This is a genomic window from Streptomyces sp. NPDC102360 (genome assembly GCF_044766085.1).
Lineage (GTDB): Bacteria > Actinomycetota > Actinomycetes > Streptomycetales > Streptomycetaceae > Streptomyces.
The window spans coordinates 173,015-226,757 of record NZ_JBIWLG010000005.1; the positions used below are offsets into that span (position 1 = coordinate 173,015).

57 protein-coding genes and 7 tRNA genes (2 of these 64 cut by a window edge) are annotated in these 53,743 nt (G+C 70.9%); 24 read left to right on the forward strand and 40 right to left on the reverse strand.

Annotation, left to right across the window (positions count from 1 at the left end; translation table 11 throughout):
- Window positions 1-32, forward strand: partial view of a hypothetical protein gene (locus ACIRHA_RS21630; protein WP_403848910.1) — the 3' end only. Its footprint begins 1,717 nt before the window's first position; 32 of the gene's 1,749 nt are visible here — the last part of the coding sequence; its start codon lies beyond the left edge, outside the window; it ends in the stop codon at window positions 30-32.
- A gap of 39 nt (window positions 33-71) precedes the next feature.
- Here ACIRHA_RS21630 and ACIRHA_RS21635 read toward each other — a convergent pair whose 3' ends face one another.
- Window positions 72-635 (reverse strand): HIT family protein, encoded by a 564-nt coding sequence (locus tag ACIRHA_RS21635; protein WP_403848054.1) that lies wholly within the window; start codon window positions 633-635, stop codon window positions 72-74.
- Between the two features lie 67 nt (window positions 636-702).
- On the opposite strand from ACIRHA_RS21635, the gene ACIRHA_RS21640 reads away from it, so the two are divergent.
- The gene (locus tag ACIRHA_RS21640; RefSeq protein WP_403848056.1) at window positions 703-1,395 is read left to right on the forward strand and encodes a potassium channel family protein; all 693 of its coding nucleotides are present in this window, start codon (window positions 703-705) and stop codon (window positions 1,393-1,395) included.
- A 21-nt stretch (window positions 1,396-1,416) separates the two neighbouring features.
- Here the strand turns inward: ACIRHA_RS21640 and thrS are convergent, their stop codons facing one another.
- Window positions 1,417-3,396: a threonine--tRNA ligase gene (gene thrS, locus ACIRHA_RS21645; RefSeq protein ID WP_403848059.1), complete on the reverse strand. Its 1,980-nt coding sequence runs from the start codon at window positions 3,394-3,396 to the stop codon at window positions 1,417-1,419.
- A 148-nt stretch (window positions 3,397-3,544) separates the two neighbouring features.
- Here thrS and ACIRHA_RS21650 point away from each other — a divergent pair, with 148 nt between their 5' ends.
- On the forward strand, window positions 3,545-4,099 hold the full coding sequence (locus ACIRHA_RS21650) for a DinB family protein (RefSeq protein WP_403848061.1): 555 nt from the start codon (window positions 3,545-3,547) through the stop codon (window positions 4,097-4,099).
- Window positions 4,100-4,102: 3 nt separating this feature from the next.
- Here ACIRHA_RS21650 and ACIRHA_RS21655 read toward each other — a convergent pair whose 3' ends face one another.
- Together ACIRHA_RS21655 and ACIRHA_RS21660 are read right to left on the reverse strand one after the other, a co-directional pair.
- Window positions 4,103-5,323, reverse strand: a complete 1,221-nt coding sequence (locus ACIRHA_RS21655) for a hypothetical protein (protein WP_403848063.1) — start codon at window positions 5,321-5,323, stop codon at window positions 4,103-4,105.
- A 36-nt stretch (window positions 5,324-5,359) separates the two neighbouring features.
- Window positions 5,360-5,926 carry a DUF4365 domain-containing protein gene (locus tag ACIRHA_RS21660; RefSeq protein WP_403848913.1) on the reverse strand — a complete coding sequence of 189 codons (567 nt, stop codon included), beginning with the start codon at window positions 5,924-5,926 and terminating at the stop codon, window positions 5,360-5,362.
- Between the two features lie 219 nt (window positions 5,927-6,145).
- Here ACIRHA_RS21660 and ACIRHA_RS21665 point away from each other — a divergent pair, with 219 nt between their 5' ends.
- Window positions 6,146-6,871, forward strand: a complete 726-nt coding sequence (locus ACIRHA_RS21665; protein WP_403848066.1) for a 3'-5' exonuclease — start codon at window positions 6,146-6,148, stop codon at window positions 6,869-6,871.
- A gap of 76 nt (window positions 6,872-6,947) precedes the next feature.
- On the opposite strand, the gene ACIRHA_RS21670 is transcribed toward ACIRHA_RS21665, so the two are convergent.
- From ACIRHA_RS21670 to ACIRHA_RS21710, 9 genes are all read right to left on the reverse strand, one after another.
- Window positions 6,948-7,019: transfer RNA gene (locus ACIRHA_RS21670), tRNA-Val, on the reverse strand.
- A gap of 84 nt (window positions 7,020-7,103) precedes the next feature.
- A complete protein-coding gene (locus ACIRHA_RS21675; RefSeq protein ID WP_403848068.1) occupies window positions 7,104-7,559 on the reverse strand; it encodes an SRPBCC family protein in 456 nt (151 codons plus the stop codon).
- A gap of 18 nt (window positions 7,560-7,577) precedes the next feature.
- Window positions 7,578-10,322 (reverse strand): Tat pathway signal sequence domain protein, encoded by a 2,745-nt coding sequence (locus ACIRHA_RS21680; protein WP_403848070.1) that lies wholly within the window; start codon window positions 10,320-10,322, stop codon window positions 7,578-7,580.
- A gap of 151 nt (window positions 10,323-10,473) precedes the next feature.
- Entirely contained in the window at window positions 10,474-11,040 is a 567-nt protein-coding gene (locus tag ACIRHA_RS21685; RefSeq protein ID WP_403848072.1) for a hypothetical protein, read from the reverse strand.
- 59 nt (window positions 11,041-11,099) lie between these two features.
- On the reverse strand, window positions 11,100-11,972 hold the full coding sequence (locus ACIRHA_RS21690) for a carbohydrate ABC transporter permease (protein WP_403848075.1): 873 nt from the start codon (window positions 11,970-11,972) through the stop codon (window positions 11,100-11,102).
- Window positions 11,969-12,925 carry a carbohydrate ABC transporter permease gene (locus tag ACIRHA_RS21695; protein ID WP_403848077.1) on the reverse strand — a complete coding sequence of 319 codons (957 nt, stop codon included), beginning with the start codon at window positions 12,923-12,925 and terminating at the stop codon, window positions 11,969-11,971. The genes ACIRHA_RS21690 and ACIRHA_RS21695 overlap by 4 nt, the downstream gene beginning before the upstream one ends.
- A 32-nt stretch (window positions 12,926-12,957) precedes the next feature.
- A complete protein-coding gene (locus ACIRHA_RS21700; RefSeq protein ID WP_403848079.1) occupies window positions 12,958-14,274 on the reverse strand; it encodes an ABC transporter substrate-binding protein in 1,317 nt (438 codons plus the stop codon).
- A 206-nt stretch (window positions 14,275-14,480) separates the two neighbouring features.
- Window positions 14,481-14,552 (reverse strand) — tRNA-Val (locus ACIRHA_RS21705).
- A 75-nt stretch (window positions 14,553-14,627) separates the two neighbouring features.
- On the reverse strand, window positions 14,628-15,098 hold the full coding sequence (locus tag ACIRHA_RS21710) for a TIGR02611 family protein (protein ID WP_403848082.1): 471 nt from the start codon (window positions 15,096-15,098) through the stop codon (window positions 14,628-14,630).
- Between the two features lie 190 nt (window positions 15,099-15,288).
- Here ACIRHA_RS21710 and ACIRHA_RS21715 point away from each other — a divergent pair, with 190 nt between their 5' ends.
- Window positions 15,289-15,702 (forward strand): SsgA family sporulation/cell division regulator, encoded by a 414-nt coding sequence (locus tag ACIRHA_RS21715; RefSeq protein ID WP_257850025.1) that lies wholly within the window; start codon window positions 15,289-15,291, stop codon window positions 15,700-15,702.
- A gap of 243 nt (window positions 15,703-15,945) precedes the next feature.
- On the forward strand, window positions 15,946-16,506 hold the full coding sequence (locus tag ACIRHA_RS21720) for a CGNR zinc finger domain-containing protein (RefSeq protein WP_403848084.1): 561 nt from the start codon (window positions 15,946-15,948) through the stop codon (window positions 16,504-16,506).
- Window positions 16,507-16,512: 6 nt separating this feature from the next.
- Here ACIRHA_RS21720 and ACIRHA_RS21725 read toward each other — a convergent pair whose 3' ends face one another.
- Both ACIRHA_RS21725 and ACIRHA_RS21730 read right to left on the reverse strand, forming a co-directional pair.
- Window positions 16,513-16,755, reverse strand: a complete 243-nt coding sequence (locus ACIRHA_RS21725; RefSeq protein ID WP_403848086.1) for a hypothetical protein — start codon at window positions 16,753-16,755, stop codon at window positions 16,513-16,515.
- 142 nt (window positions 16,756-16,897) lie between these two features.
- Window positions 16,898-17,323 (reverse strand): hypothetical protein, encoded by a 426-nt coding sequence (locus ACIRHA_RS21730; protein WP_403848088.1) that lies wholly within the window; start codon window positions 17,321-17,323, stop codon window positions 16,898-16,900.
- A gap of 178 nt (window positions 17,324-17,501) precedes the next feature.
- On the opposite strand from ACIRHA_RS21730, the gene ACIRHA_RS21735 reads away from it, so the two are divergent.
- Window positions 17,502-18,011, forward strand: a complete 510-nt coding sequence (locus tag ACIRHA_RS21735) for a DsbA family protein (protein ID WP_403848091.1) — start codon at window positions 17,502-17,504, stop codon at window positions 18,009-18,011.
- A 3-nt stretch (window positions 18,012-18,014) separates the two neighbouring features.
- On the opposite strand, the gene ACIRHA_RS21740 is transcribed toward ACIRHA_RS21735, so the two are convergent.
- The 3 genes from ACIRHA_RS21740 to ACIRHA_RS21750 all read right to left on the reverse strand — a co-directional run bounded on the left by ACIRHA_RS21740 (window position 18,015) and on the right by ACIRHA_RS21750 (window position 21,035).
- The gene (locus tag ACIRHA_RS21740; RefSeq protein ID WP_403848093.1) at window positions 18,015-18,839 is read right to left on the reverse strand and encodes a GNAT family N-acetyltransferase; all 825 of its coding nucleotides are present in this window, start codon (window positions 18,837-18,839) and stop codon (window positions 18,015-18,017) included.
- A 320-nt stretch (window positions 18,840-19,159) separates the two neighbouring features.
- On the reverse strand, window positions 19,160-19,984 hold the full coding sequence (locus ACIRHA_RS21745) for an aminotransferase class IV (RefSeq protein WP_403848096.1): 825 nt from the start codon (window positions 19,982-19,984) through the stop codon (window positions 19,160-19,162).
- A 13-nt stretch (window positions 19,985-19,997) separates the two neighbouring features.
- On the reverse strand, window positions 19,998-21,035 hold the full coding sequence (locus ACIRHA_RS21750; RefSeq protein ID WP_403848099.1) for a chorismate-binding protein: 1,038 nt from the start codon (window positions 21,033-21,035) through the stop codon (window positions 19,998-20,000).
- 155 nt (window positions 21,036-21,190) lie between these two features.
- Here ACIRHA_RS21750 and ACIRHA_RS21755 point away from each other — a divergent pair.
- The 5 genes from ACIRHA_RS21755 (at window position 21,191) to ACIRHA_RS21775 (ending at window position 21,637) form a co-directional block, all read left to right on the forward strand.
- A tRNA-Gly gene (locus ACIRHA_RS21755) sits at window positions 21,191-21,263 on the forward strand.
- A 37-nt stretch (window positions 21,264-21,300) separates the two neighbouring features.
- Window positions 21,301-21,374, forward strand: a tRNA-Cys gene (locus tag ACIRHA_RS21760).
- 1 nt (window position 21,375) lies between these two features.
- Window positions 21,376-21,447, forward strand: a tRNA-Val gene (locus tag ACIRHA_RS21765).
- 24 nt (window positions 21,448-21,471) lie between these two features.
- Window positions 21,472-21,543 (forward strand) — tRNA-Val (locus tag ACIRHA_RS21770).
- A 19-nt stretch (window positions 21,544-21,562) separates the two neighbouring features.
- Window positions 21,563-21,637: transfer RNA gene (locus tag ACIRHA_RS21775), tRNA-Val, on the forward strand.
- Between the two features lie 100 nt (window positions 21,638-21,737).
- Here ACIRHA_RS21775 and ACIRHA_RS21780 read toward each other — a convergent pair.
- From ACIRHA_RS21780 to ACIRHA_RS21795, 4 genes are all read right to left on the reverse strand, one after another.
- Complete coding sequence (locus tag ACIRHA_RS21780; protein ID WP_266721691.1) at window positions 21,738-22,034, reverse strand: zf-TFIIB domain-containing protein; 297 nt, start codon at window positions 22,032-22,034, stop codon at window positions 21,738-21,740.
- Between the two features lie 69 nt (window positions 22,035-22,103).
- On the reverse strand, window positions 22,104-23,081 hold the full coding sequence (locus tag ACIRHA_RS21785) for an aminoglycoside phosphotransferase family protein (protein WP_403848102.1): 978 nt from the start codon (window positions 23,079-23,081) through the stop codon (window positions 22,104-22,106).
- 156 nt (window positions 23,082-23,237) lie between these two features.
- Window positions 23,238-23,444: a hypothetical protein gene (locus ACIRHA_RS21790; protein WP_326014295.1), complete on the reverse strand. Its 207-nt coding sequence runs from the start codon at window positions 23,442-23,444 to the stop codon at window positions 23,238-23,240.
- Window positions 23,445-23,676: 232 nt separating this feature from the next.
- Window positions 23,677-23,973: a hypothetical protein gene (locus ACIRHA_RS21795; RefSeq protein ID WP_403848105.1), complete on the reverse strand. Its 297-nt coding sequence runs from the start codon at window positions 23,971-23,973 to the stop codon at window positions 23,677-23,679.
- Window positions 23,974-24,172: 199 nt separating this feature from the next.
- Between ACIRHA_RS21795 and ACIRHA_RS21800 the strand changes: the two genes are divergently transcribed.
- Window positions 24,173-25,477, forward strand: a complete 1,305-nt coding sequence (locus ACIRHA_RS21800; protein WP_403848916.1) for a serine/threonine-protein kinase — start codon at window positions 24,173-24,175, stop codon at window positions 25,475-25,477.
- On the opposite strand, the gene ACIRHA_RS21805 is transcribed toward ACIRHA_RS21800, so the two are convergent.
- The 3 genes from ACIRHA_RS21805 to cobT all read right to left on the reverse strand — a co-directional run bounded on the left by ACIRHA_RS21805 (window position 25,474) and on the right by cobT (window position 29,721).
- A complete protein-coding gene (locus ACIRHA_RS21805; RefSeq protein ID WP_403848107.1) occupies window positions 25,474-26,301 on the reverse strand; it encodes a TrmH family RNA methyltransferase in 828 nt (275 codons plus the stop codon). The genes ACIRHA_RS21800 and ACIRHA_RS21805 overlap by 4 nt on opposite strands.
- A 64-nt stretch (window positions 26,302-26,365) precedes the next feature.
- Window positions 26,366-27,592: a uroporphyrinogen-III C-methyltransferase gene (gene cobA / locus ACIRHA_RS21810; protein ID WP_403848110.1), complete on the reverse strand. Its 1,227-nt coding sequence runs from the start codon at window positions 27,590-27,592 to the stop codon at window positions 26,366-26,368.
- Window positions 27,593-27,747: 155 nt separating this feature from the next.
- A complete protein-coding gene (cobT, locus tag ACIRHA_RS21815; protein ID WP_403848112.1) occupies window positions 27,748-29,721 on the reverse strand; it encodes a nicotinate-nucleotide--dimethylbenzimidazole phosphoribosyltransferase in 1,974 nt (657 codons plus the stop codon).
- Here cobT and ACIRHA_RS21820 point away from each other — a divergent pair.
- Window positions 29,692-30,348: a hypothetical protein gene (locus tag ACIRHA_RS21820; protein WP_403848115.1), complete on the forward strand. Its 657-nt coding sequence runs from the start codon at window positions 29,692-29,694 to the stop codon at window positions 30,346-30,348. The two genes, cobT and ACIRHA_RS21820, sit on opposite strands and share 30 nt — an antisense overlap.
- Window positions 30,349-30,414: 66 nt before the next feature.
- Window positions 30,415-31,980, forward strand: coding sequence for a hypothetical protein (locus tag ACIRHA_RS21825; RefSeq protein WP_403848117.1), 1,566 nt, complete (start codon window positions 30,415-30,417; stop codon window positions 31,978-31,980).
- Window positions 31,981-32,330: 350 nt separating this feature from the next.
- On the opposite strand, the gene cbiE is transcribed toward ACIRHA_RS21825, so the two are convergent.
- The 7 genes from cbiE to ACIRHA_RS21860 form a co-directional block, all read right to left on the reverse strand.
- Complete coding sequence (gene cbiE, locus ACIRHA_RS21830; protein WP_403848120.1) at window positions 32,331-33,545, reverse strand: precorrin-6y C5,15-methyltransferase (decarboxylating) subunit CbiE; 1,215 nt, start codon at window positions 33,543-33,545, stop codon at window positions 32,331-32,333.
- A gap of 121 nt (window positions 33,546-33,666) precedes the next feature.
- The gene (locus ACIRHA_RS21835) at window positions 33,667-34,305 is read right to left on the reverse strand and encodes a GNAT family N-acetyltransferase (protein ID WP_403848123.1); all 639 of its coding nucleotides are present in this window, start codon (window positions 34,303-34,305) and stop codon (window positions 33,667-33,669) included.
- A 178-nt stretch (window positions 34,306-34,483) separates the two neighbouring features.
- Window positions 34,484-35,302, reverse strand: a complete 819-nt coding sequence (locus ACIRHA_RS21840) for a MetQ/NlpA family ABC transporter substrate-binding protein (RefSeq protein WP_403848126.1) — start codon at window positions 35,300-35,302, stop codon at window positions 34,484-34,486.
- Window positions 35,302-36,132 (reverse strand): MetQ/NlpA family ABC transporter substrate-binding protein, encoded by an 831-nt coding sequence (locus ACIRHA_RS21845; protein WP_403848129.1) that lies wholly within the window; start codon window positions 36,130-36,132, stop codon window positions 35,302-35,304. The genes ACIRHA_RS21840 and ACIRHA_RS21845 overlap by 1 nt, the downstream gene beginning before the upstream one ends.
- 56 nt (window positions 36,133-36,188) lie before the next feature.
- Window positions 36,189-36,920 (reverse strand): methionine ABC transporter permease, encoded by a 732-nt coding sequence (locus tag ACIRHA_RS21850; RefSeq protein ID WP_403848131.1) that lies wholly within the window; start codon window positions 36,918-36,920, stop codon window positions 36,189-36,191.
- Window positions 36,917-37,957 (reverse strand): methionine ABC transporter ATP-binding protein, encoded by a 1,041-nt coding sequence (locus ACIRHA_RS21855; protein WP_403848133.1) that lies wholly within the window; start codon window positions 37,955-37,957, stop codon window positions 36,917-36,919. Before ACIRHA_RS21855 ends, ACIRHA_RS21850 begins: the two co-directional genes overlap by 4 nt.
- Window positions 37,958-38,373: 416 nt before the next feature.
- The gene (locus ACIRHA_RS21860; protein ID WP_403848136.1) at window positions 38,374-39,024 is read right to left on the reverse strand and encodes an HAD-IA family hydrolase; all 651 of its coding nucleotides are present in this window, start codon (window positions 39,022-39,024) and stop codon (window positions 38,374-38,376) included.
- Window positions 39,025-39,095: 71 nt separating this feature from the next.
- Between ACIRHA_RS21860 and ACIRHA_RS21865 the strand changes: the two genes are divergently transcribed.
- On the forward strand, window positions 39,096-39,455 hold the full coding sequence (locus ACIRHA_RS21865) for a hypothetical protein (RefSeq protein ID WP_403848138.1): 360 nt from the start codon (window positions 39,096-39,098) through the stop codon (window positions 39,453-39,455).
- Window positions 39,436-39,897 carry a hypothetical protein gene (locus ACIRHA_RS21870; RefSeq protein WP_403848141.1) on the forward strand — a complete coding sequence of 154 codons (462 nt, stop codon included), beginning with the start codon at window positions 39,436-39,438 and terminating at the stop codon, window positions 39,895-39,897. Before ACIRHA_RS21865 ends, ACIRHA_RS21870 begins: the two co-directional genes overlap by 20 nt.
- Before the next feature lie 3 nt (window positions 39,898-39,900).
- Here the strand turns inward: ACIRHA_RS21870 and ACIRHA_RS21875 are convergent, their stop codons facing one another.
- The 3 genes from ACIRHA_RS21875 to ACIRHA_RS21885 form a co-directional block, all read right to left on the reverse strand.
- The gene (locus tag ACIRHA_RS21875) at window positions 39,901-40,419 is read right to left on the reverse strand and encodes a GNAT family N-acetyltransferase (RefSeq protein ID WP_403848144.1); all 519 of its coding nucleotides are present in this window, start codon (window positions 40,417-40,419) and stop codon (window positions 39,901-39,903) included.
- A gap of 39 nt (window positions 40,420-40,458) precedes the next feature.
- Entirely contained in the window at window positions 40,459-40,977 is a 519-nt protein-coding gene (locus ACIRHA_RS21880) for an RNA polymerase sigma factor (protein ID WP_403848147.1), read from the reverse strand.
- 73 nt (window positions 40,978-41,050) lie between these two features.
- Window positions 41,051-42,262 (reverse strand): glycerophosphodiester phosphodiesterase, encoded by a 1,212-nt coding sequence (locus ACIRHA_RS21885; RefSeq protein WP_403848149.1) that lies wholly within the window; start codon window positions 42,260-42,262, stop codon window positions 41,051-41,053.
- A gap of 273 nt (window positions 42,263-42,535) precedes the next feature.
- Here ACIRHA_RS21885 and ACIRHA_RS21890 point away from each other — a divergent pair, with 273 nt between their 5' ends.
- On the forward strand, window positions 42,536-43,225 hold the full coding sequence (locus ACIRHA_RS21890) for a lysophospholipid acyltransferase family protein (protein WP_327664252.1): 690 nt from the start codon (window positions 42,536-42,538) through the stop codon (window positions 43,223-43,225).
- 335 nt (window positions 43,226-43,560) lie between these two features.
- Here the strand turns inward: ACIRHA_RS21890 and ACIRHA_RS21895 are convergent, their stop codons facing one another.
- Both ACIRHA_RS21895 and ACIRHA_RS21900 read right to left on the reverse strand, forming a co-directional pair.
- Complete coding sequence (locus ACIRHA_RS21895; RefSeq protein WP_403848151.1) at window positions 43,561-45,093, reverse strand: MFS transporter; 1,533 nt, start codon at window positions 45,091-45,093, stop codon at window positions 43,561-43,563.
- Window positions 45,090-45,641: a TetR/AcrR family transcriptional regulator gene (locus ACIRHA_RS21900; RefSeq protein WP_403848154.1), complete on the reverse strand. Its 552-nt coding sequence runs from the start codon at window positions 45,639-45,641 to the stop codon at window positions 45,090-45,092. The genes ACIRHA_RS21895 and ACIRHA_RS21900 overlap by 4 nt, the downstream gene beginning before the upstream one ends.
- 121 nt (window positions 45,642-45,762) lie before the next feature.
- Between ACIRHA_RS21900 and ACIRHA_RS21905 the strand changes: the two genes are divergently transcribed.
- Window positions 45,763-46,032 carry a hypothetical protein gene (locus ACIRHA_RS21905; protein WP_403848157.1) on the forward strand — a complete coding sequence of 90 codons (270 nt, stop codon included), beginning with the start codon at window positions 45,763-45,765 and terminating at the stop codon, window positions 46,030-46,032.
- Between the two features lie 63 nt (window positions 46,033-46,095).
- On the opposite strand, the gene argH is transcribed toward ACIRHA_RS21905, so the two are convergent.
- A complete protein-coding gene (argH, locus tag ACIRHA_RS21910; RefSeq protein ID WP_403848160.1) occupies window positions 46,096-47,523 on the reverse strand; it encodes an argininosuccinate lyase in 1,428 nt (475 codons plus the stop codon).
- A gap of 136 nt (window positions 47,524-47,659) precedes the next feature.
- Between argH and ACIRHA_RS21915 the strand changes: the two genes are divergently transcribed.
- The 3 genes from ACIRHA_RS21915 (at window position 47,660) to ACIRHA_RS21925 (ending at window position 50,100) form a co-directional block, all read left to right on the forward strand.
- A complete protein-coding gene (locus ACIRHA_RS21915) occupies window positions 47,660-48,247 on the forward strand; it encodes a pyridoxamine 5'-phosphate oxidase family protein (protein WP_403848163.1) in 588 nt (195 codons plus the stop codon).
- A 3-nt stretch (window positions 48,248-48,250) separates the two neighbouring features.
- Entirely contained in the window at window positions 48,251-48,961 is a 711-nt protein-coding gene (locus ACIRHA_RS21920; protein WP_403848165.1) for a L,D-transpeptidase, read from the forward strand.
- Between the two features lie 104 nt (window positions 48,962-49,065).
- Window positions 49,066-50,100, forward strand: coding sequence for a bile acid:sodium symporter family protein (locus ACIRHA_RS21925; RefSeq protein WP_403848168.1), 1,035 nt, complete (start codon window positions 49,066-49,068; stop codon window positions 50,098-50,100).
- A gap of 72 nt (window positions 50,101-50,172) precedes the next feature.
- Here the strand turns inward: ACIRHA_RS21925 and ACIRHA_RS21930 are convergent, their stop codons facing one another.
- Window positions 50,173-50,649: a hypothetical protein gene (locus tag ACIRHA_RS21930; RefSeq protein ID WP_403848170.1), complete on the reverse strand. Its 477-nt coding sequence runs from the start codon at window positions 50,647-50,649 to the stop codon at window positions 50,173-50,175.
- A gap of 178 nt (window positions 50,650-50,827) precedes the next feature.
- On the opposite strand from ACIRHA_RS21930, the gene ACIRHA_RS21935 reads away from it, so the two are divergent.
- Both ACIRHA_RS21935 and ACIRHA_RS21940 read left to right on the forward strand, forming a co-directional pair.
- On the forward strand, window positions 50,828-52,840 hold the full coding sequence (locus ACIRHA_RS21935) for an ATP-binding protein (RefSeq protein ID WP_403848172.1): 2,013 nt from the start codon (window positions 50,828-50,830) through the stop codon (window positions 52,838-52,840).
- A complete protein-coding gene (locus tag ACIRHA_RS21940; RefSeq protein WP_403848175.1) occupies window positions 52,837-53,529 on the forward strand; it encodes a response regulator in 693 nt (230 codons plus the stop codon). Before ACIRHA_RS21935 ends, ACIRHA_RS21940 begins: the two co-directional genes overlap by 4 nt.
- Before the next feature lie 24 nt (window positions 53,530-53,553).
- On the opposite strand, the gene ACIRHA_RS21945 is transcribed toward ACIRHA_RS21940, so the two are convergent.
- On the reverse strand, window positions 53,554-53,743 hold the end of the coding sequence (locus tag ACIRHA_RS21945) for an arginine repressor (RefSeq protein ID WP_403848177.1). The gene runs 371 nt beyond the window's last position; 190 of the gene's 561 nt are visible here — the last part of the coding sequence; its start codon lies beyond the right edge, outside the window; it ends in the stop codon at window positions 53,554-53,556.

The following is a 53,743-nucleotide window of genomic DNA, read 5'->3' on the forward strand; positions in this document are numbered from 1 at the left end:
CACCGGGGAAGGCGGACACGTACGACGCGTAGCCGGGCCCCTCGCTCCGGGCGGCCCGGCACCCGTCGTGCTCAGTCGGTCGGCCAGGCCTTCGCCAGGGCCGTGCGCGTGTCGGCGAGCATCTGCGGCAGCACCTTGGTGTGGCCGACGACCGGCATGAAGTTGGTGTCGCCGCCCCAGCGCGGGACGACGTGCTGGTGCAGATGCGCCGCGATACCGGCGCCCGCGACCGCGCCCTGGTTCATGCCGATGTTGAACCCGTGGGCGCCGGAGGCCGAGCGCAGCGCGCCCATGGCGCGCTTGGTGAAGTCGGCGAGCTCCGCGGTCTCGTCCAGGTCGAGGTCGGTGTAGTCGGCGACGTGCCGGTAGGGCAGCACCATCATGTGCCCGCCGTTGTACGGATACAGGTTGAGGATCGCGAAGACGTGCTCTCCGCGGGCCACGATCAGCGCGTCCTCGTCGGACTTGCCGGGAGCCGCGCAGAACGGACAGCCGTCGTCGGCCCCGGGGCCGCTCGGTTTGCCCTCGCCCTGGATGTACGCGATGCGGTGCGGGGTCCACAGACGCCCGAATCCGTCGGGCTCACCCACTGGACCGACCTGCTGCTCCGGCTCACTCGTCATGCAATGCAGCATATGGCGTCACCTCACGGAGGCGTGTCGGCGGGTACCGCCCCAGGTCGGCGCGGGCGATGCTGTCGGCATGACCGACACCCCACTCGCCCGCTGGGAGCGGCACAACGGCGTTGTCCTGGCGGTGGCCTCGCTCGTCTACCTCGCCGGGTACGCGGTCCGGGTCCTCGGCCAGGCCCTGCCCGAAGCCCTGCGGACCCTGTGCCTCGCGCTCGCGCTCGCCGCATGGGCGGTGTTCATCGTGGACTACGTGGTGCGCCGGCACCTGAGCGGACTGCCCTGGCCGCGCTTCGTCCGCAGGCACTGGCTGGACACGCTGGTCCTGCTGCTCCCACTGCTGCGTCCCGTACGGATCGTGCAGACCTACGAGGCGGTACAGCGCCGGCAGAACACACCGCGGCTCTCGCTGCACGCGCGCGTGATCGCGTACTCGGGCCTCTCGGTGACGCTGCTCGGCTTCGCGGGGTCGCTGGCCCTGTACCAGCAGGAGCGCACGGCGCCCGGCGCGGACATCCACACCTACGGCGACGCGGTGTGGTTCACGTGCACGACGCTGTCGACCGTGGGTTACGGCGATCTGGCGCCGGTGACCCCGCTCGGCCGGCTCGTGGCGGTCGGCGTGATGGCCTGCGGGCTCGCCCTGCTCGGCGCGGTCACGGGTTCGTTCTCCTCGTGGCTGCTGCAGGTGTTCGCGCGGGAGGGGGATCAGGAAGCGGAAAGGCCCCCGGGGAATTCCCCAGGGGCCTCACACCGTACGGACTGAACACCGTACGGACCGACCGGGTCAGACCTGCGCCCGCTCCTCGACGACCTTCGCGATCTTCGCGATGGCCTCGTCGACCGGGATGCCGTTCTCCTGCGAGCCGTCGCGGTAACGGAAGGACACCGAACCGGCGTTCATGTCCTCGTCACCCGCGATGACCATGAAGGGCACCTTGGCCTTCTGCTGGTTGCGGATCTTCTTCTGCATGCGGTCCGAGGACTTGTCGACCTCGACGCGCAGGTCCAGGGCGCGCGCCTTCTCGGCGAACTCCTCCAGGTACGTCACGTGGCCGTCACCGATCGGGATGCCGACGGCCTGGACCGGGGCGAGCCACGCCGGGAACGCACCCGCGTAGTGCTCCAGGAGCACGCCGAAGAACCGCTCGATCGAGCCGAACAGGGCGCGGTGCAGCATGACGGGCTGCTGGCGCGAGCCGTCGGCGGCGGTGTACTCCAGGCCGAACCGCTTGGGCTGGTTGAAGTCGACCTGGAGGGTCGACATCTGCCAGGAGCGGCCGATGGCGTCCTTGGCCTGTACGGAGATCTTCGGGCCGTAGTACGCGGCGCCGCCCGGGTCGGGCACGAGCGGCAGACCCTGCTTCTCGGCGGCGGAGCGCAGCGCCTCGGTGGCCTCGGCCCAGTCCTCGTCCGTACCGATGAACTTGTCCGACTCGTCGCGAGTGGACAGCTCCAGCTCGAACTCGTTCAGGCCGTAGTCGCGCAGCAGGTCGAGGACGAAGGTCAGGAGCGTGTCGAGCTCCTCCGCCATCTGCTCCTTGGTGCAGTAGATGTGCGAGTCGTCCTGGGTGAAGCCGCGCGAGCGGGTCAGTCCGTGCACGACGCCCGACTTCTCGTAGCGGTACACGGTGCCGAACTCGAAGAGCCGCAGCGGCAGTTCGCGGTAGGAACGGCCACGGGACTTGAAGATCAGGTTGTGCATCGGGCAGTTCATCGCCTTGAGGCGGTAGTTCTGCTCGTCGAACTGGATGGGCGGGAACATGCCCTCCGCGTAGTGCGGCAGGTGCCCCGAGGTCTCGAAGAGGTGCTCCTTCGAGATGTGCGGGGTGTTCACGAACTCGTAGCCGCCAGTCTCGTGGCGGCGCCGCGAGTAGTCCTCCATGACCTTGCGGATCACGCCACCCTTGGGGTGGAAGACCGCGAGGCCGGGGCCCAGCTCGTCCGGGAAGGAGAACAGGTCCAGCTCGGCGCCGAGCTTGCGGTGGTCGCGCTTCTCGGCCTCGGCGAGGAACTCCAGGTACGCCTTCAGCTCGTCCTTCGACGGCCACGCGGTGCCGTAGATGCGCTGGAGCTGCGGGTTCTTCTCACTGCCGCGCCAGTAGGCGGCGGCCGAGCGCATCAGCTTGAACGCGGGGATGTTCCGGGTGGTGGGCAGGTGCGGACCCCGGCAGAGGTCCTTCCAGCACAGGTCCCCGGTCTTGGCGTCGACGTTGTCGTAGATGGTCAGCTCGCCGCCGCCCACCTCGGCGTCGGCGCCGTCGGCGGCCTGCGCCGCGTTGCCCTTGAGGCCGATGAGCTCCAGCTTGTACGGCTCGTCGGCGAGCTCGACGGCCGCGTCGGCGTCGGTGGTCACGCGGCGCGAGAAGCGCTGCCCCCGCTTCTGGATCTCCTGCATCTTCTTCTCGATGCGCTTGATGTCCTCGGGGGTGAACGGCTCCTTGACGTCGAAGTCGTAGTAGAAGCCGTCCTTGATGGGCGGGCCGATGCCGAGCTTGGCGTCCGGGAACAGCTCCTGCACGGCCTGCGCCATGACGTGCGCGGTCGAGTGCCGCAGGATGTTCAGGCCGTCCTCGGAACTGATCTCCACGGGCTCGACGGTCTCGCCGTCGGCGACCTCGTACGCCAGGTCCTTCAGCTCACCGGCCACGCGGGCCGCGACGATGCTGCGCTCGCCGGGAAAGAGCTCGGCGGCCGTAGTGCCCGTCGTCACCACGCGCTCTTCCCGCTCGGAATCGCGTTGGATGGTCACACGGACGTCAGACACCGGACTTCTCCTACCTGAAGATGGAACGCCGCGCCATTACCTGTGACGCGCGCAGCAACGATCGTACCGAGTCACCAGGGCCGCTCGCGAAACGGTTAACCGTGTGACGGGCGGGCGACTGTCAGTGGCCGGCTCTAGCGTGAGACGTATGACACTCGACTGGAACACGCTCCTCGCCGACCAGCTCGACTGGCACTGGCGACACCAGCTCCGCGACCGCCTGGCGGGGCTCACCGACGACGAGTACTTCTGGGAGCCCGTGCCGGACTGCTGGAGCCTGCGCCCGCGCGGCGCCGCGACCGCGGCCATCCAGGGCGGCTCCGGCAACTTCGTGATCGAGTTCGCGTTCCCGGAGCCGGTCCCCGCCCCGGTGACGACGATCGCGTGGCGCCTCGGCCACATCCTGGTGGGCGTGCTCGGCGCCCGGAACGCCTCGCACTTCGGGGCGGAGCCGGTGGACTACATGTCGTACGACTATCCGGGCACGGCCGCGGAGGCCCTGGACCGTCTCGACGCGGCGTACGCGCAGTGGATCACGGGCGTGCGCGGCCTGGACGAGGCGACGCTCGCCCGCCCGTGCGGCCCGGCCGAGGGCGAGTTCGCCAAGGAGCCGATGGCGACGCTCGTGCTGCACATCAACCGCGAGATGCTCCACCACACCGCGGAGATCGCCCTGCTCAGAGACCTGTACGCGCACCGGTAGCGGTCACGGCTCCTCCCCCGCGCACGCCTCCTCGAAGAAGTCCAGGTTCTCCTGGAGCGACTTCATCATCCGGTCCCGCTCGGCCTCCTCCACCTGTACGGGTACGACGCCGGTCGCGCCGGTGAGGCGGCGGAATCCGCCCCGGCTCTCCAGGCGGCCGTGCACGCGGATCGGCAGGCCCACCAGATGCGCATGGCCTGCGATCCGGTACGCCTCCTCGTCCAGCGTCATCCGCACGTGCGGCACCTCGACGCCCCCGAGCACCCGCAGCCGCACCGTGCCCGCGCCGCGCGGCCCCGCTCTGCGCATGCGGACGACGGTGCCGGTGACGCGGACGGAGACGGCCGGTTCGGCGTAGCGGAAGCGGGCGCCGGCCTCACGCAGCACGTCGAGGTCGCCCGGTGAGAACTCGACGGGCGCGTCGCCGTCCGTGCACTCCTGCGGCACCCCCGCGGCGGGCGCCCAGGCCACTCCTACGCGCGCGCCCTCGGTGCCGCGCACCAACGCGACGAGCGCCTCGGTCAGTTCGTGGCTGACGCCCGCCTCGATCGCGCTGTCGAACGCGTCCATGCCGCCGGTGGCCCGCCGGTAGTCGATGGCCTCCCGCACCGCGTACAGCGCCTGGTGCAGCCGGACCGCCAGCGCCCGTCCCGTGGCGACGGGCACGAACGCGGTGAGACGGCGCCCGCCGGACGCCGTCTGCACCAGTACGTTCTCCAGAGCCGCGGCCGCGGGCCGCCGATGCCTGGCCCCGTAGTACCCGGCGCGGCCGCGCGCGGCGAGGGCGCCCGCGAGCAGCATCTGCCGTGCCGCGCCCCGCAGTTGCTCCTCGGCGGGCCAGGTCGAGGCGCCCGCGGGCCCCGCCGGGACGTCGCGCGTCCAGCGGATCTCGTCGCTGGGCACGGCGAGCGAGACCAGCACCTCGCGCGCGGACGGCGTACCGCTGCGTTCGAGGGCGACGAGCGCCTCGCCGAGCAGTTCCTCGCTGTCCGGAAAGGCCCGGCTCTCCGGCACGAGCAGGCTGGTACGGCTCCCGGCCCCCGGCAGCGTCCAGCGCGCGTACCGCCCGGCGGCCCCGCCGCGCCGCCGCCAGCCGTGCCGGTCCAGCAGGGCGCCGAGCACCGCGGGGTCGACCTGCCCCGGCTCCGGTCCGACGAGGTCGACGGGGTGGCCGCGCCCCGCACCGAGCGGCCGCAGGGGTTCATCGATCGGACGATGCTGCATCACACAACTCCTCTGGGCCCAGGCCGAGTCGAACCGTCACGGCCGTCCACCCGCACCCGCCCTGGCCATGATTTCGCAGAGCGCGCGGTCGTCGAAGATCCGCGCCGTGGGGACGCGCACGGTGGTCCTGCGCCGGCCGGTGACCGGGTGCCCGGCGAGGTTCATCCAGTAGCAGCAGTGCCGCAGATCGAGCCGGTCGTGGGAGGCCCGCAGCCAGTCGTCCTGGGAGCGCGGCACGAGCATCACGACGAGGATCTTGTGCACCGAGACCGGGGTGCGGGCGAGCTTCACCAGATGCGTGTTGTCGAGCGTGAAGGCGAACGAAGGACCCGGCGGGTCGGGCGCGACCTGGTACGTCGCCTTGAGCTGCACCTTGATGGTGACCTCGTCGTCGACCGCGTGTCCGGGCGAGCTGTGACTGACGTGCCAGTCGATGCCGTTGTCCGGAAAGGGCTGCGAGAGCGAACACCCCGCGGCGGCGGCCACGGCGTGCAGATAGCCCACCTGCAAGGTCTCCATGCAGGCGGTGGTGGCGAGTGTGCCGCGCGGCGGTGCGATCCGCTCGGGCAGCAGCCCGCCTCGTTCGGGCCGCGCGAGCGCCATGGGCCGACTGACCTTCCGGGAAAGCGGGTTCACGCCGATGGCACCCCGCTGAACTGCCATGACTCGTACCTGTGTTGTCACCGCTGCACGTACGACGCAAACAGCGCGGACGGCACCGTCCGGCGTACGACGCAAACAGTGCGGGTATCACCGCTTGGGGCGGGGACGACCAATGGATGTGACGTCATCTGCCGTGCGGGAAGCAGGAGTTGAGAGATCATGACGTGCTGGTACGAAGGTCCCCTGGCCGCCTTTGACACCGAGACGACCGGCGTGGACGTGGAGGACGACCGCATTGTGTCCGCCGCGATCGTGGTGCAGGACGCGGCGGGAACGCGGCCCCGGGTGTCGCGCTGGCTGGTGAACCCCGGGGTACCGGTGCCGCCCGGCGCCACCGAGATTCACGGCCTGACCGACGAGCATCTGCAACGCTACGGGCGCTGGCCGGCGCCGGTGATGGAGGAGGTAGGGCGTGCGCTCGCCGAGCAGGCGGCGGCGGGCCGTCCGCTCGTCGTGATGAACGCCCCGTTCGATCTAACGCTGCTGGACCGCGAGTTGAAGCGGCACCGGGCCTCGTCGCTCTCCCTCTACTTGGCGACCGCGTCCCTGTGCGTGATCGACCCGCGCGTCCTGGACAAGCACCTGGACCGCTACCGCAAGGGCCGTCGCACGCTGACCGACCTGTGCGAGCACTACGCGGTGGAGCTGGCGGGCGCGCACGACGCGGCGGCGGACGCACAGGCGTCCCTCGACCTGGTGCGGGAGATCGGCCGCCGGTTCGCGGCCCGCCTCGAGCGCCTCTCCCCCGCCGAGCTGCACACCCTGCAGGCGGTCTGGCACGCGGCGCAGGCCCGCGGCCTGCAGGCCTGGTTCGCCCGCAGCGGCACACCGGAGACGGTGGACCCGGCGTGGCCGCTGCGTCCGGAACTTCCGGCCGCGGCCTGATCGTTCCCCCGTCGGGGCTCCTGAAGCAGAAACGAAAAACCGGCCCGCCTGTACGGCGGACCGGTCATTCTCCGGGTGGGCGATACTGGGTTCGAACCAGTGACCTCTTCGGTGTGAACGAAGCGCTCTCCCACTGAGCTAATCGCCCGGGAACGCGTTGAACAATACAGGTCGCGGCGCCCAGTGTTCAAACCGGTTACGCCCCTACCGGCTGTGTTCAAAGCGGATGCGTTCAAACCGGCCGCACGTAGGCGGCAAGCCCCCGTCGCCCGCCGCGCATCATCCACGCGTGGTTCGCGAGGAACACCGGCCGCCCCACCACCGCGAACCGGCGCATCAGCGGTTTGCTCACCTCGACCTCCTGGTCGTAGACGGCGACCGTCCCGCCGCCCTCCCGCTCGCGCAGCGACCAGCGCGCCCAGCCCGCCAGGTCCCCGGTCATCGCGATCTCCAGGACCCCGGCGGCCGGGTCGCGACGCGTCTCGCGGGCCGTGATGTGCAGCTTGTAGGGGAGAAAGGACCGGAATACGGCGACGCCGCTGGTCGCGCTCCCGTCCAGCGGCGTCACCGAGCGGACCTGGGGCCACCACCGCGGATACTCCTCGGCCCGCTCGAGCACCGCGTACACGGCGCCCGGCGGGGCGGGCAGTTCCCACACGCTGCGAAAGCGGTACTGGTTCCAGTCCATGGCCAGAGTCTGCCGGGGTCAGGGCATCTTGTCCCCGACCAGCGCCAGGTTCTCGATGGCGGCGAGTCCGTACAGGGCCGTGTCGTTGGTGTAGACCCAGTTCGCCTCCGTGCCCGCGACGAGCGTCACCGGGCCCTCCGCCTTCTCCGTCTTCCAGGGCGAGGACTCGGTGTAGCCGTCGCTCTTGAAGAACTTCTCCCAGGCCCGCTTGGCCAGCCTGTCGTCGCCGGTGCGCACGGCGGCGTAGGCGTCGAGCCGTGAGTGGCCCTGGAAGAGGATGAGCGAGCCGAAGTCCGAGCCGTACCGTTCCTTCTGTTCCGCCTTCGTGGCGTTGAAGTAGCGGCAGTAGTCGTAGTACGCCTCCTCGAACTTCGGCATGTCGACCTGGTCGATCAGCTCCGCGCACAGCTCGTTGAGGCCGAAGACCGCGGACAGGTGGGAGACGCCGACGACCGCCTTGTCGGCGATCGCGAACTTTCCGGTGTCGAGGTCGTAGAGCCCGCTGCCCTGCACGAACCCGTTCGGCTGCGCGGCGATCGTCTCCATCGTCGACAGGACCCGCGCCTTGGCCTTCTCCCACTTCGGCCCGCGCCGCTCCCACTCGGTGAGCCAGGCCGAGACGAGTCCGCTCCAGTCGGTGCCGAAGCCGATGGACAAGGCGTGCGGGTCGGGCTTGTAGTCGGGGTCGGGGCGGACCTTGCGCTGCGGGTCGAGCACGAGGAAGGTCTCGTCGGAGTCGACGTTGGCGTGCATGAGGTCGCCGACGCGCTCGTCGCCGGTGAGGAAGTAGTAGTAGCGGCGGTACGTGGTGTTGGCGATGCGCTGCTGCTTCGCGGAGTCCGCGTAGTGCTGGACGCCGTGCCGCGTGCCGAGGCCGGCCCACTTGCCGAGGTGGTAGACGTCGACCTCGCCGGTGTGCCGGGTCATGGCCTCCGCGAAGCGGAAGATGTCGGCGCGGCCGGAGCGCAGATAGGCCATCCACAGCCAGATGTCGGGCGACAGCTCGGAGTTGTCCCAGGCGTAGCCGCCCACGTCGTAGCGCCACTGGTGGCGCGCCGGGTCGTAGGAGTGCATCACATCGCCGTAGTCCCAGAAGCCGTACCAACGGCGCATCTCCACCTGGTCCTTGTAGTACGTGAAGAGGAAGTCGAGGTGGTCCTCGATCTTCGCCTTGGCGGGGGTGGAGCGGTCGGGCTCGGAGTAGAGGCCGGGGCCGAAGACCTTCGCCCTGATGAGCTGCTTGGGCGGCGCGGCCAGCTGCGGCAGCACGCGCACGGCCTCGACCTGCTGCGCGAGCGCCTCGGGCTTCGGTGTCGACTCGTTCGCCCAGAACATCAGCTCGCTGGTGCGGGCGATGCCGTAGGGGGTGCCGAACTCGGGCTCGTAGTCCTCGTATGTGATGTTGAGGCCTTCGAGCTGTTCGGCGAAGGTGTCCTGGCCCATGCCGTCGTGGTAGAAGCGCAGGTCCATGGGCTGGGCCTCGGGCGACCAGAGCCAGAGGGTGACCTCGGCCTCGTCGGTGTGCGCGCCGCGGATGTCGAGGCCGGCCGGGTGCTTCTCCCAGAAGTCGCGCAGGCCGAAGGAGAATCCGCCGCTGGGCCCGCCGACGTAGCCGAATCCGCCGGCCCGGCGGCCGCCTCCGGCGCCGATCCAGCCGTGGCCGCTCTTCGTACGCTTCTTGAGCGTGAAGCCGTCCGCGGAGAGCTGGGAGAGGGTGTAGTCGCCCCATTCGGGGATGTACTTCAGGCGGGTCGTGACGCGCTGGTCCCAGGTCGAGGGGTCGGGCAGCTTCTCGCCGGCGAACTGGGCGGCCTGCACCGCCGCTCCCGGGTCGCGGCGCAGTCCTGTGATGCCCTGGACGGCCTCCCGGAGCATGCCGGTGCCCTCGCCGCCGATCCGGATGTGCCGGTCGTACGCCTTGTCCCGCATCGGCACGGTGAAGCGGACGCCGAGCCCGCGGATGAAGTCCCCGGACGCCTTCTGGGGCTCCTGCGTGCCGTCGTACGTGATGGTGTGCACCATGCGGAACGATTCGGCGCCCGCGTAGAAGTAGAACCGGATCGAGAAAGGGAGCCAACTCCGGCGTCCCTTGCGGTGCTTGCCGTCGATGCGCACGACGGCGCGGACGGGTCCGTCCTGCTCGACCTTCGTCTCCTCGATGACGGACTCGAACCGCTCGTACTTCTGCGTGCCCTGGTCGCCGTCCTCGATCTCCCCCTGGCGCAGGAGGACGAGCCGCCCGTCCTTCGCGATCTCGGTGGAGCCGCGGGTGACGGACTTGACCAGGCTCGATCCGTTCTTGCCGAGCTTGGCCACGACGACGCCGGTGTCGACGGTGACGACGCCACCGCTCGTCGACACGCTCACCTTCTTGTCGGGCGCGGCCGCGCTCCCGGCCTTCAGTGAGAGCTTCCCGTCCCCGGCCCCTGGACCCACGGCGTGCGCGGTCCACTTCAGCGAGCCGTCGGGCCACTGCGCAAGGGGCCAGGTCTGGACGGGGACCTGCTTGCCGTCCTCGGTGGTGAGGGCGAACTCCTGCCCCTTCTCGTACGCGCCCTTGGGCCAGGGCACGCCGACGGTGGAGCCGGGGGCCGCGCCGAGTCCGCCGTCCTCCAGCCAGCCGAGCGTGACGGGCTCGTCCGCCGCGGCCGCGGCGGCCGGTGCGGCCTGCGCCTCCTTGCCGCCGAGCGCCCAGCTGAACTGCGCGGCGGCACCGGCTACCGCTGCGGCCTTGAGGAGGGACCTGCGGGGAATGGGGGACATCGTCGTTCCTTTCCGTGCATGCCAAACGTGCGGTACGAGAAGGGGGTTGGGGGTTCCGGGAGTATTGGGGGTTCCGGGAGTTGCGAGGTGTTACGTATGACGGATTCGCGTTATACGTATGACGGGATCGCGTTCTACGTATAACGCCGGCTCACCCGGCCCGACCGCGCTCCTCCACCGCGACCGCCGCCGCGGCGAGGACGCCGAGCACCGGGACGGCGAGCGGCGTGAGGAATTCCGCGCTGAGGATCACGAGCGCGATGCCGCACACCAGGAGCAGGGAGCCGCCGGGCGCCCGTACCGTGCGGCGGGCGGCGTCGCCGACCAGGGAGCGCCAGGCCCGGCCCGGCTCCCAGACGGCGGCGGCCCGCAGTACGGTCACGGCGCCCGCGAGGAGGGCGAACATGCCGACGGCCGCCGCGAGTCGGCCACCCGGGAGCCCGGACCGCGCCACACGCAGGTCGACCCAGACGGCCACCAGAGCGCCCAGGCCCGCGAGGCCGACGAGCCAGCCGCGACGCGCCGCGACCCGAAAGTCGGCCATGAACTCCCGCCAGCCACCGGTGTGTTCACCGACCCGTCGGCGCAGGTGCCGGGCCCCGGCGGCGAAGGCGGCCGGGGCCGTGACCAGCGGGACGGACGCGAGCGCGATCCACACCCCGGCGAGCAGGCACTCGGCGAAGACGGAGAACCCGACGCGCCGCCGCGATTCGGCCACCGGAGCCGCAGCCTTCGGAGCCGCGCCCCTCGGAGCCGCGCCCCTCGGAGCCGCGCCCCTCACTTGAGCCCCGACGTGGCCATGCCGTCGATCAGATACCGCTGGAAGGCCATGAAGAAGGCGATGACCGGGATGAGCGCCATCATCGCCATGGCGATCTGACCGCCGTAGTCGGAGATGCCCTGTTGGTCGCGGAACATCATCAGGCCGAGCGAGACGGTGTACTTGGAGGGCTCGTTGAGGTAGATCAGCGGGCCCATGAAGTCGTTCCAGGCGTTGATGAACGTGAAGATCGCGCTGGTGATCAGGGCGGGCCGGCACAGCGGCAGCACGATCGACCAGTAGATCCGCAGATGGCCGCAGCCGTCGAGCCGCGCCGCCTCGTCCAGTTCGCGCGGCAGCCCGCGCATGAACTGCACCATGAGGAAGACGAAGAAGGCCTCCGTCGCCAGGAACTTGCCCGCGAGCAGCGGCACGTACGTGTTGATGAGCTCCAGCTTCTGGAACATCACGTACTGCGGGATGAGCAGCACGTGGTACGGCAGCAGCAGCGTGCCGATCATCAGCGCGAAGAGCAGGTTCCGTCCGCGGAAAGGGATCTTCGCGAAGGCGTACGCCGTCAGGGAGCTGGAGATGACGACGCCGACGACGGCCATGCCCGCGTAGAACAGCGAGTTGGTGAAGAACGTGCCGATGGAGATCCCGGCGATGCCGTCCGCGAGGCCCTTGACGTTGTCCAGGATCGGGCTGGCAGGGAAGAGATCGAGGGAGCCGATGATCTTCTTGCCGGGCTTGAAGGCGGCGCCGATCACCCAGACGACCGGGTAGAGGACGACGCAGAGCACGGCGAGCGCGAAGACGTGCCAGACGAGCGAGCCGGTCCGCTTGCGCGGATTGGCGTTCCGCTTCAACTCCTGGGCGACTGTGGTCACTTGACGTCCTCCTCGTAGTGCACCCACTTCTTCTGGGACCAGAACAGGACGGCGGTGACGAGCGCGACGGCCAGCAGCAGCATCCAGGCCATCGCGGAGGCGAAGCCCATCTGGGACTGCTGGAAGCCCTTTTGGTAGAGGTAGCAGGTGTAGACGAGGGTGGCGTCGGCCGGCCCGCAGAACGTGTTGGAGACGACGTACGCGGACCCGAAGATCTGGAACGAGTGGATCGACTCCAGCAGGACGTTGAAGAAGAGCACCGGGGAGATCATCGGCAGCGTGATGTTCCAGAACCGGCGCAGCGGCCCCGCCCCGTCGACGGCGGCGGCCTCGTACAGCTCCTTCGGCACCTGCTTGAGCCCGGCCAGGAAGATGACCATGGGCGCGCCGAACTGCCAGACGGTGAGCGCGACCAGGGAGTACAGGATCAGATCCGGGTCGCCGATCCAGCCGCCGAGGTTCAGGCCGAGGGAGCCGAGTCCCTTGTCGACGACGGCGTTGTCGGAGAACAGCGCCCGCCAGACGAAGCCGACGGAGACGCTGGCGCCGATCAGCGACGGCGCGTAGAACGCGGCCCGGTACAGGCCCTGGCCGCGGCGGCTCTGGTTGAGCAGCAGGGCGACGCCGAGGGCGAGCAGCAGCTTCAACGGGGTGCCGATGACCACGTACTTGAGCGTGACCTGCACCGACTTCTGCCAGCGCGGGTCGTCGAACATGGCGGTGAAGTTGTCGAAGCCGATCCACTTCGGCGCCGCGAACAGGTTGTAGTCCGTGAACGCGTAGTAGAGCGAGGCGATCATCGGCCCCGCCGTGAGCAGCAGGAACCCCGCGAGCCACGGCGACATGAACAGATAGCCGGCGAGGTTGTCGCGCCGTCCCCGTCGCTTTTGTGCGACGGGTCGGACGATGTTCCTCTCGTCGGCCAGGACTGTGGCGTCCTTGACGAGCGACATGGTGCTGTTTCCCCTCGGAAACGTAGGGGCTGTCAGGCCTGGAAGGCTGCCTCGGCCTCGCTGAAGAACTGCTTCACCGCGGCCGGGACCTTCTGCTTGGCGTTGGCGACGTCACCGGCGATGCGCAGGAACGCGGCCTCGACGACATCGGCGCCCGACGGGTGCGGCGTGATCTTGCCGAGCACGCCCGCCTTGTCGACCTCGGTCTCGTACGCGGCGATGCCCTTGTTGGCCTCGGCAACCGCCTTGTCGGTCTCCGCGCCCGGCTTGTACGCCTCGAACTGGTCGTCGGTGGCGAGCACACCCATGTCGTAACCCAGGACCTTGCCGGCCTCGGGGTCATGGACCATGAAGTCGATGAACTTGGCGGCCTGCGCCTGGGCCTTGCACTTGGTGGAGATCGACAGCATCAGCGAACCGAGGTACTGGCCGGTGTCCTTCCCGTCGGTGGTCGGGATCGGCGCAAGCGCGTAGTCGGAGTCACCCTCCCCCTCGTAGCGCACCGAGAAGTTGTCCCAGGTGAACTCGGCGCCCGCGAGCCCGGCGGAGAGCCCGGACTTCGGCTTGACCTGCTCGATCTTCTTGGGGTCGGCGACGATGCCGGACTTCACGCGCTTGTAGTAGTCGGACCACCACTGCGTCAGATCGTCCTCGGCGAAGCCGAGTTTGCCGCTCTTGAAGAAGGCCTTGCCGTTCTGACGGAGGTACAGGTCGTAGAGGTACATGACGCCGGCGTAGCCCGTGTCGCCCGCGATCTTCAGTTTGTCCTGGATGGTCTGGAGCGACGTGAAGTACTCGTCCCAGGTCCAGCCGAACTTGGGCTCCACGCCCGCCTTCGCCCAGGCCTTCTTGTCGATGACGAGCGACATGGTGTTGGCGCCGACCGGAACGGCGACCTGCTTGCCGCCGGAGACCTGACCGGCCGTCTCGACGCCGCCGCGGAAGTTCTTCAGGCTCAGATTCCCGGCGTCCACCTGGGACTTGAGGTCGAGCAGAACTCCGCGCTTGTCGTACTTCGCAAGGAAGGCAACGGAGTTGAGGAATACATCCGGAGGATTTCCGCCCGAGGCCTGCGTCTGGAACTTCTCCCAGAATGCCTGGTAATCGGTGAATTCGGGCTTGATTTTGATCTTCGGGTTCTTCTTCTCGAAGAGCGCGATCGCCTTCTTGATTTTCACGGCGCGCGGTTCGCCGCCCCACCAGGCGAACCGCAGGGTCGCCGGACCGTCCGCGTTCCCCGCGTCTCCTGACCCACCGTCACCACCGCATCCGGCCGCCGTCAGTCCGAGTGCCGCGACCGACGCCCCCGTGACCTTCAGCAGGCCCCGCCGGTCAAGATCCCTGTTCATAGGCACAGCCAGCCCCTCCACCTGCGCATCGAAACATGATTTGAATCGTTTTAGGTAAGCGCTTGCCGAGCAAAAGTAGAGACGGGTGGGGTGCACGTCAACAGTTCGGACAAAGATGTGGGTCGAAGCGCTTCGAACGCCCAGGTCAGCAACGAAAAACGCCGAGGGCCCCGGAGACTCGATGTCTCCGGGGCCCTCGGTCCGGGTGGGCGATACTGGGTTCGAACCAGTGACCTCTTCGGTGTGAACGAAGCGCTCTCCCACTGAGCTAATCGCCCGGGCGCAGGAAGAACATTACCCCATGTCAGGCGGTGCCTGGGACCACGTCTGCACCCCTCGCCCGCACCACACCGTCACTGCTTGATGTTCCACGGCATCTCGAGCCCGAACTTCCACAGGTAGACACCGCCGAGCACGGCGATGATCACCACGCCGATGGTGGTCAGGATGATGTTCCGCCGCCGCACCTTCGGGTCGAGCGCGCGCTGCGTCGCCTCCGTGACCTTCCGCTTCGTCCAGCGCAGAACCAGCTGCGCCCAGACGAACTCGGTCGCCCAGATCGCCATGCCGCCGAAGATCACCAGCCAGCCGGGCCCCGGCAGCGGAAGCATGATCACGCCGCCCACGACGACCGCGAGCCCCACCACGAAGACGCCGACCTGCCAGCTCAGGTGCAGCGTCCTCCTGGCCTGAATGAACCCCGGCGCCCGCGAACCGAGCGGCTTCTCGCCGGACGGCCCGCCGTCGGCACCTGCCCCGGAGGCCGCGCCGGCCGTCTCGGGCGCCTCGGACTCCTTGGCCCCTTTGTCACTCCCCGTATTCATGCACTCAAACCTACCCGACTCTTTCGCGTCACCGGAATGGGCGTTCTCCCACAGATAAGACTCGGCCGTACGAGCTACCTAAAGACGCTCAAAACACTCAGAGGGGTTTACAACGGCACCGTAGGTGGCATGTCGATTTCGCCGACGTGCGAATCCCCGAGCGCACACTGAGCGAAAGGCCCTGGCGCTTATGAACACCACGGTCAGCTGCGAGCTGCACCTGCGCCTCGTTGTGTCGAGCGAGTCCTCACTGCCTGTTCCCGCAGGTCTGCGGTATGCCACGGCCGATCCTTATGCCGTGCACGCCACCTTCCACACCGGAGCCGAGGAGACAGTCGAATGGGTGTTTGCCCGCGATCTCCTCGCCGAAGGCCTTCACCGGCCGACCGGCACCGGAGACGTCCGAGTCTGGCCGTCCCGTAGCCACGGTCAGGGCGTTGTCTGCATCGCCCTGAGCTCCCCCGAGGGTGAGGCTCTGCTCGAGGCCCCGGCGCGGGCCCTCGAGTCGTTCCTCAAGCGAACGGACGCCGCCGTGCCACCCGGCACGGAGCACCGTCATTTCGACCTCGACCAGGAGCTCTCGCACATCCTCGCGGAAAGCTAGCGCCGCGGAACAAGGAGGCCCACGCCGGCACCCGGTCGGCGTGAGCAGTGCGAGAGCGTGCCGTGCCGTCCACTCGGGGAACGGCACGGCTCACGGTCGGGACAACCGCATACGGCATACACCGGCGCCGCCGCCGTGGGAGTTTCCACGGCGGCGGCGCAAGTGCGTTCCAGGAGGCGGGCAGGTACTAGGCTCGTGCGGCATCGGCGGGCGGGAGCCCTACCTCAGGCCAGGGAGCGAATCGTGCTGATCACCCACGACACCCGGTGCGCGCTCGACACCGTGGTCGATCTGGTGAACACGACACCGGACGGCGGTGCGGTGGCGGACGGGCTCGCGAGTCCGGCCGCGCTGACAGATTTCGTACGAAGGAACGATGTCAGCGATGTTGGCGTGATGACCGAAAATGATCTCCACTCGGTGCGTGCGGTGCGTGACCGCTTCGCGGCCGTGTTCGCGGCGAGTGACCAGCGCGCGGCGGCGACGGTGATCAACGAGCTGGTCGCCGAGGCGGGCACCACTCCGCGCCTCACGGACCACGACGGCTACGACTGGCACATGCACTACTTCGCGCCCGGCGCCTCCGTCGCCGACCATCTGGCGGCCGACTGCGGGATGGCCCTGGCGTTCTTCGTGGTCGCCGGCGAGCAGGAGCGGCTGCGGCGCTGCGACGCGCCCGACTGCCGGTTCGCGTTCGTCGACCTGTCCCGCAACCGTTCGCGCCGCTACTGCGACAGCCGTACGTGCGGGAACCGGCTGCACGTGGCGGCCTACCGGGCGCGCCGCAAGGAAGCCGCGGGCTGAATCCGTTCACAGCAGCAGGAGATCGTGCAGCGCGGCCATCAGGAGCAGGCTGCCGATCACCCCCAGGAAGATCATCAGCGGGGGTTGGGAGAGCGCGAAGAGGCAGCCGCGCTGACTCTCGGTCCGCTTCTCGGTCCGCTTTGCGGTTCGCTTCTCGGTTCGTACGGGCACGGGCGGCGCGGGCTCACTGAGAGGCGCCTGCCCCTGGTCGGCGTCCAGCTGGTCGGGCAGCTGCGGTGTGTCCAGCATCTCGTCGTGATGATGGCGCACTTACCGGGTGACGGGCACTCAACCCACCACTTTCGAGGGGCAGTTCGCGGGAACCCGTGACAGCGGACCGCGTACGTCTGTTGGCGCCAGATGCCGTGCTGCTTTCCGGTCCCGTGCTTCTTCAGATGCCGTGCTTCTTGAGGATCGCCTCGATGTCGCTGAAGTCCTCCGCCGGCTCGGCCTTCGCCTGCTTGGGCTGCGCCGCGGGCGTGGGACGGCGGCCCTCACCGAGTGAGGGCGCCGACGCCGCAGGGGCGACGGCGGCCTCGCGCTCCTTGCCGGGGCGGCCGGAGCGGCGCCGCTCGACGGCCCGCGTCCCCATGAACATCAGCCAGGCGGCGCCGAGCACGCCGAAGCCGGCCCAGGCGGTCGGACTGAACGCCGTGTCCACGATCCACTCCACCGCGCCCGTCATCACGAGGCCCAGCGGTACGAGGGCGTAGGCGGCGGTGCGGGCGGCCTTGAGGAACCGCTTGCGGAAGGCGAGAACCCCGGCGATGCCCAGGCCCGCCACGGCAACGGCGGAACACACGGTCTCGGCAATCATCCGGTCCTCCCGAGTTCGGACATCGTGGGGCGCTTCCCCCCTCCCATCCTGCACCGCCCAGGGGCCCGCGGGCCACGCCCGGGGCCGTCCTCGGCCACATCTGGGGGACATCTCGGGGTCGCCGCTCCTCCGCAGGTCCAGGTTGGGCCCGGCAGGCGCTCCTGGGAGACTTGCCCTCATGAACGCCCCGAACCCCATCCTTGACGTGTGGTGCGAGCTGCAGTGCCCCGACTGCCGCTCGGCCCTGGACGACCTCCGCGCGCTGCGCGAGCGCTACGGCGACCGCGTCGAGCTGCGCCTGCGGCACTTCCCGCTCGAGAAGCACAAGCACTCCTTCGCCGGTGCGCAGGCCGCCGAGGAGGCGTTCGCGCAGGGCAAGGGGTGGCCGTACGTGGAGGCCGTGCTCGGGCGGGTCGAGGAGTTCGACCGCAAGGGCGAGCCGTTCCTCGTCGAGGTGGCGGGTGAACTCGGCCTGGACGCCGAGGAGTTCGACACCGCGCTCATCGACGGCCGGCACATCCTGATCGTCGACGCCGACCAGGCCGAGGGCAAGGTCATCGGCGTGACCGGCACGCCCACGTACGAGATCGGCGGGGAGCTCCTGCACGGTGGGAAGAGCCAGGAGGGGCTGCGCGAGCGGATCGAGGAGATCGCGGACCGGCTGCTCGCCGAGGCCGGGCGGGCCTGACGCTCACAACAGCTGTTTGTAGAGGTAGTGGCCGGTCGGCTCATAGCCGAGCGAGTCGTACAGGCGCTGCGCGGTCGGGTTGTCCGCGAAGACGTTGAGGCCGATCCGGGTGGCGCCCGCGGCGATCGAGTCGGCCTCGGCGAGCAGCATCAGCGAGCGCCCGTGGCCGCGCCCCCGGTGCTCGGCCGACACCTCGACGTCGAAGACGAACGCGCCGTCGGGTCGCTGCGCCACCCAGAGCGTTCCGACCCGCGCGCCGTTCTGCTCCAGCACGCCGAGCAGGACGTCCGGGGTGGCGACGCCCTCCGGGAGCAGCGCGGCGTGATCGTGGTCCGCCTTCTGCCGCGCCTCTTCCTCGGTGGCGCCGCGCTCGACCCAGGTGCGCGTGTACGCGGCCTTGGTGTGCGCGAGCCACGGCCCGTACTCGGCCTCCGTCATGCGCCGCCCCACGCTACCTTCAGGGAGCGTGGGCGGCTTTCCGGGCAGGGCCTTCGCCATGTTCCGGTTGCGCTCCACGTAGCCGAGGGCGCTCGCGAGGCGGAGCATGCCCTGTGCGTCGGCGGGGACGGTCAGCTCGACGCGGCGGCAGTTCCAGGAACGGGCGACCTCCTCGGCGGCGAGCGCCGCGACGGTGCCGCGGCCGCGCCCCCGGTCCTTCTCCTCGATGCGCAGTTCGAGTATCTGGGCGACGGACGGGCCGAAGACCGGGTGCGTGGCGAGGTGCAGGGCGCCGACGGGGCGGCTGTTCACGCATACCGCGTAGTGGCGGGAGCACGCGCCGTCGGGGGTGCGCTGGAGCGGCTCGGTCGGCCGCAGGGTCGTGGTCATCAGGGGAGTTGTACCCGCCCGCGCCCCCGACGCGACAAGGGGTTTACGGGTGCGGCCGGTCTGCTGCCGGACCGTCCCGACCGCCCCGGGTGGGCTGTTGCTCCGGCTGGGGGTTCGGGGGTCGGGGCGGGGCCGGGGGGGCGGCGGGGGGGCGGGGGGGGGGGCGGGGCGCGGGCGGGGGGGGTTGGGGGCCGGGCCGGCCCCGCCGGCCCGGGGGGGGGGGTGGGGGGGGGGGGGGGTGGGGGGGGGGCCCCCCCCCCCCCCCCCCCCCCCCGAAAGAAATCAGCACGGGTCGGGCCGGTCTGCTGTCCCGAAAGAAATCAGCACGGGTCGAGCCGGTCCGCTGCCCGCTCGTCCCATACGCGCATGGCCTTCGCGGTGACGGGGCCCGGCGCGTCCGTCAGGTTGCGGTCGTCGACGCGGTGCACGGCCTGGATGTCGCGCAGCGTCGACGTCAGGAACACCTCGTCGGCCTCCGCGAGCACGGACAGCGGCAGGTCCGTCTCCTTGGCGCCGGTCCACTCGACGGCGAGGGCGCGGGTGATGCCGGCCAGCGGGCCCGCGGTGAGCGGCGGGGTGTGGATCTCGCCGTCCAGGACGACGAAGACGTTGGAGCCCGTGCCCTCGCACAGCTGCCCCACCGTGTTCGCGAACAGGGCCTCGGAAGCGCCGTGTTCGTGGGCGCGGGCCAGGGCGACGACGTTCTCCGCGTACGAGGTGGTCTTCAGGCCCGCGAGGGCGCCACGCTCGTTGCGGGTCCACGGCACGGTGATCACGGCGGTGGTGTCGGGGCGCCGCTTGGCCTCGCCGAGGGCGACGACGAGCGTGGTGCCCTGGTCGCCGCGGTCGGAGCCGAGCGGCGAGAAGCCGCCGGTGTAGGTGATGCGCAGGCGGCCGAGGGCCATCGGGTTGGCCTCGAGGACGGCGGCGCAGGCGCGGCGCACCTCGTCGAGGTCGGGCTCGGGCAGGCCGAGCCCGCGGGCCGAGCGCGCGAGCCGGTCGAGGTGGCGGGTGAGCGCGAAGGGCTTGCCTTCGACGGCCTTCACGGTCTCGAAGATTCCGTCGCCCACGGTGAGCCCGTGGTCGAAGACGGAGACGCGCGCCGCCTCGGTGTCCTGCAGCCGGCCGTCGAGCCAGATCTTCACGGGTTCTTGCCTCTCATCGTTCGAGTGCGTACGTTCCCGACGCTACCTCCAGCAGCCGTGCCGCCTTCAGCTCGGTCTCGCGCCATTCCCGCTCCGGGTCCGAGCCCCAGGTGATCCCGGCGCCGGTGCCGAAGCGCAGGAAGTCACCGTCGGTGCCGCGGTCGATCCAGAACGTGCGGATCCCGACGGCCAGTTCCCCGGTCCCCCGGTCCGCGTCCACCCAGCCGATGCCGCCGCAGTAGGGGCCGCGCGGCGCCGTCTCAAGGTCGTCAATGATCCGCAGGGCGCTGGACTTCGGGGCGCCGGTGACGGAGCCGGGCGGGAACGCGGCGTCGAGCAGCTCGGGCCAGCCGGCCGCCTCGGGCAGCTCGCCGCGCACGGTGGAGACGAGGTGGACGAGGCCCGGGTGCTTCTCGACCACGCACAGTTCGGGCACGGTCACGCTGCCGGTGGCGCAGACGACACCCAGGTCGTTGCGGACCAGGTCGACGATCATCACGTTCTCGGCGTGGTCCTTGTCGAGGAGGTCCGCCTCGGTGCGCCCGGTCCCCTTGATCGGCCCGGATTCGACGACCCGGCCGTCCCTGCGCAGGAACAGCTCGGGCGAGGCCGTCGCGACCTCCACACCGTGCCCCGGGAGCCGGATCGTGCCCGCGTACGGCGCCGGGTTCCCGCGCGCGAGGAGAGCGGTGAGGGCGTCCACGTCCGCGTACGGGGAGATGGGCGCGGACAGTACGCGGCAGAGGTTGGCCTGGTAGACCTCGCCGGTCGCGATGTGCGCGCGGATGCGCCGCACGCCGTCCGTGTACGCGGCGTGGTCGAGCGACGACGTCCAGTCCGCAGGCGCGGGGCCGGGCCAGCCGCCGGGGCGCGGGGCGGGCACGGCTTCCGCGCGCACGTTTCCGAAGCGGGCGCAGACGAGGCGCCCCTCGAAATCGGCACAGACGGCCCAGAAGCCGGTGCTGTCGAGGGCCGCCGGGTCGCTGGTGACGTCGCGCAGATCGGTCGCGACGAGCCCGCCGAAGCGGGCCAGAGCAGGGAGGTCGTGCACACCTTCGAGTCTATGGCTGATGACGACGGGCCCACCTGAGCAGGACCTTCGCCGTTCGCACCGCAGCACGCTGCGCAAACGCGTTTTGGACCTCCCCCAGGAATCCGCTAGAGTTCAACACGTCGCCGGGACGCGGAAGCCGACCGGAAAGACGCGCGAACGTAGCTCAGTTGGTAGAGCGCAACCTTGCCAAGGTTGAGGTCGCCGGTTCGAACCCGGTCGTTCGCTCAGGATGTGGGGGATCTTCCCGAACCCCTACGCTCCTGGTGGAGTGGCCGAGAGGCGAGGCAACGGCCTGCAAAGCCGTCTACACGGGTTCAAATCCCGTCTCCACCTCCAAGCGCGATTAGCTCAGCGGGAGAGCGCTTCCCTGACACGGAAGAGGTCACTGGTTCAATCCCAGTATCGCGCACTGAGGCCGCAAGGCTTCCATCCCGGACGATTAGCTCAGCGGGAGAGCGCTTCCCTGACACGGAAGAGGTCACTGGTTCAATCCCAGTATCGTCCACTGCCCCCTGTGGGTTCCCGCGCGATTAGCTCAGCGGGAGAGCGCTTCCCTGACACGGAAGAGGTCACTGGTTCAATCCCAGTATCGCGCACCAGCAAGAAGCCCCCGGTCCTCGTGGCCGGGGGCTTCTTCGTGCCGGACGGCGCCCTTGGGCGAGCGGAGCGGCCCTTCGGGGAGAAAAGCCGCTCGGCGCCTCAGGAGGAGAACAGCATCCGGCCGAAGCCACGGTTGTGGTGACCGTGGTGGCCGTGGTGACCGCCGTGGTGGCCGCCGTGCTGCGGGGCTCCCCACGCGGGGGCCGCGGGGGCCGGGTAGCCCTGCGGGGCGGGCGGGGGCGGTGGCGCCTGCTGCTGCCACTGCGACTCCATGCGGGTCAGCGACTCCAGCTCGCCGTAGTCCAGGAATATCCCGCGGCACCCGCTGCACTGCTCGATCTGGACGCCATTGCGGTTGTACGTGTGCATCGGTGCGTGACACTTCGGACACTGCATGCTCGGCTCAACTCCTCGCCGTTCGGTGCTGCTTCGCCGGAACACTTCCCGGCTTCGGTCCCCCGCACCCTACTTGGCCGGTTCGTCCTCGAACTGCGGCGGCACCGATGCCATTCGGGCGCAGGCGTCGACGACCGATTCCTCCACCTCGTCGAGCGCGCGGCCCGCGTCGACGGCCTTCGCGACGGCGAGCGCGGCGGTCTGCACGGTCAGGGCGCGGGCCGGAACGTCCAGGGCGGGCCAGGGGTCGGGGACGCTCAGTTCCTTTGCGCCGCCTGTGCGTTGGTACGCGCCGAGGAAGCGGGTCCAGTCCTCGGGGGACAGCAGGCCGCAGGCGAACCAGGCGGCGGGGCGGGCCAAGTCCCAGGCGGGGTCGCCGATTCCGAGGTCGTCGACGTCGATCAGCGTCCATCCGGAGGAGTCGGCGGAGTCGGCGGAGTCGGCGGAGTCGGCGGGGTGGCGGACCAGTTGGCCGAGGTGCAGGTCTCCGTGGCAGAGGGTGCTCGCGTGTGTGTACGGGGCTTCGGCGCGGGCCCAGGGCGGCAGGGTGCGCCAGGCGTCGAGGATCGGTCGCCCGGCCGGGTGGGCGGGGGCCGAGGCATGGAGGCGGGCCACGGCGCGCGCCGCCTTGAGCGGGCCGCGCATGGGCGGGAGCGCGGGCGGCAGTTCGTGCGCCGGCGTGCAGTGCAGGCGGGCCAGAAGGGCGCCCACGGCTTCCCAGGGGGCGTGCTCCGGGTGCTCCGGGTCCACGGGGGTGCCGTGCGGCCAGAACGTGACGAGCCGGTCGTCCAGGGCGGCCGCGGTCGGGCGCAGTGGGCGCAGCAGTACGCCGGCCAGGGCGGGGTGGGCGGCCACGGCCAGGCGCAGGTTCAGCTCGGCCGGGTCGGTGTCGGGGGCGTGCGCCTTGGCGACGGTGTCGCCGTGCCGGACCACCGTGGCGTCCGGGCGGTCGGCGAGGGTCGTGGCGCCGCAGACGCAGGCGATCCCCGACGGATGGGCCGCGCCCCGGGCCTCGGCCCTGAGCGCGGGAACGATGAGCGTGGTCACGGCGGCAGCCTACGGGTGCGGCGGGCACAAAATAATGCTGCGCGCAGCTCCCCAGCTGCGCGCAGCATTTGTGCCGTCCGCCGCACCCCCGTCCCCACGGGGTTTCATGGCCGGATGTCCCCGCCCGGACCGCTCATCCGGGCCTGGGAGCGCCGCTCAGCGCCCCAGCATCACGCCCACGGACGACGCCTGTGTGACCACCGCGTCCCAGCCGCCGAACACGACGACGAGAAGGGCCGCGAGAGGGAGAACCATGGCCGCGGCCACCAGCGGATGCCGGCGGTCGGTCGCGGGGCCACCGAAAAGGCCCGCCCTGCGGGCCGCTGTGCGGAACGCTGTCGTCCGCGGTGCTGTGTCCGCCATGGTCCTCTCCCGGTCGAAATCTTGAGTTCTTGCGTCTGTCTTGAGTTCTTGCGTCTTGGCAAGCGGCGGGCACCTGACCTCGGGGGACGAGTGCCGTACCCGCCGCTTGACCTCAAATCTATGAGTGTCGGGCGCCCGAGACGTCATGCCCTCGTACCGATTGCCGGGCCTCCCCGAGGATGACCACCTGCGACCGGCGTACTCCCCTGGGTGGAGACGCAGGCCCGACGACCTACTCAGCCTCGGGGTCATCCCCCAAGGGGCGCCCGACGCGGGCCTCGCGCCCGACGCGGGCCTCGCGCTCGGCGGGCTCCTCGCGCGGGACCGGGTGCTCCACCAGGGCCAGCACCCTGGTGGCCATGAAGCGCGCGGTGCGCACCACGGATCCGGAGCGGGTGACTTCGCTCACTTCCACCACCCCTCTGCGTACCGCCGTCTCCACCCTTCGGCCCGCCCGGCCCGCCGTCACCTCGTACGTACGCGTCGTGTCCCCGGCATCCACGACTATCTCGACCCGGTCGCCCTTCATGGGTCCAATCCCCCTTTACCGCCGCCCTGTTGGGTCGCGGGCCCGTGACAAGCCGCCCCGCTCCCGCACCCCCTGACCACTCTTCAAGTTTCGCACCGGGCACTGACAATCGAATCGGCCGCGAGGGCGCGGCCTTTGCGCGCCGCCGTGCGCGAAAACGTAAGCTGTGGCTCGTCAGACGGACCGGGCAGCAGCGGGGATGAACATGGCGATGATGCGCCTCAGGCGCGAGGACCCGCGCGTCGTCGGCTCGTTCAGGCTTCACAGACGCCTCGGGGCCGGCGGGATGGGCGTGGTCTATCTCGGGTCCGACCGGCGCGGCCAGCGGGTCGCGCTCAAGGTGATCAGGCCTGATCTGGCGGAGGACCAGGAGTTCCGCTCGCGGTTCGCGCGCGAGGTGTCCGCCGCGCGGCGGATCCGCGGCGGCTGCACCGCCCGGCTCGTCGCGGCCGATCTGGAGGCGGAGCGGCCGTGGTTCGCGACGCAGTACGTGCCGGGGCCCTCGCTGCACGACAAGGTGGCCGAGGAGGGCCCGCTGGCCGCATCGGACGTGGCGGCCGTCGGGGCCGCGCTGTCCGAAGGGCTCGTCGCCGTCCATGAGGCCGGGGTCGTGCACCGCGACCTCAAGCCGTCCAACATTCTGCTGTCCCCGAAGGGGCCGCGGATCATCGACTTCGGCATCGCGTGGGCGACCGGCGCCTCGACGCTGACCCATGTGGGCACCGCCGTCGGCTCCCCCGGCTTCCTCGCGCCCGAGCAGGTGCGGGGCGCCACCGTCACGCCCGCGACCGATGTGTTCGCCCTGGGGGCCACCCTCGCGTACTCGGCGATGGGCGATTCGCCCTTCGGGCACGGCAGTTCCGAGGTCATGCTCTACCGGGTGGTCCACGAGGAGGCGCAGCTGGCCGGGGTGCCGGACGCGCTCGCGCCGCTGCTGCGCGCGTGCCTCGCGAAGGATCCGGAGGAGCGGCCCAGCACGCTGCAACTGTCGCTGCGGCTCAAGGAGATCGCGGCGCGTGAGGCGCAGGGCATCGTCGCGGAGCCGCGCCCGCCCGCGCCGCGCACCGCCGAGCAGGACCGCCCGACGGGCCGCATCGCCGACCCACACGCCTCGTACGAGGGCCAGCGCACCCAGCGGCGTACGCAGCCGGGGACTCCGACCTCGCGCCCCAGCAACGGCAGGAGCAACGGGTCGGCGCCCGCCCGGAACACCAACAGCCGGTCGGGCAGCAACAGCAGGCCGGGGCCGCGCAGTGGTGCCGGGCGGCCCGCTCCGCGCACGAACGGCACGGGCTCGGGCAAGAAGCTGCGGCCCGCGAATCCGCGGCTGCTGCGGCAGCGGCTCTTCGTGTTCGTCGTCGTGACGCTGCTCGTGGCGCTGGCGATCGCGGCGGCCCAGGGCTGCCAGGGGCCGACGCGCGGCCTCGGTGACAGCGACGTGCACGAGACGACGTCCGCGCGGGCGCTGCCGCTTCCGGGGAGTCCCTCGGAGTCGGAGGCCTAGAGTTCCGGGCGGCCCGTCGCCACCGCGTAGAACGCGACGGCGGCCGCCGCGCCCACGTTGAGCGAGTCGACTCCGTGGGCCATCGGGATGCGGACCCATTCGTCCGCCGCCATCAGGGCCTTGGTCGAGAGGCCGTCGCCCTCCGCGCCCAGCATCAGCGCGACACGGTCCATGCGGTGCGGTGCCACCTCGTCGAGGGACTTGGCCTGCTCGGCCGGGGTCAGTGCGAGGAGTTCGAAGCCGGCGTCGCGGACCGTCTCCAGGGACTTCGGCCAGGCGTCCAGACGCGCGTACGGCACGGAGAAGACCGCGCCCATGGAGACCTTCACCGAGCGGCGGTAGAGCGGGTCGGCGCAGTCGGGTGAGAGCAGGACCGCGTCGATGCCCAGGGCAGCGGCCGAACGGAAGATCGCGCCGATGTTGGTGTGGTCGTTGACCGACTCCATGACGACGACGCGGCGGGCCGTGGTGAGGAGTTCGTCCGACGTCGGCAGCGGCTTGCGCTGCATGGAGGCGAGGGCGCCGCGGTGCACGTGGTAGCCGGTGACCTGCTCGGCGAGGTCGGGGGCGACCGCGTAGACCGGGGCGGGGACCTCGTCGATGACGTCGCGCATGACGTCGACCCACTTCGCGGACAGCAGCATCGAGCGCATCTCGTACCCGGCGAGCTTGGCGCGCCGGATGACCTTCTCGCCCTCGGCGATGAACAGGCCCTCGGCCGGTTCGCGTTTGCGACGCAGTTCTACGTCGGTCAGGCCCGTGTAGTCGGACAGGCGCGGGTCGTCGGGGTCATCGATGGTGATGAGACCTTGAGGTTCAGCCACGGGTCGATACTGCCTTGTTCTGGGTGTGGTGCCAACGGTGCGGAGCGAGTTGTGTTACCGCTGGTTACTTATTGGGGCCCTCGCGCACCACGTCGCCGATCACGATGACGGCCGGCGGCCTGACCCCTTCGGAGACGGCCGTTTCGCCGACCGTCGCGAGGGTGGCGTCGACGCGGCGCTGGGCCGCCGTCGTCCCTTCCTGGACGAGGGCGACAGGCGTCTCGGGGCTCTTGCCGTACGAGACGAGGGCCTCGGCGATCTTTGCGATCTTGTCGACTCCCATGAGGATCACGAGGGTGCCGGTCAGCTTCGCCATCGCCTCCCAGTCGACCAGGGAGCGCTCGTCGTCCGGCGCCACGTGGCCGCTGACGACGGTGAACTCGTGGGCGACGCCGCGGTGGGTGACCGGGATGCCGACAGCACCGGGGACGGAGATCGAGCTGGAGATGCCGGGGACGACCGTGACCGGGATGCCCTCGGCGGCGAGCGCCTGGGCCTCCTCCATGCCGCGGCCGAAGACGAACGGGTCGCCGCCCTTGAGGCGGACCACGGCCTTGCCCTGCTTGGCGTGCTCGATGAGCGCCTGGTTGATGGCCTCCTGGACCATCTGGCGGCCGTACGGGATCTTCGCGGCGTCGATCACCTCGACGTGCGGCGGGAGTTCGTCGAGGAGGTCGCGCGGGCCGAGCCGGTCGGCGATCACGACGTCGGCCTCGGCGAGGAGGCGGCGGCCGCGCACCGTGATGAGGTCCGGGTCGCCGGGGCCGCCGCCGACGAGGGACACGCCGGGCTTGTGCTCGCGCTGGACGGCGACGGTGCCGTCGTGGAGGGCCTCGACGAGTCCGTCGCGGATCGCGGCGGTGCGGCGGGGGTCGCGGTCCGCGGCCGTGGTCGTCAGGACGGCGACGGTCACGCCGTCCGCGCGGCCCGTCGCCGGGGTCCAGGCGGTCGCCTCGTCGGCGTCGTCGGAGCGTACGCACCAGGTGCGGGTGCGCTCGGCTTCGGCGGAGGCGGCGTCGTTCGTCTGCCGGTCGCTGGTGGCCACCAGGGCGTACCAGGTGTCGGCGAGGTCGCCCGGCTCGTAGCGGCGCTCGACCCAGGTCAGTTCGCCGGCGGTCGCCATCGCCTCGACCGAGGGGGTCGCGGAGGGGGAGATCAGCGTGATGTCCGCGCCCGCGGCGATCAGGGCGGGGAGCCTGCGCTGGGCTACCTGGCCGCCGCCGAGGACGACGACTCGGCGGCCGGTCAGGCGGAGCCCTACGGGGTAGGCGGGGTGGTCGGCGGCGGGCATGCGGTGTCCTCTGGCGTGCGGGTGTTGTGGGTGAGCGTACGTCGTGGGCGTGACGGAGAGGTTTCCCAACCCGGGGGCTCCGCCCCCGGACCCCTGCGCCTCAATCGCCGGCGGGGCTTGATTTTCAAGCCCCGCCGGCGATTGAGGGGTGGGGGTTACTTCTCTGTGACGCCGGCGGAGTCGAACGTGGCCACCTCGTGCATCGCGCGAGCCGCGCTCTGCACGATCGGGAGGGCCAGGAGGGCTCCGGTGCCCTCGCCGAGGCGGAGGTCGAGGTCGACGAGCGGGCGCAGGCCCAGCTTGTTCAGGGCCGCCACGTGGCCGGGCTCGGCGCTGCGGTGGCCCGCGATGCAGGCGGCGAGCACCTCGGGCGCGATGGCGCGGGCGACCAGGGCGGCCGCGCCGGCGCTGACGCCGTCCAGGATGACCGGGGTGCGCAGCGAGGCGCCGCCGAGGAGGAGGCCCACCATCGCCGCGTGCTCCAGGCCGCCGACCGCCGAGAGGACGCCGATCGGGTCGGCCGGGTCGGGCTTGTGCACGTCGAGGGCGCGGCGCACGACCTCGACCTTGCGGGCGTGCGTCTCGTCGTTGATGCCCGTGCCACGGCCGGTCACCTCGGCGGGGTCGACCTCGGTGTAGACGGAGATCAGGGCGGCGGACGCGGTGGTGTTCGCGATGCCCATCTCGCCGGTCAGCAGCGCCTTGTTGCCCGCCGCCACGAGGTCGCGGGCCGTCTCGATGCCGACCTCGATGGCCTCCTTGACCTCTTCGCGGGTCAGGGCGGGGCCCGTCGTCATGTCGGCGGTGCCGGCGCGGACCTTGCGGGGCAACAGGCCGGGAGTGGCCGGGAGTTCGCCTGCCACGCCGACGTCGATGACGCAGACCTCGGCGCCGACCTGGTTCGCGAACGCGTTGCAGACCGCGCCGCCGCCGAGGAAGTTCGCCACCATCTGGCCGGTGACCTCCTGCGGCCAGGGGGTGACGCCCTGGGCGTGCACACCGTGGTCACCAGCGAAGATCGCGACGGCCGCGGGCTCCGGGATCGGCGGCGGGCACACGCGGGACAGGCCGGACAGCTGGGCGGAGATGATCTCCAGCATGCCGAGCGCGCCCGGGGGCTTCGTCATCCGCTTCTGCCGCTCCCACGCCTCGCCGAGCGCCTTGGCGTCCAGCGGGCGGATGTTGGAGACGGTCTCCGCGAGCAGGTCGTGCGGGTCCTCGCCGGGCAGGGCGCGGCGGCCGTACGTCTCCTCGTGCACGACCCACGACAGCGGGCGGCGCTTGGACCAGCCGGCCTGCATCAGTTCCGGCTCCGCCGGGAACTCGTCGACGTAGCCGACGCAGAGGTAGGCCACGACCTCGAGGTGCTCGGGCAGGCCGAGGGAGCGGACCATCTCACGCTCGTCGAAGAAGCTGACCCAGCCGACGCCGAGGCCCTCGGCGCGGGCCGCGAGCCAGAGGTTTTCGACGGCGAGCGCGGAGGAGTACGGGGCCATCTGCGGCTGCGTGTGCCGGCCGAGGGTGTGGCGGCCGCCGCGGGTGGGGTCGGCGGTGACGACGATGTTCACCGGGGTGTCGAGGATGGCCTCGATCTTCAGTTCCTTGAACTGCTTCGCGCGGCCCTTGGGCAGGGACTTCGCGTACGCGTCCTTCTGGCGCACGGCCAGTTCGTGCATCGCGCGGCGGGTGTCCGCCGAGCGGATCACGACGAAGTCCCAGGGCTGCGAGTGGCCCACGGACGGCGCCGTGTGGGCCGCCTCCAGGACGCGGAGCAGCACCTCGTGAGGGATCGGGTCGTTGCGGAAGCCGTTGCGGATGTCGCGGCGCTCGCGCATCACGCGCAGCACGGCCTCGCGCTCGGCGTCGTCGTAGGCGGGAGCGGCGGGGTGCGCCTCGGTGCTCTCGGGCTCCGCCGTCAGGTGTTCGGGCTCGCCCGTCAGCTCCGCGGGCGCGACGGTCTGCTCCGCGGGGTCCTCGGTGTCGGCGGCCTCGGGCAGCGGGAGCGCGCCGGAGTCGCCTTCACGCGGGGCGGGAACGCTCGCGGTCCCCTGCGGCGGGATCTCGGCGGACTCGGGGCTCTGGGAGCCCCACTCCGTGACGTGCTCGGGGGCGACTGCCTCGTCGCCCACGGGCGCCTGCTCGGCGGACTGCTGATTGACCATGGCGTGCGGGTCCTGCGGGTCGGTGACGGCGTGGGGGCCGGTAACGGCGTGGGGATCGGCGACGAATGGGGCGCCGACGGCGGCTTGGTCGTCACTGGTGACGGCCTGCTGGTCACCGGTGACGACGGCTTGCCGGTCGTGGGCAGCCTGCTGGTCGGGCAGGGTTTGGCGGTCGGCCGCCACAGCCTGGTGGCCGGCCGCGGCCTCGTGGCCGGGCGAGACCTGCTGGTCACCGACGGCCTGCTGTGCGGCAGCGGCCTGCGGGTCGATCACGTTTGTGTGATCGCCTACGGCTTCTTGGTCGGCCGAGACCTGCCGGCCGCGAACGGCCTGCCGTCCGGGAGCGGCTTGCTCGGCGGGCTGCGGTTCGGCCATACCGTGCGGGCCCTGCGAGTCTGCCCCGACGTGATGGGCGCCTGCTGCTTCCTGGTCGGCGGCGACCTGCTGGCCGACCACACCTTGCGGGTCACCTGCGACTTGCTGTCCGGCGGCGACCTGTGGATCGACCACACCTTGAGCGTCGTCAGCCACTTGCCGGCCGGGAGCGGCCTGCGGGGCGGCCGCGACGTGGTGGTCGCCGCCTGCGACCTGTGAGTCGGCCACACCCTGCGCACCGCCAACAACCTGCTGGCCTGCAGCGGCCTGCGGGCCGCCCGCGACGTGGTGGTCGCCTGCTGCTTCCTGGTCGGCGGCGACCTGCTGGCCGGCCGCACCCTGCGGGTCACCTACGACTTGCTGTCCGGCAGCGGCCAGCGAGTCGGCCACACCTTGCGCACCGCCAACAACCTGCGGGGCGGACACGACATGGTGGTCGCCTGCGGCCTGCTGACCGTCAGCGGCCTGCGGGTCGACCACACCCTGCGCACCGCCAACAGCCTGCTGACCCGCACCGGCCAGCGAGTCGGCCACACCTTGCGCACCGCCAACAACCTGCGGGGCGGCCGCGACGTAGTGGTCGCCTGCGGCCTGCTGACCGTCGGCGGCCTGTGGATCGGCCACACCTTGCGCGTCGTCAGCGGCTTGCCGGCCGGGAGCGGACTGTGGGGCGGCCACGTCCCGCTGGTCCGCAGCATCCTGCTGGTCGACCGCGCTCGGCGTGCCGGGCAGGGGCTGCTCGGCGGCAGCGCCCTGCCGGCCGACGCCGCTCTGCTCGTCGGCGCCCGCCTGCTGATCAGCCGTGTGCTGCGCACCGTCCTGACCGGTGCCGACCTGCCGGTCGGCGGCGGCGCTCTGTCCGGCGGTCGCAACCTCGTGCTCGGCAGCGATCTGCTCACCGTTGCCGGGCTCCTGCGTGTGGGCGGCCTGCTGCTCGGTCGCGCTCTGCTGATCGCCGCCGGCCTGCTGCTCGGTCGCGCTCTGCTGATCGCCGCCGGCCTGCTGTGCCGCAGCGCCCTGCGGCCCCACGGCACCCAGCTGATCGGCGGCTTCCTGCTGACCGGCTCCCGCCGACTCCGCGGCAGCGGCTGCGTACTGCTCCTCCGGGAGCGGTGGGACGACCATCGCCCGGGGCGGGGTCGGTGCCAGATGCGGGGTCGTGGGGACGATGCCGTCCACCGGGACGAACTGGCCGAGTGTCTGGTTCGCGGCGGGCTGCTGGGCGTAGGCGTGCGCCGCGTAGTCCGACTGCTGCGGGTGGTCGTGGCCGTGGTCACCCTGGCCCTGCCCGTGCGCGGCGTACGCGCCGACCTGGGCGAACTCCTGGGCGTGCGCGGGCGTTTCCGGCTGCGCGTACTGCGGAGCGACCGTTTCTGCGGGAGCCGACGGCTGCGGCGCCTGGGCCGGCTGCCACGGGGCGGCGCCCTGCGGCGGGATGTCCAGGTACTCCGGTCCCGTGGTGGGCGGGCCCGACTGGCGAGCGGGCATCGGGTTCTGCTGGGCGGGGCCGCGGTCGGCGAGCGAGCGGACGAGGCTGCCGTTGGTGTCGGGGACGGCAGGACCCATGTGCAGCGGACGACGGGGCTGGGCCTGGGCCTGGGCGTACTGCTGGCCCTGCCCCTGGCTGTGGCTCTGGTCCGCGGGCTGTGCCTGCGGCTGGCCCCAGGCGCCCTGCGAACCGGGCATCAGGAGGATCTCGTCGTCCTCGGCCGTGGCGTCGGCGGGATCGAGGTAGGTGTACGCGCCGGGTGCGGGAACGCCCGGCGGCTCCGCCGTGCCTGCGTCCTCCGGCAGCCCTTCGCCCGGAACCTGACCGGTGTCGGTCATGCCTACCCCTCGCCCATCGAATGAGAACTTCCTGGCCGCCCCCGGACGTGCGCCGGAACTACGAGCAGCTTCACGATTCACTGTTTCGCTGTCCGGGGCGACGCGTCGACCGCCCGTCAACAAGAACGAGCGTGCGCGCCGCGCGGCACGAACCGCTCCGGACAACAGGCATTGTCCCGGTCGGACCGCGGCCACGGAACGTAGTTCGACCATGGCCTTCTGTGGACTGCGCCACGTTGCGCGCCCTCCGGTCGCTGCCGTACCACACGCACCTCAAAAGTGGGGCGTTTTCGGGACATTGGCATACGAAGAACCCAACATCCCGGTGCGGTACAACGATCGGCCAGCCTACCGCGCGCGGCGCGCCGACAGGGTCACGGGTGGCGGACGGGCAGCCGCCCGGAGAGGAGGAACCCCACGGTCCGCTCCTTCTCCGTCCAGGCGCGAGTGTCCAGTTCGACGGATTGCAGGAGGGCGCACTCGACCTCGTATCCGTGCTCCGTCAGGTCCCTGCCGATGAGTTCGGCGTCGTCGCGTGTCGCGGCGTGCGTGACGATGCGGGCGGGACGCCGGTCGGCGACGGCCGAGACGACCGCCGCTCCCCCGCCCCCGACGCGGACGACGTCGGGCTCCGGGAGGTCTTCGAGAGCGTACGGGGCGGTGCCGTTCACGATCTGGACCTGGACCCCGAAGCGGCGGGCGACGGCGAGGGTGCGCGCGCAGGCGTCGGCGTTCCGGTCGACGGCGATCACAGCGGCACCGAACCGCCCGGCCTCCACGGTGAACGCTCCGCTGCGGCAGCCGATGTCCCACACCAGGTCGCCCGCGCGCGGCCCGAGGCGGGCGAGTTGGGCGGAGCGCAGTTGTTCGGTCTCGCCCTCGCCGAAGGGGCCCGCGTACTCCCCCGCCGGCAGCGCCCAGCCGCGCGGGCCCGCGTCGGGGTCGCCGCCTGCCAGCCAGTTGCCGCTCGAAGGGGCGCCGGTGACGGGCCCCCCGATGACGATGACGACATTGGGGTCGCGCCACGCGTGGTCGGCGGCCTTGTCGGAGGTGACGACGGTGACCTGTTCGCGGTCGGTGCCGAGTTCCTCGCAGATGACGAAGGTGCGGTGGACGCCTTCCAGGAGCAGGCCGAGTTCGGCGGGTCCTGCGCCCGGCGAGGTAAGGACGGCGACCTTGGTGTGGGCGCGGCACACATTCACCGCGCGTCGCAGGGTGCGGCGGTGTGCGACGACCACCTGTGCGTCGTCCCATGGCATGCCCGCGCGGGCGAACGCCTGGGCGACCGAGGACACGGCGGGTACGACCTCGACCTCGAGGCCGTACTCGGGCGCGCGCAAGGTGCGTACGACGCCGAAGAAGCCGGGGTCGCCGTCCGCGAGCACGACGGCCGTGCCGCGGTGGCCCGCGATGCGGCGGGCGGCGAGGGCCACGCTGCCGAGCCGGACGCGCTCAGCGCGCTCGGGCACCTCGGGCAGCGCCAGGTGGTGTCCGGCGCCCGCCACGAGCGTGGCCGCGCCGAGTGCCGAGCGGGCCGCGTCCGTCAGCGGCGAACCGTCCCAGCCGATCACCGTGACCCGGTCGGCCATCGTCGTCAGTCTCCAGGGTGTGCTCGGGTGCGTACGTGCCCATGCGGCACGGAGGTCGGGGGTGCCACCGGGGCCGGGGCACCGTGAGCGTACCCGCCCGGCCCTTCGACCGCCCGTGAGGTCAGTTCCAGTCCGAGAGGGCCGTGAAACCCCCGGCCTCCGCCAGTTGCTCGGTGACACCCTCCAGGTCCTCGGGCAGCAGGCTCCACACGATGAAGTCCGTGCGGGCCTCGGCGAGGCCGCCGTCCTCGGTGCGCGTACGCGCTATGCACGCGTTGCGCAGCACGCCCTCGCTGATGCAGCCGATCTTCTGGGCGACCTGCTGGGCGGCGGTGTTGTCGGCGGCGGTGCGCAGCTCGATGCGCTCCAGGCGCTGGTCGCGGAAGAGCCACTGGGCCGTGGCGAGCGCGGCCTCGGACGCGTAGCCCTCGCCGCGCGCCCAGGGGGCGACGATGTACGAGAGCTCGGTGGACCGCACGTGCCAGTCGGTCTCGGTGAGGCGGATGGTGCCGACGAGCCGCTGGGTGAGGAACTCGGTGACGGCGAGGTCGAGTCCGGCGCCGCTCGCCCGGCGCCTCGGCACGCCCTCGGCGATCCAGCGGCGGGCACCCTCCTCCGTGAACGGCTGCGGCACCGACGTCCAGGCGGTGACCAGCTCGTCGTTCATCATCTCCGCGAGCGCGGGTACGTCGTCCTCGTCGAGCGGACGCAGCACCAAGCGCTCCGTGCTGATGGAGATCTCGGGGAAGGTGTTCGTCATGCGCCGCTCCGTAACCTTCGTTGGCCTTCTACCTTCGCGTCGGGCCTCGTCCTGTGTTTTTTCGGGGGGTACCCCCGAACCCCCGCGCCCAGCATGCAGCATGAAGGCACGTAACTGCACATGGGGGCCGCCCCTGTTGCCAGGAACGGCCCCCGTGTACGGGCGGTGAACGGGCTCCTCAGACGGGGAGCACCGAACCCTTGTACTTGGTCTCGATGAACTTCCTGACCTCGGGTGAAGTCAGCAGCTCCGCCAGCTTCTTGACCCGCGGGTCGTCCTCTTCGCCCTTCTTGACGGCGAGGATGTTGTTGTACGGGTTGTCCTTGACGGACTCCAGAAGGATGGCGTCCTTCTTGGGGTTCAGTCCCGCGTCCATCGCGAAGTTGTTGTTGACGGCGGCCACGTCGACGTCGTCCAACGAGCGCGGCAGCTGGGCCGCTTCGAGCTCCTTGAACTTCAGCCCCTTGGGGTTCTTCGCGACGTCCTTGGGAGTCGCGTTCAGACCGGCGCCCTTCTTGAGCCCGATCACACCCTGGGAGGCGAGGAGTTCGAGCGCCCTGCCTTCGTTGGTGATGTCGTTCGGCAGCGCGACGGTCGCCCCGTCGCGCAGCTCGCGCACGTCCTTCGTCTTCTTGGAGTAGAAGCCGAGCGGCGGCAGATAGACCTGGGTGACCGGCGCGAGCGTCGTGCCCTTGGACTTGTTGAAGTCCTTCAGGTACGGCGTGTGCTGGAACAGGTTGGCGTCGAGGTCGCCCTGCTGGAGCGCGGTGTTCGGCAGGACGTAGTCCGTGAACTCCTTGATCTCCAGGTCGAGTCCGGCCTTCTCGGCCAGGTTCTTCTGTACGTACGTGAGGACTTCGCCGGCCGGGGTCGGGGTGGCCCCGACGACCAGCTTCTCGCTCGCGTCCGCCTTGTCGCTGCCGCAGGCCGTGAGGCCGAGGACGAGTGCCCCGGCGATCACGGCGGCGGGAATCGTGGACTTCAAGGGAGTACGCATCAGAAGGAGGGGAGCACCGAGCCCTTGTACTTGGTCTCGATGAACTTCTTCACCTCGGGCGAGGTCAGGAGCTTCGCGAGCTTCTTGATGCGCGGGTCGTCCTGGTTGCCGTCCTTGATGGCGAGCACGTTGTTGTACTCGTTGTTCTTCGTGGACTCCAGGGCGAGGGCGTCCTTGGCGGGGTTGAGATCCGCACCGATGGCGTAGTTGCCGTTGATCACCGCGGCGTCGACGTCCTTGAGGGAGCGCGGGGTCTGCGCCGCCTCGACCTCCTTGAACTGGAGGTCCTTCGGGTTCTTCGCGATGTCCTGCGGCGTCGCGGCGGACTCCGAGCCCTTCTTGAGGGTGATCAGGTCGTTGGCGGCGAGGAAGCGCAGGGCGCGGCTCTCGTTGTCGGCGTCGTTCGGAAGGGCGACGGTGCCGCCCTTCTTGAGGCCGTCGAGCTTCTTGGCCTTCTGCGAGTAGAGGCCGAGCGGCTCCAGGTGGACGGTGGCGACCGACTTGAGGTGCGTGCCGTTCTTCTTGTTGAAGTCTTCCAGGTAGGGCGTCGTCTGGAAGTAGTTGGCGTCGACCGAACCGTCCTCGGTGGCGTTGTTCGGCGTGACGTAGTCGGTGAACTCCTTGACCTCGAGCTTGAGGCCTTCCTTCTTCGCCAGGTCCTTCTTGATGAAGTTCAGGATCTCGGCGTGCGGGACGGGAGTCGCGGCGACGACCAACGGGTCGGAGGCCTTGGCCTTGGTGTCGGCCTTGTCGGAGCCGCAGGCCGTCAGGCCCAGGGTGAGGGCGCCGGTGGCGAGGACAGCTGCGGTGATCTTGGTGGTGTTACGCACGAAAAGTGCCTTTCCATCAGTGGTGCAACCCGCCTGTAGGACGGGGAGAACGGGATTCAGCCGGACTTGGTGGCGGTGACAGCCGTACGGCCGGCGAACAGGTTGAAGCGGATCGGGTCGCCGCCCTTGCCCGCGCGGCGGTGCAGCACCCGGGCGCCGCTGTCGCCCGCGAACTGGATGAGCGAGATGACGACGGCGAGGATGGCCACCGTGATCCACATGAGGTTGGCCTCGAAGCGCTGGTAGCCGTAGCGGATCGCGATGTCGCCGAGGCCGCCCGCGCCGACCGTGCCGGCCATGGCGGAGTAGCCGATGAGCGCGACGATCGTCGTGGTGGTCGCCGAGATCAGCGAGGGCAGCGACTCCGGCACGAGGACCTTGCGTACGACGGTCCAGGTGTTGCCGCCCATCGACTGGACGGCCTCGATCAGACCGCCGTCGACCTCGCGCACGGACGTCTCGACGAGCCGCGCGAAGAACGGGATGGCGCCGATGGCGAGCGGCACGATGGCGGCCTCGCGGCCGATGGTGGTGCCGACGATCGCGCGCGTGAAGCCCATGAGGGCGACCATCAGGATGATGAAGGGCATCGAGCGGACGATGTTCACGACCTGCCCGATGACCTTGTTCACGAACGCGTTCTGCAGCAGTCCGCCGCGGTCCGTGAGCACGAGCAGGACGCCGAGCGGCAGTCCTCCGACGACCGCGATCAGCGTGGACCAGCCGACCATGTAGAAGGTGTCCCAACACGCCTGGGACAGCAGCGGCTGCATCTCCGACCAGGTCACTTGGTGACACCTTCCTTCAGCAGAGCGGCGGGCGCGGTGCCCTGGACGTCGACCTGGAGGCCCTGTTCGCGCAGGAAGCCGATCGGTACGACGTTGTCGTCGTAGCGGCCGGGCAGTTCGATGCGCATGCGGCCGACCTGCTTGCCCGCGACGGTGTCCATCGCGGCGCCGAGGATCGAGATGTCGACGTTGTAGGTGCGGGAGAGCTGCGAGATGACCGGCTGGGTCGTCGACTCCCCGTGGAAGGTGACGTCGATGACGGTGCGGTCGTCACCGGAGGCCTCGCCGCTGACCGGGAAGAGCGCGGAGGCGAGCTCGGAGCCGGGCGTCGCGAGGAGCTCGCTGACGGTGCCGGACTCGACGATCTGCCCGCGCTCCATGAGGGCGGCGGAGTCGCAGACGGTCTTGACGACGTCCATCTCGTGCGTGATGAGCAGCACGGTGAGGCCGAGCTGCCGGTTGAGGTCGCGCAGGAGCTGGAGGATCGAGCGGGTGGTCTCCGGGTCGAGGGCGGACGTCGCCTCGTCGGAGAGCAGCACCTTCGGGTCGCCGGCGAGCGCGCGGGCGATGCCGACGCGCTGCTTCTGGCCGCCGGAGAGCTGGGCGGGGTAGGACTTGGCCTTGTCGGCGAGGCCGACGAGGTCGAGCAGTTCCAGCGCCTTGGCGGAACGTTCCTTCCCCGACTTGCCGAGGATTTCGAGCGGCAGCTCGATGTTGTCCTGCACGGTGCGCGAGGACAGCAGGTTGAAGTGCTGGAAGACCATGCCGATGCGGCTGCGCGCCTCGCGCAGCTCCTTGCCGGCGCGCGAGCCGCGGCCGACGAGAGCGGTGAGGTCCTGTCCTGCGACGGTCACGGTGCCGGAGGTCGGACGCTCCAGCAGGTTCACGCAGCGGATCAGCGAGGACTTGCCGGCGCCGGACTGGCCGATGACGCCGTACACCTCGCCTTCGCGCACGTGCAGATCGACGCCGTCGAGGGCGGTGACCTCTCGGCCGCGCGAGCGGTAGACCTTGGTGAGGCCCTGGGTGGTGATCACGTGGGTTTCCGTAGCTGTCGAGTGCGCGGCACGGGTGGCGCCGGGCACGGGGCATTCGTTCGGGAACTTGCGAGTTTCCGGGCGCGCGACAGGTCTCACAGAGGCGGACGAACCGGTGCGGAGAAGCTGTGCGCGGGGCGGACCCGGTCACGTAGGCGGATGGTTTCTCCCTGCGGAGTCACTCCCTACGGAACAGGGCGCGCGGGTCTCGCTTCGGGGCGCGAGAACAGGCTTGAGTGGGGCCCTCAGAAGGCGCACATTCGACACATACAAGCAGTACCGGGCGTCATCGTCGCCTCGGTCGCAAGGGTGCGGCTGCTCGTCGTGGTCATGTCGGCAAGTAAAGCAGACGTGAGGACGCGAGAGGCCCCCGCCGTCCGCTATCCGGACAGCAGGGGCCGATCATTCAAGACGGGTCAGAGCCCGGCGGTGATCTCCACGCCCGCGTCCGTGACCTGCACGGACACCGCGGACAGGTCCTTCACCACGACGTCCGCGGAGAGCTCGTCCGCCTCGTGCGTTGTGGTCAACGCCACGGTCTTCATCCCGCCCACGCGGCCCGCGGTGAGACCGGCCGGGGCGTCCTCGAAGACGACGCAGCGCTCCGGGTCCACGCCCAGCTTCCCGGCGGCGAGCAGGAACGGCTCGGGGTTGGGCTTGCCGTGCGTGATGTCGTCCGCGGCGATCAGCAGCGGCGTCTTGATCCCGACGGCCGCGAGCCGGGCCTCGGCAAGCCGGCGGGTGGCGGAGGTGACGACGGCCCAGTTCTCGTCGGGGAGCGAGGTGAGCAGGTCGAGGGTGCCGGGCAGGACGTGGGTGCCGCCGTTGGGCACGTCCTCGACCTCCAGCTCCTCGATGCGCCTGACGGCGTCCGCGACCTTGTCGGCGGGCAGCAGGTCGGCGGCGATCTCGGCGGCGGGGCGGCCGTGCAGTTCGACGGCGGCGAAGGCCTCGGCGGTGATCCCGTACTCCTCGGCCCAGCGGGTCCAGCAGCGGTACACCGACTCCATCGACGAGAGCAGGGTTCCGTCGTTGTCGAACAGCAGGGCGTCAGCGGTGATCTTCATGTTTCCCAAGGCTACGGGCCACCCCGGGGGTGCGGTCATCGGGTCTTTTGGCCCGTAATAGGCTCACGGCCATGCTTGATGCCCTGACCCTGGTGACGGGTCTCGCCGCGCTGGCGCTCGCGGCCTGGTGCGGTTACGCCGCGTATCGCGACCAGCCGACCAAGGACTGGCACTTCATCGGGATGGCCGTGGTGTCGGTGCTCGCGCTGGCGCAACTGGTGGTCGGGGTCGTGCAGCTCGCACGGGGCGAGAAGCCGGACCAGGGCACGACGATCTTCGTCGCGTATCTGATCGGGGCGTTCGCCTGCGTTCCGGCGGCGGGCTTCATGTCGCTCGCCGAGCGCACCCGCTGGGGTTCGGTGACGGTCGCCGCGGGCGGCGTGGTGCTGGCCGTGCTCGAGGTGCGGCTCTTTGACATCTGGGGAGGCTGAGGTGGCTGTGACCGCTGCGAAGAAGGAAGCCAAGCGGAGCCGCCTCATCAGCGGGCCCGGAATGCTGCTCGTGTGGCTCTACGGCGTGATGGTCGTGGGAGCCGTGTCGCGCTCCGCGGTGCAGATCTCCACCGAGTTCGACAAGGCGCCGCTGGCGTACTCGCTGTCGGCGGTGGCGGGGCTCGTGTACGCCTTCATCACGTACTCGCTGGTGCGCGGCGGGGAGACGGCGCGCAGGGCCGCGTTCGTGTGCTGCGCCCTGGAGTTGGCGGGCGTGCTGATCGTCGGTACGTGGACGCTGGTGGAGCCGTCCGCGTTCCCGGACGCGACCGTGTGGTCCGACTTCGGGGTGGGCTATCTGTTCATTCCGATCCTGCTGCCGCTGAGCGCGATGTACTGGCTGCGCAAGGGTGTGGCGCAGCGGCAGCAGTCGCGGGACTGACTCTCAGGCGCTCGCCGCGAACGCGTTCGCCGCGGCGCCCTGGCCCTCGGTGTCCTTGGCGAGCGTCACCACGGTGAGCCGCTCGTCGACGCGCTCGGTCGACACGGGTTCGTAGCCGTGCTGGCGGTACAGGCGCAGGTTGTGGTCGCTGCGGTGGCCGGTGAACAGCTGGAAGCGCTTGGCGGTGCCTGCGGCACCCAACCGGCCCTCCACCGCGGTCAGGAGTCGGCCGCCCAGGCCGTGCCGCTGCATGCGCGGGTGGACGATCAGCTTGTTGATGTGCGCTGTGCCGTCGGCGTCGACCGTGCCGCGTACGGACGCCACCACTTCGCCGCCGAGGCGCGCCACGAGCACGGTGCCGCTGTCGAGTTCGGCCCTGATCGAGGTCAGGGACTGTGTGAGCGGTTCGATCGAGTAGTCCCCGTAGAGCTGTGCCTCGCTCTGGTAGCAGAGGTACTGCAGCTTGAGGATCTGCTCGGCATCCGCTTCGGTCGCCGCAGAGATGGTCACGCTCATGCCCATGTGTGCACGCCTCCCGCTCACCTGTTCGCCAGTTGTCCTTCACCCTTTTCCCCGACGGGCCGCGCGCGCAACCTCGGAGGGCAGGATTCTGCGCAGGCAACCCAGACATCTGGAACGTTCCGGCCCAAGGCTGCCCTGTGAGATACCCAACTCACCCGCGATCTCACGGTAAGTGAGGTCGTGCGGGGACAGCAGCGCGCCGATGAGGCGCGGGCAGCGTCCGGGCAACCGGCGCACCGCGCTGCGCAGCGCACGGTCGCGTTCGTCGGCGAGCGCGCGGCGTTCGGGGTCGACGGCTTCCGGGTCGGCGGCGGGCCGCAGCCCGTACGGCAGCTCGCGCAGCGCCGCACTCCGCTGGAGACGGGCCTCGGCGCCGACCGCCTCGCGGAGCCAGGCCGCGGGGTCGTCCGGAGCGCCCCGGGCGGCGAGGTGTTCCAGGAGCCGGACCCAGACGGCCTGTTCGAGGTCGCCCGGGTCACCGGCGGCGCCCGGCAGCTCGGCCCGGACCTCGGCCGCGAGGAGGGCACGCAGGGGCTCGATCACGGTGTCGTACGTCATGTACGGCGGGACGGGGCCGCCCCGGCGGCGGTTGCCGGGGCGGCCGGGTCTCACTCCAACCGGCTTGCGGGGATCACCCGTTGACGAAATCCTCGCGGGCGAGGAGCGCCGTGTCGCAGTTGTCCGAGAAGATGCCGTCGATGCCGGTCTCGTAGTACGCCTTGAAGGCGCCGAACGCGTCGCCGTACGCGTTCGGGTCGGTGCCCTTCTTGAAGTCGGCCGGCAGGAAGGTGTTCTCGTTGCGCATCGTGTAGGGGTGCAGGACGAGACCCGCCTTGTGCGCGTCCCTGACCAGGGTCGTGGGCGCCAGCAGCTTGCCGTTCGCGTCCTTCGGGATGATCAGGTCGAGGGTCGGGCCGATGCCGTTCGCGTACGTCGCGATCTCCGCGAGCCCCTTGGGCGTGATCAGGTCGGCGACGGTGCGCGGGTCGCCGATGTCCACGAAGTCGTACGGACGGGACTTGGCCGTCGACAGGAGCACGGCGAGCGGGTTGGCGACCAGCTTGTTCATGCGCTCGATGCTGGTCGGCTCGAAGGACTGGATGATGACGGGCGAGTTCTTCCGGTGCAGCCCGTGCGCCCGCAGCACCTTGGCGAGGCGCTCCTCCAGGGCGAGGTTCTGCTTGCGGAAGTAGGTGGGGTGCTTGAGCTCCGGGTAGATCCAGACCTCGCGGCCGAGCTTCTTGCTCTGCTCGGCGCGCCAGCGAAGCACCTCCTCGAAGGTGGGGATCTCCCAGCGGCCGTCGTAGAGGGTGTTGTGCTGGCGGGTGCCCGGGATGCGCTCCTTGGCCCGCAGCGTCTTCAGTTCGGCGAGCGTGAAGTCCTCGGTGAACCAGCCGGTGGTGGCCACCCCGTCGAGGCTCTTCGTCGTCTTGCGGCCGGCGAACTCGGGGTGTTCGGACACATTGGTCGTGCCGCCGATTTCCGGTTCGTGACGGCATACGAGATGCCCGTCCTTGGTCGGACAGAGGTCGCCCGCCTCGATGATGTGCGCGCCCATGTCGAGCGCGAGCTGGTACGAGCCGAGGGTGTGCTCCGGCCGGTAGCCACTGGTGCCGCGGTGCGCGATGACCGTGGGCACGGGGAGACCCGCGAGGCCCTTGTTCATGTTATTCGCGCCACTTTCCCTGTCGGCGGCTCTCGCCGTTCCGGCCGCCCCGAGTGCCGTAGCGCTCGCGCCGAGAACCGCGGCGCCGAGCAGTGAGCGCCGGCCGAGCGCCGCCACGGTCCGTGGCGGCTGCGCCCCCTGCGCGGCCTGTGACTTCTCGTTCCCCTTGTTCCCCATGAAGCACTCCTCCCACCAAGTACTGCCTTGCACCTGTCAAAGCGAGACCGATCGTAGGGGTGGGAAAGTGACCAGTGGGAGACCCTGGACGGAACGTCAGGGTGTTGCGGCGTGGCGTCCGCGCGTTGCCCGCGCATCAACGGGGCGCAAACTTCGGTCAACTCCACGTATCCAGTCGGTGAACCCGATGTGCAACGGGTACTCGTCCGCGAGTATCGTCCTCACCTGCACAGACTCCACAGTCCAAACCAGGTACCCATCCCTGCTCATTCCTTGACATCGGAGGGCTCGTTGTCCCGCTTCGCGCTCATCAAGGCAGTGCTCGGTCCGATCATGCGCCTGATGTTCCGCCTGCGTGTGGAAGGCGCTGAGAAGATTCCGGGGAACGGTCCCGTCATTCTGGCGGGCAACCACCTGACGTTCATCGACTCGATGCTGCTGCCGCTCGTCTGTGACCGGCAGGTCTTCTTCATCGGCAAGGACGAGTACGTCACCGGCAAGTCCCTCAAGGGCCGCCTCATGGCGTGGTTCTTCACCGGGGTCGGCATGATCCCGGTCGACCGCGACGGGGCCAACGGCGGTGTGGCCGCGCTGATGACCGGCCGCCGCATCCTGGAGGAGGGCAATATCTTCGGGATCTACCCCGAGGGCACGCGCTCCCCCGACGGACGGCTGTACCGCGGCCGGACCGGTATCGCCCGTCTGACGTTGATGACGGGGGCGCCCGTCGTCCCCTTCGCCATGATCGGCACGGACAAGTTGCAGCCCGGGGGTGCGGGGATTCCGCGGCCGGGCAAGGTGACCGTGCGGTTCGGTGAGCCGATGGAGTTCTCCCGCTATGACGGGATGGGGCGCGACCGGTACGTCCTGCGGGCCGTGACGGACTCGGTCATGACCGAGGTGATGCGGCTCTCCGGTCAGGAGTACGTCGACATGTACGCCTCGAAGGCGAAGGCGGCGTAGCGCTTTTACGGGTGCGTAGGCCCGGCCGACCGAATTCTTTCCGGTCGACCGGGCTTCTTGCTGCTGTGCCGTCCTCCGCTCACGGGGCTCCGCCCCGGACCCCGCTGCTCAATCGCCGCAGGGGCTCTAAATTGGACGGGCCAGCACCCGTCGTTCCTGTTGCGCGGCAGATTGCCAAGGCGACGGCAGCCACCCGCGCCCTCAGGCGGCGGGTGAGCACATCAAGCCCCTGCGGCGATTGAGCAGCGGGGTGCGGGGCGGAGCCCCGATCTTTCAAGCCCCGCCGGCGATTGAGGCGCGGGGGCCGGGGCGGAGCCCCGAGGCCTGAGGACGGGTCACTGTTCCAGGCGTTGGCCGCGGAGGAGGAACCATGCCGCCACCGACGTCGCCAGCAGCACCCCCGCTCCGATGCCCGACGCCAGTTGGAGACCGTCCACGAAGGCCGACTGCGCCCCGGCGAGGAGCGCGTCCCCCTGCGAGGCCGGCAGGCCACTCGCCGCCTCGACCGCCCCGCCGAGCGAATCGTGCGCCGCCACCGCGACATCCTCCGGCGTACCGGCCGGAACCGTGAACCCCGAGTACACGCCGGTCACGATCGACCCGAGCAACGCGATACCGAGCGCCGTACCGAGTTCGTACGCCGTCTCGGACACCGCCGACGCCGCACCCGCCTGCTCCTTGGGCACGCTGGACAGGATCACGTCCGCCGTCACCGTGAACGAGAAGCCCGCGCCGATGCCGACGACGAGCAGCACCACACCCAGCAGCGGATATCCGGTCGACTGGCTCAGCGTCGTGAGCGCGGCGAGGGCCAGGCCCACCGCCGCGAGGCCGCCCGCGACCACGGACCGCACCGAGAAGCGCCGCGCCACCGTACCGGCGACCAGACCCGCCACCACCGCACCGACCGCGGCCGGGAGTTCGGCGAGCCCCGCCTCGAACGGCGCACGCCCCTGTACCAGTTGCAGGAACTGGGAGAGGAAGAAGACCAGGCCCGCCAGGCCCAGAATCGTCAGCAGGTCGGCCAGCACCGCACCCGAGAACCCGCGGTTGCGGAACAGGTGCATGTTCAACAGTGGCGCCTGGAGCGTGAGTTGGCGGCGTACGAACCACACGAGCGCCGCCACGCCGAACACCGCCGACGCGCCGACACCGAGGCCGAAGCCGTGCGCCGCCGCCTCCTTCACCGCGTAGACGACGCCGATCATGCCGACGAGGGACAGCACCACGCTCAGCAGATCCCACGGACCCGGCACCGGGTTCTTCGACTCGGGGATGAGCTTCGCGCCGACGACCACCAGGATCGCCATCACGGGCAGATTGATCAGGAAGACCGAGCCCCACCAGAAGTGCTCGAGCAGGAACCCGCCGACGACAGGACCGACCGCCGCGCCCGCCGAGGCCATGGCACCCCAGATGCCGATGGCCAGCGAACGCTCGCGCGGGTCGTGGAAGATGTTGCGGATCAGGGCCAGCGTGGAGGGCATCAGGGTCGCGCCCGCGACACCCAGCAGGGCGCGCGCCAGGATCATCATCTCGGGCGTCGTCGCGTACGCGTTGAGGACGGAGACCGCGCCGAAGGCGACCGCTCCCACGAGGAGCAGCTTCTTGCGGCCGATGCGGTCACCGAGGCTGCCCATCGAGACGAGCAGTCCGGCGATGACGAACGAGTAGACGTCGCCGATCCAGAGCAGCTGCGTACCGGAGGGCTTCAGGTCCTCGCTGATGTACGGGGTCGCGAGGCCGAGGACGGTCGCGTCGACGGCGACGAGCAGCACGGCCAGCACGAGGACGGAGAGGGCGAGCCACCGCGCGGGGCGGGACGACACCACCTCCGCCGCAGGGGTGCGCTGTGGTGTGCTGGTCATGGTTCCACTCTCCGTAGTGCGCCGCCGAGCAGCAGCTCGACGATCATGAATTGGAAGTCCTTGGCCGCGACGCGGCCGTCCTGTACCGCCCAGGCGCCGCTGCCGATGAGGCCGTAGAGCGCCTCGGTCAGCCAGGCGGGGGTCAGGTCGATCCGGAACTCGCCCGTTTCCTGTCCGTGCCGGAACAGCGCTTCGATGCGGGAGTCCAGGCGAGCCCAGCCCTCGTTCTGCTGCTCGCCCTCGAAGAGCTGGTTCTCCGTGACGAGGAAGGCGAGCAGCGGCGCCGCCGGTTCGAGCTCGCGGATGAGGGCGCGCAGCGCGTCCACGGCCCGGCCCTCGTCGAGCAGGGCCCGGTCGAGTGCCGCTTCGCACTCGGCGATGCCGAGTTCCTCCAGCGCGCGGACCAGCGCGTCCCGGCCTGCGAACTGGCGGTGCAGGGTCGCGCGGCTGATGCCGGCGGCCCGCGCCACCTCGTCCATGGTGGCCGTGGACCTGCGGGTCAGCAGGGCGGCGGCGCTGTGCAACACCTGAGCGCGATCGACTGGCATGAGACGAGGGTACCTCAGGTGACACATCACTGTCTCACGCGAGGCTCGGACGTCTCCAGTGGTCGCCCCCTGCACGCGGTGCTACGACTGTCGGGACGTCCGACTCTCGGGAGGTACCGGCATGGGGTGCTGCATCTTCGCGGCGATGGCCGCCATCGGGCCACGCGTGGCGCTGGTGATCACGTGGCTTTTCACCAACCTTGTGGACCGCGCCTTCAACGGCGTTCTGCTGCCGCTCATCGGCCTGATCTTCCTGCCGTGGACGACCCTCGGCTATGTCCTCGCGTACGCGCCCGTGGTCGGCGTCCGCGGGATCGGCTGGATCGTGATCGTCTTCGGCCTGCTGCTCGACCTGTCGAGCTACGGAGGCGGGGCTCGGGCACGCCGCTGACGCACAGACGGAGAGGCCCGGTTCACCCCTTACGGGTGAACCGGGCCTCTCCGTGTGCTGCGGTTACTTCTTCGCTTCGGCCCACGTGCGCTGCACCGTCAGGTCCTGCTTGACCTCGGCGAGCTGGACGGCGACCGCGCTCGGTGCCGTGCCACCGCGGCCCGAGCGGGAGGCCAGGGCGCCCGGAACGTTGAGCACCGTGCGCACCTCGGGCGTGAGGTGCTCGGAGATCTTGGCGAACTGGTCGTCCGTGAGGCCGTCGAGCTCCTTGCCCTCCGCCTCGGCGACCTTGACGCACTCGCCCGCGACATCGTGCGCCACACGGAACGGCACGCCCTGCTTCACGAGCCACTCGGCGATGTCCGTGGCGAGCGAGAAGCCGGCCGGGGCCAGCTCCTCCATGCGCTCCCGGTTGACCATGAGCGTCGCCATCATGCCGGTGAACGCCGGGAGCAGCAGCCGCAGTTGGTCGCAGGAGTCGAAGACCGGCTCCTTGTCCTCCTGGAGGTCACGGTTGTACGCGAGCGGCAGCGCCTTGAGCGTCGCCATCAGGCCCGTGAGGTTGCCGATGAGGCGGCCGGACTTTCCGCGCGCCAGCTCCGCGATGTCGGGGTTCTTCTTCTGCGGCATGATCGACGAGCCGGTGGAGAAGGCGTCGTGGAGCGTGACGAAGGAGAACTCCTTCGTGTTCCACAGGATGACCTCCTCGGCGATCCGCGAGAGGTTCACGCCGATCATCGCGGTGATGAAGGTGAACTCGGCGACGAAGTCGCGCGAGGCCGTGCCGTCGATGGAGTTGGCCGAGCTGCCGTGCTCGAAGCCGAGGTCCCGTGCCACCGCCTCCGGGTCGAGGCCGAGGCTGCTGCCCGCCAGGGCGCCGGAGCCGTACGGCGAGACCGCCGTCCGCTCGTCCCACTGGCGCAGCCGCTCCGCGTCCCGGGACAGGGACTGGACGTGCGCCAGCACGTGGTGGGCGAAGAGCACCGGCTGGGCGTGCTGGAGGTGCGTACGCCCCGGCATCGCGACGTCCGGGTGCGCCTCCGCGAGGCCGACGAGGGCCTCCTGGAGGTCGGCGATCAGGCCGCCGATGGCCCGGGACTCGTCCCGCAGGTACATCCGGAAGAGCGTCGCCACCTGGTCGTTCCGGGAGCGGCCCGCGCGCAGCTTGCCGCCGAGGTCCGGGCCGAGACGCTCGAGGAGGCCGCGCTCAAGGGCGGTGTGCACGTCCTCGTCGGCGATCGTGCCGACGAAGGAGCCGTCCGCGACGTCCGTCTCCAGCTGGTCGAGGCCGGCGATCATGCGGGTCAGCTCGTCCTCGGTGAGCAGTCCCGCCTTGTTGAGCACGCGCGCGTGGGCACGGGAGCCCGCGATGTCGTACGGGGCGAGGCGCCAGTCGAAGTGGACGGAGGCGGAGAGTTTCGCCAGGGCCTCGGCCGGGCCGTCGGCGAACCGGCCGCCCCAGAGGCGGACATCGCCGGTGTTGCTGCTCACGTGCTCTGCTCCTCGGGCCGGTGGATCTGAATGCCGGTGCGTTTGTCGCTGTGCATGATTATGCAGGGTCCTGCATGTTTCGTCAATCGCACTTCGGGGTGCTGACCCGGACCGCCGACACCGGCATGATCCCGGTATGGGAAAAAGTCATGAACGCATAGACGGTCGGCTGCGCACGTTCATCGAGGACCAGCCACTCTTCTTCACCGCCACCGCGCCGCGCTCCGACGACGGAACGGTCAACCTCTCCCCCAAGGGCCTCAAGGGCTCCTTCGTCGTGCTCGACGAACTCACCGTCGCCTACCTGGACTTCGCCGGTTCCAACGCGGAGACCATCGCCCACCTGCGCGAGAACGGCCGGATCACGCTGATGTGGTGCGCGTTCCAGGGCCCGCCGAACATCGTCCGGGTGCACGGCCGCGGTGAGCCCGTGTTCCGCGACGATCCGCGCTTCGCCGAGCTGGTCGGCCGCTTCCCGGACATCGACCCGACCCGCAACGGCCTGCGCGCGATCATCGTCGTGCACGCCGAACACATCCGCGACACCTGCGGCTACGCCGTGCCCTTCATGACGTACGACGAGGACCGCGACCTGCACGGCAGGCGCTTCGAGCGCGAGGACGACGCGGGGCTCGACGCGTACTTCCAGAAGAAGGAGTACATCGCGAAGAGCCTGGACGGCCTGCCCGGGCTGCCGTTGCCGCTGCCGCCCGCTACGTTCTGACCCATGCGCCCCTTTCGAGCAGGTATCGCCACCGCCGTCGCCGCCTGTGCCGCCCTGGGTGCGGCCCCCTCCGCCTCCGCCGCCGCTCCGCTGCCCGCCCGCATGGCGGACACGGGCGGCGGCCGCCAGCTGATCACCGCCGAGGCGCCCCGTACGTCCTCGACCACCGGCACCGTCACCTGGTGGGACCGGGGCGCGAACGGCGGCTGGGTGAAAGCAGGTTCGGCACCCGCGCGGTTCGGGGCGAAGGGGCTCGTGGCGGGGAGCAAGCGCCGGCAGAGCACCAACACGACGCCGGCCGGCCTCTACGACCTGCCCTTCGCGTTCGGCGTCAAGGCGGCGCCGGAGGGGACCACGACGACGTACCGGCGCGTGCACCGCGACTCCTGGTGGTGCCAGGACAACGCCTCACGCTCGTACAACCGCTGGACCGAGCCGCGCCCCCGCGACTGCCGCGCCGCCGAGTCCGAGCACCTCGCCGACTACGCGACGCAGTACGCGCACGCGCTCGTGGTCGGCTTCAACTACCACCGCCCCGTGCACGGCCGCGGCGCCGGAATCTTCCTGCACGTCAACGGGCGCGGGGCCACGGCCGGTTGCGTGTCCGTACCGAAGGACGCCATGCGCCGGATCCTGACCTGGGTGCGCCCCGAGCAGTCCCCGCACATCGCGATCGGGACGGCGGGCGGGGCGACCGGAATCACCAGATACTGATAGGTATACGGACATGGGTACCTATGCGCGTACCGGCTCCCGTGTAGGGACCACATAACGAGACGGGGTTGCGTGGATTCGCCGCCGAGGCGTTGCATCGCCCGGTGCGAAGCGAATCCGAACAGACGTCCCCCACCTCCCCCGCGGCGGAGCCCGCCGCCGAGGACACGGCCGAGACCGCGGCCGGAGCAGCCACGGAGAGCGGGGCCACCGGCCGCGCCGCCCGGCTCGCGGTCACCGTCTTCCCCGTGCTCGTCCTCGTCGCGGGCGCGTGGGGGCTCGCCTCCCCCGGCACGTTCGCCGGCTGGGGCACCAACGTGCCCTACCTGCTGGGCGTCGTGATGTTCTGCATGGGCCTCACCATGACCCTCGCTGACTTCAAGGGCGTCGCGCAGCGGCCGTGGGCCGTCGGGCTCGGCCTCGTCGCGCACTACGTGATCATGCCGGGGCTCGGCTGGGCGATCGCCCACGCGCTCGGCCTGTCCCCGCAGTTGGCGGCCGGTGTCATCCTCGTCGGCTGCGCGCCCAGCGGCACCGCGTCCAACGTCGTGACGTATCTGGCACGCGGCGACGTCGCCCTCTCGGTGTCCGTCGCGACCGTCTCCACCGTGCTCGCGCCGCTGATCACGCCGCCGCTGACGCTGCTCCTCGCGGGCGCGTACCTGCCGGTGGACGCGGGCTCGATGATGACGGACATCCTGAAGACCGTGCTGCTCCCGGTGATCGCGGGCCTGGTCGTCCGGCTCGTGCTCGGCCGGTACGTCGACCGGCTGCTCAAGGTCCTGCCCTGGCTGTCCGCGCTGACCATCGCCGTGATCGTGGCCGTGGTGGTGGCGGGCAGCGCCGACGCCATCAAGTCGGCCGCAGCCCTCGTCATGGTCGCCGTGGTGCTGCACAACGGCCTCGGCCTCGCGCTCGGCTACGGCGCGGGAAAGCTCGGCCGGCTCGGCAAGCCCGCGTCACGCGCCATGGCCTTCGAGGTCGGCATGCAGAACTCGGGCCTCGCGGCGTCCCTGGCCACGGCCCACTTCAGCCCGCTGGCCGCGCTGCCCGCCGCCGTGTTCTCGGTCTGGCACAACGTGTCGGGGGCGCTGGTCGCGGCGTGGATGTCGCACCGCTCCCGAGCGTCCTCCGAGTAATCACGCGGACGCGCGATCGCGATGGGGACGGCCACCCGCCCGGGGCGGCCGTCCCCATCGTCGTATCCCGCCTCACCCCGAGAAGGCGAGCCACACGGCGGACGCCATGGCCAGGGCCGCCAGTGCGAGGGCGGCGACGGCGCAGACGGGCATGCTGCCGGACCGGCGCCGAGCGTCCAGGGCGAGGGTCGCGGCGGCGAAGGCGAGCAGCACCGGCAGCCCGGTCCAGAAGACCAGAGAGGCAGGCAGCGCCACCAGCGCGACGACCAGTGCGGTGACGGCCGTACGCGCGGGCGGCTTCCGCAGTGCGCGCCGGGTCACCACGCCGAAGACCACTGCGGCGCCCGCCGCGGCGAAGGCGATCGCGAAGAGCAGCCCGGGCACGCCCCGGCCGCCGCTCAGGCCCCACCCGCCGTCGCTCTGCGCCCTGAACGGGGTGTCCACGTAGCCGCCGACAGCCATCAGGGCGAGGGCGACCAGTGCGGCTCCGACGGCGGTCCTCCGCAGCGAACTGCCGTTGTCCACAGCGGTGTTCATGGTGGTGTTCATGACGGTCTCCTTCGGTGCGGGGCTCCGGCCGGTCACCGGACGCCGCTCACCGGATCGTGCGTCCACCCCCCGTCCGGGCGCACGGGGCACGGGTCCCGGACGGGCCGGGACGAGTGCCCGGCAAGGCCGGGACCCTCGGACCTCCCCAGAGGGCCGCGGCCGCGCCACACTGAGTCGCATGCGCGTGCATGTCCCTGCGCTTGTCGCGGTGGTGACGGCAGCGGCCCTGGGGGCGTTCGCGGCCGCCGTCGGTGAGCTGCCCGGCTTCTCGGTGGTCTCCCCGGTGCCGCTCGCGGCGCTCGCGCTGGTGTGGACGGCGACCGGTGCGACGCTGCTCGCCCTGCGGCCGGGAAACACACTGGGGCGCCTCGTCGTGACGGTCGGTCTGTGCCAGGCCGCACAGCAGGCACTGACCACGTACGGGGGTCATGGTGTCGTCAACGGATCGTGGCCGCTGGCGAATTGGGCCGCGTGGCTCGCCGCTGGGCTGTGGCTGCCCGGCCTGGTGCCGCTGTTCAACGTGCTGCCCGCGCTGTACCCGCAGGGACGGCTCGCCGCCCGCTGGTGGCGATGGCCGCTGGGCGCGTCGGTGGCCGGGACCCTGCTGCTCGCGGCCGCCGTCTGCCTGGATCCGCACGGTTACGACGACATCGCTCCGGGCCCTTCTCCCCTGACCGCACCGGGCGCCGTGCCGGTACTCGCGATGACAGGAGCTCTGCTCCTTGCCGCGGGCACGGCCACGGTGTGGGCGGGGTCCGTGGTCCGTCTGGTGCGGGCCCGGGCTCCCGAACGCGCGCAGCTGGTCTGGCTGTTGTGTGTGGTGGTGCCGTTCGCGGCGGCGCAGTTCCTGTCGCCGTCGCAGGTGGTGGGTGTGGCCATCGGGTTCCTTATCCCGGTCGCGGTGGCGGTCGGGGTGGTGCGTCACCGGCTGCTCGGCATCGAGGTGGTGCTGCGGCGCGGGCTCGTCTACGGCACGCTCACCGCCGTGGTGGCGGGGGTCTATCTCGCGGTCACCGCGACCGTCGGCAGCACGCTCGGGCGTGGCCCGCTGCCGGGGGTGGTGGCCGCCGCCCTGGTCGCGGTCGGCCTGACTCCGGCGCGCGACCGGCTCCAGTCCGCCGTGGACCGCCTCGTGCACGGTGAGCGCCGCGACCCGGTGCGGGCCGTCACCCGGCTCGGCGACCGGGTGGCCGAGGCCGGCGAGGACGAGCTGCTGCCGGCCGTGCTCGCCACCGTCGCCGACGCGCTGCGTGCCCCCGGCGCGGCCCTGCTCACGCCGGACGGCGAGGTGGCCGCACGCTTCGGCGACGCGGCGGATGGTGCGTACGACTGCCTGCTGCCGCTGCGGGTGGGCGGCCGGGACCTCGGCGTGCTGCGGATTCCGCCGCGGACCGGCGAGCACGGCCCCTACGGGGAGGCCGACCGGCGCCTGCTCTCTGCGCTCGGGCCGCAGGTTGCGGTGGTGGTACGGAGCCTGGAGCAGGCGGCCGACCTGGCGGTGGAGCGGGACCGGGTGGTGGCCGCCACCCGCGCCGAACGCGACCGGCTGCGCCGCGATCTGCACGACGGCCTCGGCCCCGCGCTCGCCGGAGTCGCGCTCGGCCTGCAGGTGCTGCGCGCGGGCAGGACGGACGGCGTGCTCGTCGCCCGGCTCGCCGAGGAGACGGAGACGGCCGTCCGCGAGGTCCGCCGCATCCTCGACGACCTGCGCCCCGCCGCCCTCGACCGGCACGGACTCGCCGAAGCGGTTCGGGGACACGCGGCGACCCTGGCCGCGGGTCCGCTCGACGTCACGGTGGACATCGGCCCCCTGCCACCGCTTCCCCAGGACACGGAGGCCGCCGCCTACCGGATCGCGCGCGAGGCCCTCACCAACACCGCGCGGCACGCCGAGGCCACCCACGCCCATGTTCGTCTGGAGGTCACGGACGGCGTGCTCACCGTCGACATCGCGGACGACGGGCACGGGATGCCGGCCCGGACCCGGGCGGCCCCGCGGCCGGGCGCCGGGGAGAGCGGAGCCGACTCCGTCATGGGCGGACGACCGGGCGCGGCCGAGAACGGGCCCGACGGGATCGGGATCGGGTCGATGCGGCGGCGGGCAGAGCGGATCGGCGGCCGGATCGCGGTGGACAGCGGCCCCGGCGGCACCCGCGTACTGGCTTCGCTGCCATTGGAGGCGCGGAGATGAGCGCGGAGGCCGGCGGCGCCGGGATGAGCGCGGAGGTGCGGGTCGTTCTGGCGGACGACCATCCCATGTTCCGGTTCGGCCTGCGGGCGGTGCTCGACAGCGCCGAGGGCATCACGGTGGTCGGCGAGGCCGCCGACGGCCGGGAGTTGCTCGCCCTCGTGGAGCGCACCCGGCCCGATGTCGTACTCACCGATCTGACGATGCCGGGGCTCGACGGAGCGGCCGCCACCCGGCTGCTGCTCGAGGCCGGGCCCGGCCTCGGGGTGCTGGTGCTGACCATGCACGAGGACGACGAGGCGCTGTTCACGGCGCTCAGGGCCGGAGCACGCGGCTATCTCCTCAAGGGCACCGACGGTACGGAGATCCTGCGGGCCGTGCGGTCGGTGGCGGCCGGGAACGCGGTGTACGGTCCCGCGGTCGCGGACCGGATCGTCGACTTCTTCACCGGGGCCGCCGACCGCTACCGGGCCCAGGTCTTCCCCGAACTGACGGCCCGCGAGCGCGAGGTGCTCTCGCTGGTCGCGGCCGGGAACGGCAACCACGCGATCGCTCGGCGACTCGCCCTGAGCGAGAAGACCGTACGCAATCACGTGGCGTCCGTGCTGCAGAAGCTCCGCCTCCCGGACCGTGCGGCGGCGGTCGCGAGGGCCCGGGACGCGGGTCTCGGCCCTCCGGCCGGGTCCCCGTAGGTGCGAGGCTCAGTGGTGCGAGGCTCAGTGCTCGTTCTGCGCCAGGCGGAGCATGTGGTCCGCCAGGGACTGGCCGCCCGCCGGGTCGCGGCTGATCAGCATCACCGTGTCGTCGCCCGCGATCGTGCCGAGGATGACGTGCAGTTCGGCCTGGTCGATCGCGGAGGCCAGGAACTGGGCCGCGCCCGGGGGCGTGCGCAGCACCACCAGGTTG

Bases quoted from the DNA above. Each gene is read 5' to 3' on its own strand.
- ACIRHA_RS21635 (WP_403848054.1), bottom strand. From the start codon at position 635: ATGCTGCATTGCATGACGAGTGAGCCGGAGCAGCAGGTCGGTCCAGTG.
- ACIRHA_RS21640 (WP_403848056.1), top strand. From the start codon at position 703: ATGACCGACACCCCACTCGCCCGCTGGGAGCGGCACAACGGCGTTGTC.
- ACIRHA_RS21650 (WP_403848061.1), top strand. From the start codon at position 3,545: ATGACACTCGACTGGAACACGCTCCTCGCCGACCAGCTCGACTGGCAC.
- ACIRHA_RS21655 (WP_403848063.1), bottom strand. From the start codon at position 5,323: ATGCAGCATCGTCCGATCGATGAACCCCTGCGGCCGCTCGGTGCGGGG.
- ACIRHA_RS21660 (WP_403848913.1), bottom strand. From the start codon at position 5,926: ATGGCGCTCGCGCGGCCCGAACGAGGCGGGCTGCTGCCCGAGCGGATC.
- ACIRHA_RS21665 (WP_403848066.1), top strand. From the start codon at position 6,146: ATGACGTGCTGGTACGAAGGTCCCCTGGCCGCCTTTGACACCGAGACG.
- ACIRHA_RS21675 (WP_403848068.1), bottom strand. From the start codon at position 7,559: ATGGACTGGAACCAGTACCGCTTTCGCAGCGTGTGGGAACTGCCCGCC.
- ACIRHA_RS21680 (WP_403848070.1), bottom strand. From the start codon at position 10,322: ATGTCCCCCATTCCCCGCAGGTCCCTCCTCAAGGCCGCAGCGGTAGCC.
- ACIRHA_RS21695 (WP_403848077.1), bottom strand. From the start codon at position 12,925: ATGTCGCTCGTCAAGGACGCCACAGTCCTGGCCGACGAGAGGAACATC.
- ACIRHA_RS21700 (WP_403848079.1), bottom strand. From the start codon at position 14,274: ATGAACAGGGATCTTGACCGGCGGGGCCTGCTGAAGGTCACGGGGGCG.
- ACIRHA_RS21710 (WP_403848082.1), bottom strand. From the start codon at position 15,098: ATGAATACGGGGAGTGACAAAGGGGCCAAGGAGTCCGAGGCGCCCGAG.
- ACIRHA_RS21715 (WP_257850025.1), top strand. From the start codon at position 15,289: ATGAACACCACGGTCAGCTGCGAGCTGCACCTGCGCCTCGTTGTGTCG.
- ACIRHA_RS21725 (WP_403848086.1), bottom strand. From the start codon at position 16,755: ATGCTGGACACACCGCAGCTGCCCGACCAGCTGGACGCCGACCAGGGG.
- ACIRHA_RS21730 (WP_403848088.1), bottom strand. From the start codon at position 17,323: ATGATTGCCGAGACCGTGTGTTCCGCCGTTGCCGTGGCGGGCCTGGGC.
- ACIRHA_RS21735 (WP_403848091.1), top strand. From the start codon at position 17,502: ATGAACGCCCCGAACCCCATCCTTGACGTGTGGTGCGAGCTGCAGTGC.
- ACIRHA_RS21740 (WP_403848093.1), bottom strand. From the start codon at position 18,839: ATGACCACGACCCTGCGGCCGACCGAGCCGCTCCAGCGCACCCCCGAC.
- ACIRHA_RS21780 (WP_266721691.1), bottom strand. From the start codon at position 22,034: ATGCAGTGTCCGAAGTGTCACGCACCGATGCACACGTACAACCGCAAT.
- ACIRHA_RS21790 (WP_326014295.1), bottom strand. From the start codon at position 23,444: ATGGCGGACACAGCACCGCGGACGACAGCGTTCCGCACAGCGGCCCGC.
- ACIRHA_RS21795 (WP_403848105.1), bottom strand. From the start codon at position 23,973: ATGAAGGGCGACCGGGTCGAGATAGTCGTGGATGCCGGGGACACGACG.
- ACIRHA_RS21800 (WP_403848916.1), top strand. From the start codon at position 24,173: ATGAACATGGCGATGATGCGCCTCAGGCGCGAGGACCCGCGCGTCGTC.
- cobA (WP_403848110.1), bottom strand. From the start codon at position 27,592: ATGCCCGCCGCCGACCACCCCGCCTACCCCGTAGGGCTCCGCCTGACC.
- cbiE (WP_403848120.1), bottom strand. From the start codon at position 33,545: ATGGCCGACCGGGTCACGGTGATCGGCTGGGACGGTTCGCCGCTGACG.
- ACIRHA_RS21835 (WP_403848123.1), bottom strand. From the start codon at position 34,305: ATGACGAACACCTTCCCCGAGATCTCCATCAGCACGGAGCGCTTGGTG.
- ACIRHA_RS21840 (WP_403848126.1), bottom strand. From the start codon at position 35,302: ATGCGTACTCCCTTGAAGTCCACGATTCCCGCCGCCGTGATCGCCGGG.
- ACIRHA_RS21860 (WP_403848136.1), bottom strand. From the start codon at position 39,024: ATGAAGATCACCGCTGACGCCCTGCTGTTCGACAACGACGGAACCCTG.
- ACIRHA_RS21865 (WP_403848138.1), top strand. From the start codon at position 39,096: ATGCTTGATGCCCTGACCCTGGTGACGGGTCTCGCCGCGCTGGCGCTC.
- ACIRHA_RS21875 (WP_403848144.1), bottom strand. From the start codon at position 40,419: ATGGGCATGAGCGTGACCATCTCTGCGGCGACCGAAGCGGATGCCGAG.
- ACIRHA_RS21880 (WP_403848147.1), bottom strand. From the start codon at position 40,977: ATGACGTACGACACCGTGATCGAGCCCCTGCGTGCCCTCCTCGCGGCC.
- ACIRHA_RS21885 (WP_403848149.1), bottom strand. From the start codon at position 42,262: ATGGGGAACAAGGGGAACGAGAAGTCACAGGCCGCGCAGGGGGCGCAG.
- ACIRHA_RS21895 (WP_403848151.1), bottom strand. From the start codon at position 45,093: ATGACCAGCACACCACAGCGCACCCCTGCGGCGGAGGTGGTGTCGTCC.
- ACIRHA_RS21900 (WP_403848154.1), bottom strand. From the start codon at position 45,641: ATGCCAGTCGATCGCGCTCAGGTGTTGCACAGCGCCGCCGCCCTGCTG.
- ACIRHA_RS21905 (WP_403848157.1), top strand. From the start codon at position 45,763: ATGGGGTGCTGCATCTTCGCGGCGATGGCCGCCATCGGGCCACGCGTG.
- ACIRHA_RS21915 (WP_403848163.1), top strand. From the start codon at position 47,660: ATGGGAAAAAGTCATGAACGCATAGACGGTCGGCTGCGCACGTTCATC.
- ACIRHA_RS21920 (WP_403848165.1), top strand. From the start codon at position 48,251: ATGCGCCCCTTTCGAGCAGGTATCGCCACCGCCGTCGCCGCCTGTGCC.
- ACIRHA_RS21930 (WP_403848170.1), bottom strand. From the start codon at position 50,649: ATGAACACCACCATGAACACCGCTGTGGACAACGGCAGTTCGCTGCGG.
- ACIRHA_RS21935 (WP_403848172.1), top strand. From the start codon at position 50,828: ATGCGCGTGCATGTCCCTGCGCTTGTCGCGGTGGTGACGGCAGCGGCC.
- ACIRHA_RS21940 (WP_403848175.1), top strand. From the start codon at position 52,837: ATGAGCGCGGAGGCCGGCGGCGCCGGGATGAGCGCGGAGGTGCGGGTC.